Annotated in this window: 55 protein-coding genes, 1 pseudogene and 2 riboswitches (1 of these 58 only partly in view); of the genes and pseudogenes, 27 read left to right on the top strand and 29 right to left on the bottom strand. The window is 68.9% G+C overall.

What is annotated here, in order from left to right; translation table 11 throughout:
- The 3 genes in view from tsaC to BLS66_RS14145 are tightly spaced (at most 43 nt apart) and all read left to right on the top strand, a layout consistent with a single transcriptional unit that may run on beyond the window.
- A protein-coding gene (gene tsaC / locus BLS66_RS14155; RefSeq protein ID WP_083348168.1) for an L-threonylcarbamoyladenylate synthase type 1 TsaC crosses the window boundary here: on the top strand, positions 1-536 show its 3' portion. The gene continues 55 nt to the left of window position 1, outside the view; the window shows 536 of its 591 coding nt (coding positions 56-591); the start codon falls outside the window, past its left edge; its stop codon occupies positions 534-536.
- Between the two features lie 43 nt (positions 537-579).
- On the top strand, positions 580-1,269 hold the full coding sequence (locus BLS66_RS14150) for a DUF4124 domain-containing protein (protein WP_074726139.1): 690 nt from the start codon (positions 580-582) through the stop codon (positions 1,267-1,269).
- A 34-nt stretch (positions 1,270-1,303) separates the two neighbouring features.
- Positions 1,304-2,017, top strand: coding sequence for a hypothetical protein (locus tag BLS66_RS14145; RefSeq protein ID WP_049471039.1), 714 nt, complete (start codon positions 1,304-1,306; stop codon positions 2,015-2,017).
- 93 nt (positions 2,018-2,110) lie between these two features.
- On the opposite strand, the gene BLS66_RS14140 is transcribed toward BLS66_RS14145, so the two are convergent.
- On the bottom strand, positions 2,111-2,887 hold the full coding sequence (locus tag BLS66_RS14140) for an SDR family oxidoreductase (protein ID WP_049470967.1): 777 nt from the start codon (positions 2,885-2,887) through the stop codon (positions 2,111-2,113).
- 111 nt (positions 2,888-2,998) lie between these two features.
- Between BLS66_RS14140 and BLS66_RS14135 the strand changes: the two genes are divergently transcribed.
- Positions 2,999-3,211: a hypothetical protein gene (locus BLS66_RS14135; RefSeq protein WP_049470965.1), complete on the top strand. Its 213-nt coding sequence runs from the start codon at positions 2,999-3,001 to the stop codon at positions 3,209-3,211.
- A gap of 99 nt (positions 3,212-3,310) precedes the next feature.
- Here the strand turns inward: BLS66_RS14135 and sppA are convergent, their stop codons facing one another.
- The 4 genes from sppA to BLS66_RS14115 form a co-directional block, all read right to left on the bottom strand.
- Entirely contained in the window at positions 3,311-5,233 is a 1,923-nt protein-coding gene (sppA, locus tag BLS66_RS14130) for a signal peptide peptidase SppA (RefSeq protein WP_049470964.1), read from the bottom strand.
- Between the two features lie 114 nt (positions 5,234-5,347).
- Positions 5,348-6,712 (bottom strand): MATE family efflux transporter, encoded by a 1,365-nt coding sequence (locus BLS66_RS14125; protein ID WP_049470962.1) that lies wholly within the window; start codon positions 6,710-6,712, stop codon positions 5,348-5,350.
- Positions 6,713-6,919: 207 nt separating this feature from the next.
- Positions 6,920-7,504 (bottom strand): DUF3106 domain-containing protein, encoded by a 585-nt coding sequence (locus tag BLS66_RS14120; protein ID WP_074726138.1) that lies wholly within the window; start codon positions 7,502-7,504, stop codon positions 6,920-6,922.
- Positions 7,497-8,507 (bottom strand): hypothetical protein, encoded by a 1,011-nt coding sequence (locus BLS66_RS14115; RefSeq protein WP_074726137.1) that lies wholly within the window; start codon positions 8,505-8,507, stop codon positions 7,497-7,499. Before BLS66_RS14115 ends, BLS66_RS14120 begins: the two co-directional genes overlap by 8 nt.
- 412 nt (positions 8,508-8,919) lie before the next feature.
- Here BLS66_RS14115 and BLS66_RS14110 point away from each other — a divergent pair, with 412 nt between their 5' ends.
- Entirely contained in the window at positions 8,920-11,097 is a 2,178-nt protein-coding gene (locus BLS66_RS14110; RefSeq protein ID WP_074726136.1) for a primosomal protein N', read from the top strand.
- Between the two features lie 74 nt (positions 11,098-11,171).
- Here the strand turns inward: BLS66_RS14110 and BLS66_RS14105 are convergent, their stop codons facing one another.
- Positions 11,172-11,792: a glutathione S-transferase family protein gene (locus tag BLS66_RS14105; RefSeq protein ID WP_049470955.1), complete on the bottom strand. Its 621-nt coding sequence runs from the start codon at positions 11,790-11,792 to the stop codon at positions 11,172-11,174.
- A gap of 132 nt (positions 11,793-11,924) precedes the next feature.
- On the bottom strand, positions 11,925-12,704 hold the full coding sequence (locus BLS66_RS14100) for an NYN domain-containing protein (protein WP_049470953.1): 780 nt from the start codon (positions 12,702-12,704) through the stop codon (positions 11,925-11,927).
- Positions 12,705-12,827: 123 nt separating this feature from the next.
- On the opposite strand from BLS66_RS14100, the gene BLS66_RS14095 reads away from it, so the two are divergent.
- On the top strand, positions 12,828-14,108 hold the full coding sequence (locus BLS66_RS14095) for an NAD(P)/FAD-dependent oxidoreductase (RefSeq protein WP_074726135.1): 1,281 nt from the start codon (positions 12,828-12,830) through the stop codon (positions 14,106-14,108).
- Between the two features lie 91 nt (positions 14,109-14,199).
- Here BLS66_RS14095 and BLS66_RS14090 read toward each other — a convergent pair whose 3' ends face one another.
- The 3 genes from BLS66_RS14090 to BLS66_RS14080 form a co-directional block, all read right to left on the bottom strand.
- A complete protein-coding gene (locus BLS66_RS14090; protein ID WP_049470949.1) occupies positions 14,200-14,655 on the bottom strand; it encodes a hypothetical protein in 456 nt (151 codons plus the stop codon).
- A gap of 3 nt (positions 14,656-14,658) precedes the next feature.
- Positions 14,659-15,090 (bottom strand): nuclear transport factor 2 family protein, encoded by a 432-nt coding sequence (locus tag BLS66_RS14085; RefSeq protein WP_074726134.1) that lies wholly within the window; start codon positions 15,088-15,090, stop codon positions 14,659-14,661.
- A gap of 71 nt (positions 15,091-15,161) precedes the next feature.
- A complete protein-coding gene (locus tag BLS66_RS14080; protein ID WP_053461526.1) occupies positions 15,162-15,437 on the bottom strand; it encodes a GIY-YIG nuclease family protein in 276 nt (91 codons plus the stop codon).
- A 41-nt stretch (positions 15,438-15,478) separates the two neighbouring features.
- A riboswitch (glycine riboswitch) is annotated at positions 15,479-15,568 on the top strand.
- Positions 15,569-15,581: 13 nt separating this feature from the next.
- A riboswitch (glycine riboswitch) is annotated at positions 15,582-15,685 on the top strand.
- A gap of 84 nt (positions 15,686-15,769) precedes the next feature.
- On the opposite strand from BLS66_RS14080, the gene BLS66_RS14075 reads away from it, so the two are divergent.
- Positions 15,770-16,387 carry a trimeric intracellular cation channel family protein gene (locus BLS66_RS14075; RefSeq protein WP_005411215.1) on the top strand — a complete coding sequence of 206 codons (618 nt, stop codon included), beginning with the start codon at positions 15,770-15,772 and terminating at the stop codon, positions 16,385-16,387.
- A 184-nt stretch (positions 16,388-16,571) separates the two neighbouring features.
- Here the strand turns inward: BLS66_RS14075 and BLS66_RS14070 are convergent, their stop codons facing one another.
- The 6 genes from BLS66_RS14070 to BLS66_RS14045 all read right to left on the bottom strand — a co-directional run bounded on the left by BLS66_RS14070 (position 16,572) and on the right by BLS66_RS14045 (position 21,724).
- Positions 16,572-17,645, bottom strand: coding sequence for a 3-deoxy-7-phosphoheptulonate synthase (locus tag BLS66_RS14070; protein ID WP_049470944.1), 1,074 nt, complete (start codon positions 17,643-17,645; stop codon positions 16,572-16,574).
- Positions 17,646-17,940: 295 nt separating this feature from the next.
- On the bottom strand, positions 17,941-18,198 hold the full coding sequence (locus BLS66_RS14065) for a hypothetical protein (protein ID WP_049470943.1): 258 nt from the start codon (positions 18,196-18,198) through the stop codon (positions 17,941-17,943).
- A gap of 177 nt (positions 18,199-18,375) precedes the next feature.
- Positions 18,376-19,116 carry a DNA alkylation repair protein gene (locus BLS66_RS14060; RefSeq protein WP_074726133.1) on the bottom strand — a complete coding sequence of 247 codons (741 nt, stop codon included), beginning with the start codon at positions 19,114-19,116 and terminating at the stop codon, positions 18,376-18,378.
- The gene (locus tag BLS66_RS14055) at positions 19,113-19,613 is read right to left on the bottom strand and encodes a MarR family winged helix-turn-helix transcriptional regulator (RefSeq protein WP_074726132.1); all 501 of its coding nucleotides are present in this window, start codon (positions 19,611-19,613) and stop codon (positions 19,113-19,115) included. Before BLS66_RS14055 ends, BLS66_RS14060 begins: the two co-directional genes overlap by 4 nt.
- Before the next feature lie 72 nt (positions 19,614-19,685).
- Positions 19,686-20,984: a sensor histidine kinase gene (locus BLS66_RS14050; RefSeq protein ID WP_074726131.1), complete on the bottom strand. Its 1,299-nt coding sequence runs from the start codon at positions 20,982-20,984 to the stop codon at positions 19,686-19,688.
- A 32-nt stretch (positions 20,985-21,016) separates the two neighbouring features.
- Positions 21,017-21,724, bottom strand: a complete 708-nt coding sequence (locus BLS66_RS14045; RefSeq protein ID WP_049470937.1) for a response regulator — start codon at positions 21,722-21,724, stop codon at positions 21,017-21,019.
- A 107-nt stretch (positions 21,725-21,831) separates the two neighbouring features.
- Here BLS66_RS14045 and BLS66_RS14040 point away from each other — a divergent pair, with 107 nt between their 5' ends.
- Both BLS66_RS14040 and BLS66_RS14035 read left to right on the top strand, forming a co-directional pair.
- Positions 21,832-22,755 (top strand): pepsin/retropepsin-like aspartic protease family protein, encoded by a 924-nt coding sequence (locus BLS66_RS14040; protein WP_074726130.1) that lies wholly within the window; start codon positions 21,832-21,834, stop codon positions 22,753-22,755.
- Positions 22,756-22,822: 67 nt separating this feature from the next.
- Entirely contained in the window at positions 22,823-23,986 is a 1,164-nt protein-coding gene (locus BLS66_RS14035) for a serine hydrolase domain-containing protein (protein WP_074726129.1), read from the top strand.
- 118 nt (positions 23,987-24,104) lie between these two features.
- Here BLS66_RS14035 and BLS66_RS14030 read toward each other — a convergent pair whose 3' ends face one another.
- From BLS66_RS14030 to BLS66_RS14020, 3 genes are all read right to left on the bottom strand, one after another.
- Complete coding sequence (locus BLS66_RS14030; RefSeq protein ID WP_074726128.1) at positions 24,105-24,716, bottom strand: DUF6445 family protein; 612 nt, start codon at positions 24,714-24,716, stop codon at positions 24,105-24,107.
- A gap of 134 nt (positions 24,717-24,850) precedes the next feature.
- The gene (gene groL, locus BLS66_RS14025; RefSeq protein WP_005411226.1) at positions 24,851-26,500 is read right to left on the bottom strand and encodes a chaperonin GroEL; all 1,650 of its coding nucleotides are present in this window, start codon (positions 26,498-26,500) and stop codon (positions 24,851-24,853) included.
- An 81-nt stretch (positions 26,501-26,581) separates the two neighbouring features.
- On the bottom strand, positions 26,582-26,869 hold the full coding sequence (locus tag BLS66_RS14020) for a co-chaperone GroES (RefSeq protein ID WP_005411227.1): 288 nt from the start codon (positions 26,867-26,869) through the stop codon (positions 26,582-26,584).
- Positions 26,870-27,181: 312 nt separating this feature from the next.
- Here BLS66_RS14020 and BLS66_RS14015 point away from each other — a divergent pair, with 312 nt between their 5' ends.
- The 5 genes from BLS66_RS14015 (at position 27,182) to BLS66_RS13995 (ending at position 35,222) form a co-directional block, all read left to right on the top strand.
- Positions 27,182-28,972, top strand: a complete 1,791-nt coding sequence (locus BLS66_RS14015) for an endonuclease (protein ID WP_074726127.1) — start codon at positions 27,182-27,184, stop codon at positions 28,970-28,972.
- Between the two features lie 67 nt (positions 28,973-29,039).
- Positions 29,040-29,378: a divalent-cation tolerance protein CutA gene (gene cutA / locus BLS66_RS14010; RefSeq protein WP_049470927.1), complete on the top strand. Its 339-nt coding sequence runs from the start codon at positions 29,040-29,042 to the stop codon at positions 29,376-29,378.
- Positions 29,375-31,753, top strand: coding sequence for a protein-disulfide reductase DsbD domain-containing protein (locus tag BLS66_RS14005; protein ID WP_074726126.1), 2,379 nt, complete (start codon positions 29,375-29,377; stop codon positions 31,751-31,753). Before cutA ends, BLS66_RS14005 begins: the two co-directional genes overlap by 4 nt.
- Positions 31,750-32,313, top strand: a complete 564-nt coding sequence (locus BLS66_RS14000; RefSeq protein WP_074726125.1) for a TlpA family protein disulfide reductase — start codon at positions 31,750-31,752, stop codon at positions 32,311-32,313. The genes BLS66_RS14005 and BLS66_RS14000 overlap by 4 nt, the downstream gene beginning before the upstream one ends.
- Positions 32,314-32,699: 386 nt before the next feature.
- On the top strand, positions 32,700-35,222 hold the full coding sequence (locus BLS66_RS13995) for a PepSY domain-containing protein (RefSeq protein WP_074726124.1): 2,523 nt from the start codon (positions 32,700-32,702) through the stop codon (positions 35,220-35,222).
- A 43-nt stretch (positions 35,223-35,265) separates the two neighbouring features.
- Here BLS66_RS13995 and BLS66_RS13990 read toward each other — a convergent pair whose 3' ends face one another.
- Entirely contained in the window at positions 35,266-37,803 is a 2,538-nt protein-coding gene (locus tag BLS66_RS13990; RefSeq protein ID WP_074726123.1) for a methyl-accepting chemotaxis protein, read from the bottom strand.
- 201 nt (positions 37,804-38,004) lie between these two features.
- Here BLS66_RS13990 and BLS66_RS13985 point away from each other — a divergent pair, with 201 nt between their 5' ends.
- Entirely contained in the window at positions 38,005-38,844 is an 840-nt protein-coding gene (locus BLS66_RS13985) for an arylamine N-acetyltransferase family protein (RefSeq protein WP_074726122.1), read from the top strand.
- A gap of 72 nt (positions 38,845-38,916) precedes the next feature.
- On the opposite strand, the gene BLS66_RS13980 is transcribed toward BLS66_RS13985, so the two are convergent.
- A complete protein-coding gene (locus BLS66_RS13980; RefSeq protein ID WP_074726121.1) occupies positions 38,917-39,288 on the bottom strand; it encodes a VOC family protein in 372 nt (123 codons plus the stop codon).
- Positions 39,289-39,370: 82 nt separating this feature from the next.
- Between BLS66_RS13980 and BLS66_RS13975 the strand changes: the two genes are divergently transcribed.
- Positions 39,371-40,087, top strand: a complete 717-nt coding sequence (locus BLS66_RS13975) for a transporter substrate-binding domain-containing protein (RefSeq protein WP_074726192.1) — start codon at positions 39,371-39,373, stop codon at positions 40,085-40,087.
- A gap of 25 nt (positions 40,088-40,112) precedes the next feature.
- Here the strand turns inward: BLS66_RS13975 and BLS66_RS13970 are convergent, their stop codons facing one another.
- Complete coding sequence (locus BLS66_RS13970; protein ID WP_049470912.1) at positions 40,113-41,012, bottom strand: LysR substrate-binding domain-containing protein; 900 nt, start codon at positions 41,010-41,012, stop codon at positions 40,113-40,115.
- A 98-nt stretch (positions 41,013-41,110) separates the two neighbouring features.
- Here BLS66_RS13970 and BLS66_RS20775 point away from each other — a divergent pair, with 98 nt between their 5' ends.
- The gene (locus BLS66_RS20775; RefSeq protein WP_167357711.1) at positions 41,111-41,254 is read left to right on the top strand and encodes a hypothetical protein; all 144 of its coding nucleotides are present in this window, start codon (positions 41,111-41,113) and stop codon (positions 41,252-41,254) included.
- A 10-nt stretch (positions 41,255-41,264) separates the two neighbouring features.
- On the opposite strand, the gene BLS66_RS13965 is transcribed toward BLS66_RS20775, so the two are convergent.
- Positions 41,265-41,831: a GIY-YIG nuclease family protein gene (locus tag BLS66_RS13965; protein WP_053506852.1), complete on the bottom strand. Its 567-nt coding sequence runs from the start codon at positions 41,829-41,831 to the stop codon at positions 41,265-41,267.
- Between the two features lie 178 nt (positions 41,832-42,009).
- Between BLS66_RS13965 and BLS66_RS13960 the strand changes: the two genes are divergently transcribed.
- Entirely contained in the window at positions 42,010-42,792 is a 783-nt protein-coding gene (locus BLS66_RS13960; protein ID WP_074726120.1) for a D-alanyl-D-alanine carboxypeptidase family protein, read from the top strand.
- Between the two features lie 13 nt (positions 42,793-42,805).
- Here the strand turns inward: BLS66_RS13960 and BLS66_RS13955 are convergent, their stop codons facing one another.
- Together BLS66_RS13955 and BLS66_RS13950 are read right to left on the bottom strand one after the other, a co-directional pair.
- Positions 42,806-43,399 (bottom strand): TetR/AcrR family transcriptional regulator, encoded by a 594-nt coding sequence (locus tag BLS66_RS13955; RefSeq protein ID WP_074726119.1) that lies wholly within the window; start codon positions 43,397-43,399, stop codon positions 42,806-42,808.
- 16 nt (positions 43,400-43,415) lie between these two features.
- Entirely contained in the window at positions 43,416-44,012 is a 597-nt protein-coding gene (locus BLS66_RS13950) for an NAD(P)H-dependent oxidoreductase (RefSeq protein WP_074726118.1), read from the bottom strand.
- 124 nt (positions 44,013-44,136) lie between these two features.
- Here BLS66_RS13950 and BLS66_RS13945 point away from each other — a divergent pair, with 124 nt between their 5' ends.
- Positions 44,137-44,670 (top strand): hypothetical protein, encoded by a 534-nt coding sequence (locus tag BLS66_RS13945; protein ID WP_074726117.1) that lies wholly within the window; start codon positions 44,137-44,139, stop codon positions 44,668-44,670.
- Positions 44,671-44,727: 57 nt separating this feature from the next.
- On the opposite strand, the gene BLS66_RS13940 is transcribed toward BLS66_RS13945, so the two are convergent.
- On the bottom strand, positions 44,728-45,555 hold the full coding sequence (locus BLS66_RS13940) for an isocitrate lyase/PEP mutase family protein (RefSeq protein WP_049470899.1): 828 nt from the start codon (positions 45,553-45,555) through the stop codon (positions 44,728-44,730).
- A 163-nt stretch (positions 45,556-45,718) separates the two neighbouring features.
- On the opposite strand from BLS66_RS13940, the gene BLS66_RS13935 reads away from it, so the two are divergent.
- The 5 genes from BLS66_RS13935 (at position 45,719) to accC (ending at position 49,201) form a co-directional block, all read left to right on the top strand.
- Positions 45,719-46,447, top strand: a complete 729-nt coding sequence (locus BLS66_RS13935) for a DOPA 4,5-dioxygenase family protein (RefSeq protein WP_074726116.1) — start codon at positions 45,719-45,721, stop codon at positions 46,445-46,447.
- Positions 46,448-46,522: 75 nt separating this feature from the next.
- Complete coding sequence (locus tag BLS66_RS20595) at positions 46,523-46,762, top strand: hypothetical protein (protein ID WP_143025172.1); 240 nt, start codon at positions 46,523-46,525, stop codon at positions 46,760-46,762.
- Positions 46,763-46,840: 78 nt separating this feature from the next.
- On the top strand, positions 46,841-47,284 hold the full coding sequence (aroQ, locus tag BLS66_RS13930; protein ID WP_053461544.1) for a type II 3-dehydroquinate dehydratase: 444 nt from the start codon (positions 46,841-46,843) through the stop codon (positions 47,282-47,284).
- 59 nt (positions 47,285-47,343) lie between these two features.
- Positions 47,344-47,823: an acetyl-CoA carboxylase biotin carboxyl carrier protein gene (gene accB / locus BLS66_RS13925; RefSeq protein WP_005419696.1), complete on the top strand. Its 480-nt coding sequence runs from the start codon at positions 47,344-47,346 to the stop codon at positions 47,821-47,823.
- Between the two features lie 10 nt (positions 47,824-47,833).
- On the top strand, positions 47,834-49,201 hold the full coding sequence (gene accC / locus BLS66_RS13920) for an acetyl-CoA carboxylase biotin carboxylase subunit (RefSeq protein ID WP_014648613.1): 1,368 nt from the start codon (positions 47,834-47,836) through the stop codon (positions 49,199-49,201).
- A 115-nt stretch (positions 49,202-49,316) separates the two neighbouring features.
- On the opposite strand, the gene BLS66_RS13915 is transcribed toward accC, so the two are convergent.
- Both BLS66_RS13915 and BLS66_RS13910 read right to left on the bottom strand, forming a co-directional pair.
- Positions 49,317-49,691, bottom strand: coding sequence for a hypothetical protein (locus tag BLS66_RS13915; RefSeq protein WP_032959077.1), 375 nt, complete (start codon positions 49,689-49,691; stop codon positions 49,317-49,319).
- A complete protein-coding gene (locus tag BLS66_RS13910) occupies positions 49,688-50,653 on the bottom strand; it encodes a hypothetical protein (protein WP_064239371.1) in 966 nt (321 codons plus the stop codon). Before BLS66_RS13910 ends, BLS66_RS13915 begins: the two co-directional genes overlap by 4 nt.
- 163 nt (positions 50,654-50,816) lie before the next feature.
- Between BLS66_RS13910 and prmA the strand changes: the two genes are divergently transcribed.
- From prmA to fis, 3 genes are all read left to right on the top strand, one after another.
- Entirely contained in the window at positions 50,817-51,737 is a 921-nt protein-coding gene (gene prmA / locus BLS66_RS13905; RefSeq protein WP_049470890.1) for a 50S ribosomal protein L11 methyltransferase, read from the top strand.
- A 42-nt stretch (positions 51,738-51,779) separates the two neighbouring features.
- Complete coding sequence (locus BLS66_RS13900) at positions 51,780-52,544, top strand: DUF3426 domain-containing protein (protein ID WP_074726115.1); 765 nt, start codon at positions 51,780-51,782, stop codon at positions 52,542-52,544.
- Positions 52,545-52,659: 115 nt separating this feature from the next.
- Positions 52,660-52,935 (top strand): DNA-binding transcriptional regulator Fis, encoded by a 276-nt coding sequence (gene fis, locus BLS66_RS13895; RefSeq protein WP_005419706.1) that lies wholly within the window; start codon positions 52,660-52,662, stop codon positions 52,933-52,935.
- Positions 52,936-53,250: 315 nt separating this feature from the next.
- Here fis and BLS66_RS13890 read toward each other — a convergent pair.
- Positions 53,251-53,760, bottom strand: a pseudogene (locus BLS66_RS13890) (IS110-like element ISStma6 family transposase); the annotation flags it as partial.

The following is a 53,760-nucleotide window of genomic DNA, read 5'->3' as shown; positions in this document are numbered from 1 at the left end:
CTGTCGCCACGCTCCGCGCCGGTGGCGTGATCGCCTATCCGACCGAAGCGGTCTGGGGCCTGGGCTGCGACCCCTCGCATGAGGCGGCGGTGCACATGGTGCTGCGGCTGAAGCAGCGCCCGATCGAGAAGGGCATGATCCTGGTGGCCGCCGACCTGTCGCAGCTGGAGGGCTGGGTGCGCCTGCAGGCACTGCCCGACGCCCGCCAGCGCGCGGTCCTGGCCAGCTGGCCGGGGGCCAACACCTGGATCCTGCCGACCGGTCCGCGCGCCAAGCCCTGGGTCACCGGTGAGCACAGCGGCATCGCCGTGCGCATCAGTGCCCACCCGCTGGTGGTTGCACTGTGCCGCGCCTGGGGCGGTCCTCTGGTCTCCACCAGCGCCAACCTGGCCGGAGAGCCGCCGGCCCGCAGCCGTGCCGAACTTGATCCGCGCCTGCTGCGCCTGCTCGATGGCCTGCTCGACGGCGAAACCGGCGGCCTGGCCCAGCCGACCCCCATCCGCGACGCGCTCAGCGGCAACGTGCTGCGCTCCTGAGCGGGCGATTGCACTGCCGCGCACAATCGCGCACCCTGCCGCCATGAACCTGCCGCGCACCGCCCTGGGCCTGTGCCTGCTGCTGTCATCGACCGCACTGGCCGCCGAGGACGTGCGCGTGTACCGCTGTGTCGCCAGCAATGGCGCCGTCGCCCTGCAGGACAGGCCGTGCAGCAGCGGCCGGCAGGAAGTCCGCGACCTGCAGCGGCCCCGTGATCCCGCGCCGCGGGTGGTGCGCAGTGACGCCCCTCCCGCAGCGCCCAGCGAGGCTCCGGTGATGCGCGATCGCGAAGTCCGCCACGTCTACATCCAGCCGCCACAGCCGTTGTACGAGTGCGTGAGCGACGACGGTCGCCGCTACACCAGCGACAGCAACGAGGGCAATCCGCGCTGGGTCCCATTGTGGACCAGCGTGTGGCTCCCGCACGGGCACCACGGCGCGGTCCATCCCGGTCCACGCCCGGGCTTCGGCTCGCCGGTCGGTGCGCCGATCGGTGAAGGCGCCGGCTACCGGCCGCCTGCGGTGGGCGTCGGCGTGCAGGTGCCGGCCGGCAGCGTGCTGGTCCGTGACAGCTGCCATGCGCTGCCGCCGCAGGAAGTCTGCGCGCGCCTGCGTGACCGCCGCTGGGAACTGGATCGCCGCTACAACAGCGCGCTGCAGAGCGAGCGCACGGACATCAGCAACGAACAACGTGGCATCGACGCGCGCCTGTCGCGGGACTGCGAACGCTGAGCGCGATGCCTGCCGGGGCATGTACGCTGTGCGCATGAAGAATCCGATCTGGCTGGCCCTGGGCCTGTTCGCCGGCAACGCGTTGGCCGACGACGGGGTGATCTACCGCTGCACCTCCAGCAGCAGCGATGTGCCCACCCTGCAACGCACGCCCTGCCCGACCGGCAGCAAGCAGCAGGTGGTGCGGGTGCCGGCCAGTGCTCCGCCGGCGCCGGCCTCAGCGGCACCCGTGCCGGCCGCGCCCGAACCGGCCGCGGCCACTGCGCCATCCGTTCCCGCACCCGCGCCTCGCCGCCCCGGTGAAGGGCGCACGATCATGGAAGCCGGCATGGTCGAACGCGAAGGCGGCGATCTGATACTCGACAGTGCAGCGCTGCCGCGCCAGGCCGATGCCGCGCCAGACAGCCATGCGCCGCCGAAGCCGCCGCTGCCACCGATCTTCCAGTGCACCGACAGCCAGGGCGGCGGCTACCTGCACGAGTACGAAGCCGCCCCCGGACGCTGCGAACTGATGACCGTACAGGGCCTGGGCGGCGCCACGCCGGTCAACGCCGCCGGCTGCGAGGTGGTGCGCGACCGCTGCGAGGCGCTGCCGGAAGCGCAGCGCTGCAGCAGTTGGCAGCAACGCTTCCGCGATGCGCGGGGGCGTGAGCGGTTCGCCTCGCCGGAAAACCGCGACACGGCGCGCGGCGAGCGCGAACGACTGCAGGGCGTGCTGGAGGCCAGCAACTGCCCGGTGCCGGGGTGACAACCATCCGGTCGTGCCGGCCGCTGGCCGGCAATCGCAGGATTTTCAGATGATTGCAGTTGCCGGCCAGCGGCCGGCACGACCACCGGAAGATCAGAACCCGTAGCGCAGGAAGCCGCCATCCACTGCGATGCACTCGCCGGTGACGTAGCTGGCCGCCGGCAGGCACAGGAAGCCGACGGCGGCGGCCACTTCCTCCGGCTCGCCGATACGGCGCATCGGCGTACGGTTGATCACTTCCTCGTAGTAGTCCGGGTCCGACAACGGGCCGGAGGTGCGCCGGGTGCGGATGTACCAGGGCGCCACCGCGTTGACCCGGATGCCGTCCTCGGCCCATTCGACGGCCAGGTTGCGGGTCATCTGGTGCATCGCCGCCTTGCTCATGCCGTAGACCACGCCACTGCGCACATGGGTCAGGCCGGAAACGCTGCCGACATTGACGATCGACGACGACGCGTGCCGGGCCAGCAGCGGGTGCGCGTAGCGCGACAGCTCGAAGGCCGAGAACAGGTTGGTCTCGAAGATCTGGCGCCATTCGTCCTCGGAATACTCCGTGGCCGCCTTGGTGACGTTGCCACCGGCGTTGTTGACCAGGATGTGCAGGCCATCGCTGTGGTCTTCCACCCAGTCCAGGATCTGCCGGCGGTCTTCGTCATCGGAGACATCGGCGGCCAGCGCGTGGACCTGCATCTGCGGATATACGTCCAGCAACTCGTCGCGCGCGGTCTCCAGCATGTCGATATCGCGGCCGACGATCATCAGGTCGGCACCGAACCCGGCCAGTTCATGCGCGATGGCCAGGCCGATGCCGGCACTGGCGCCGGTGATCAGGGCGGTCTGGCCGTCCAGGCGCCACCGTTGCTGGGTCATGTGTCCTCCGGGGCCGGGCCCACTGTGTTCCGATGCCACAAGGATACGCGCTCACGGCAGCCGCCTGCGGTAGATGCGACACTGCGCGCACGCCCATCACGGAGTGCCGCCATGCGCATCCTGATCCTGTCCACATCCCTGCTGGCCACCGTGCTGCTGTCGGCCTGCCAGCGTCCGCCCACGCCGAACCCGGAGAAGCCGCCGGAACCGCAGGCCATGGCACGCGCGATCCAGCAGCCGCTGGACCGCGCCAAGGGCGTGCAGAAGACTGTCGATGACGCCGCTGCGAGCGAGCGCAAGGCCGAGGCTGACGCGACGCAGTGACCTGTCGGGTCAGAGCCCTATGCGCTGCAGAGGGGTCCGGCCCCATCAACGAAAAACGCCCGGCCTGCGCCGGGCGTTTTCATTCACTACTGCTGCCGATCAGAACCCGCAGAAGCAGTACGCCAGCGCCTTCACCGGTGCACCGTTGCCCTTCTCGCGGGCGGCGTTCTCGACGAAGCGCAGCTGCGTATCCACGTCCGGCATCGTGCGGGCCAGCATCATCCGCGCCACGCCCGAATCGGCCAGCATCCACGCACCGGCCCGGCTGCCGGCGAACCCGCTGACGAACTGCGCGAACGGCGTGGCCGCCTTCTCGATGTAGCGCACGCGATAGGCATCGGCCTTGCCGAGCTTGGCGCGGCTGGCCGCGTCGGCCACGGCATCCTTCAGCCCGCCAAACGCATCGACCAGGCCGCGTTCCTTGGCCTGTGCACCGCTCCACACGCGGCCGCGGGCGACCTCGTCCACCGCCTCGACCGGCTTCTTGCGGGCGTCGGCGACACGGCCGGTGAAGTCGGCGTAGCCCTTGTTGATCACCGTCTGGATGACCTGGCCCACCGCCGGGTCCATCGGCCGGGTAACGTCGAAAGCCCCGGCGAAACGGGTGGTGCCGACACCGTCGGTGTGCACGCCGATCTTGTCCAGCGCGCGGCTGAAGTTCGGCACCATGCCGAAGATGCCGATCGAACCGGTGATGGTCGACGGATCGGCATAGATGCGATCGGCGTTCATGCTGATCCAGTAGCCACCGGAGGCGGCCAGGTCGCCCATCGACACCACCACCGGCTTGCCAGCGGCCTGCAGGGCCACCACTTCACGACGGATCTGCTCGGAGGCGAACACTTCACCACCGGGCGAATCCACGCGCAGCACCACCGACTTCACGTTCTCGTCGTCACGCGCGGCACGCAGCAGCGCCGAGGTCGACTCGCCACCGATGCGGCCGGCCGGCAGGTCACCACCGCTGATCTCGCCGGACGCCACCACCACCGCCACCTGCGGACGCGAGTCCACCGGGTTGCGACGGGCGTCGAGCAGGGCCAGGTAACGGCCGAAGTCGACGTTGCGGAAACCGCCGTCGGCATCGTCGTCGGCGACGCCGCGCTCGATCATCAGATCCTCGAATTCCTCGCGGGTCTTCAGCGCGGTCACCAGCTTCTGCTGCAGCGCGAACTTGGCCAGGTCGCCACCGGCGGCGGCAATGCCTTCCGGCAGCGTGTCGATGCCGGCGGCCAGCTGTGCCGGATCCAGGCGGCGGGCCTTGGCGATGTCGCCCAGGTAACGCTGCCAGACGTCGTTCATCCAGAACAGGTCGGCTTCCTTGGAGGCCGGTGACGCCGCGTCGAGCACGTACGGCTCGGCTGCGGACTTGTACTCGCCCACCTTGAACAGGTGTACGTCCACGCCCAGCTTGTCCTGCAGGCCGGTGCGGAAATACTGGCGGTAGCGGCCGAGGCCCTCGAGCACGACCGAGCCCATCGGGTCCAGGTAGACCTCGTCGGCCTGCGCGGCCAGCAGGTACTGCGACTGGCCCATGCTCTCGCTGTAGGCCACCAGCTGCTTGCCGGACGCGCGCAGGTCCTGCAGCGCGGCGGCCACCTCACGCAGCGAGGCGAAGCCGGACGGCTGCAGCTTGTCCAGTTCCAGCACCACGCGCTCGATCTTCTTGTCTTCCTTGGCCGACTCGATCACCCGCAGCAGGTCGCGCAGCTGGATCTCTTCGGCACCGTTGTCACCCACCGCCTTGGCCAGCGCGCGGCTGACCGGATCGGCGCTGAACTGCTCGACCAGGCGGCCCTCCGGCGCGATCACCAGCGTGGTGCGGTCCTGCAGCGACTTGCTGGCACCGGCGCCCATGCCGGCGGCGATGACGAACATCACCAGCAGCAGGAACAGCAGGCCGAAGAACACCAGGTTGAGGATCAACCGGCGGGTGAAGTTCATGACGTCCCACAGCCCGATGAAGAAACTGGCGACGGGATTGCGACGCGCCGGGGGCAGCGGGGGCACGGGTTGATTCATGGAACGCTCCGGATGGCTTCTTGCCGTGGTACCAGCATAGCCGTTGCCGCGTGATGCGGCATCGGACACAAGTCAGGGGATCGCCCGCCATGGGTGGGCAGGCGGGCGGGACGATCAGGACAGCATCGACTGGCCGATGCGCAGGCTGCTGCGGCGCAGGCGCCAGCCCATCAGGATGGCAGCGGCAGTCAGGCCGACGATCAGGCCGATCCACATGCCCTGCGGGCCCATGCCCAGCCCCAGGCCGAGCCCGGCGCCGAGCGGCATGCCCAGGCCCCAGTACGCGAACATGGCGATGAACATCGGCACGCGGGTGTCCTTCAGGCCGCGCAGCGCACCGGCCGACAGTACCTGGATGCCGTCCGGGAACTGGAAGGTGGCCGCGTACAGCAGCAGGGTCGAGGCCAGCCCGGCCACCGCCAGGTCGTTGGTGTACACGCCGACGATGGCGTCGTGGCCGAACAGCAGCACCGCCGCCGACAGCGTCTGCGTGCCCATGATGATCGCGTAACCGGCCCAGGCCGCGCGTCGCACGCCGAAGCCATCGCCACGGCCGACCGCATGGCCGACGCGCACGGTGGTGGCCTCGGCCACGCCCATCGGAATCATGAAGCACAGCTGCGCGACGTTGATCGCGATCTGGTGCGCCGCCGCTTCATTGGCACCCAGGCGACCGATCAGCAACGCGGTGACGATGAACAAGCCACCTTCCATCAGCACGGTGATGCCGATCGGCAGGCCGGTGCGCAGCAGCTCCCAGATCGCCTTCCAGCGCGGCCCTTCGAAATGCGAGAACAGCTGCAGGTGGGCAAAGCGCTTGGTGCGCCACAGGTACAGGGCAAACGCGGTGGCCTGCAGCCACATCATCACCGCCGAAGCGATGCCCAGGCCTTCCGCACCCAGTTCCGGGAAACCGAGCTTGCCATTGGCCAGCACGTAGCCCATCGGCGCCAGCACCAGCAGGCCGCCGAAGCCGAGCAGCATGGTCGGCAACGTCCAGTGCATGCCTTCGCTCAGGTAACGCATGCAGAAGTACAGGGTCAGCGCGGGCCCGCCCCAGCGCACCGCGTGCAGGAACGCGGTCGCCCCCGGCACGATGTCCGGCGCGATGCCGAACGACGGCAGCAGCGGTGGCACCACGGTGAGGAAGGTGAACATGATCAGCCCCAGCCCCAGCGCCAGCCACAGTGCCTGGCGGAACAGCGGGCCGATCTCGCGCTCGCGGCCGGCGCCGTGCAGCTGCGACACCGAGGCGGTGAGCGAGATCAGGGTGCCGATCGGAATCAGCATCGGCAGCCACAGCAGCGCCGTACCGATGGTGACTGCGGCAAGGGTGGCCGTGGCGTGGTGGCCGGCAATCACGTTGTCGACGAAGGAGATCAGACCGGTGGACACATGGCCCAGCACGAGCGGCAGGGCGAGCAGACCGGTGGCGCCGACTTCCTTGCTGAAGCGCGGCGTGGAGGTTGCAGTAGACATAAGGTGCTTGACGCGAACTGCGGTTGCGCGCGAAGGGCACAGGCACCGGGTTGCGGGCGCCCATCTTACGCGGGCAGCGCGTGCATTCCCATGACATGGCGTGAATGCGAGGTTGCGGCTGCCCCAAGCAAAAAGGGGACGGAGGGGATTAAGTCGCATTCGGCACTGACTGGCCTGATACGACTTAATCCCCTCCGTCCCCTTTTTCTACTGGCCGGCCTGGCGCTTGAGCCAGCTGTCGCGTTCGGCGGCGGGTACCGCGAGGAAGGCGCTGCGTACCGCATCGCGTTCCTGCGGCGGCGTGCGCTGCGCGACCAGGGTCAGCTGGGCCAGCTGCGCCGGGCTGAGTTGGCGCAGCACGGCCAGCGCCGACTCGCGTTGCTCCGGCGGCACGAATCCGAACAGTCCGTGCAGCTTGGGGAACTCCAGGCCCAGCTGCGGGCCCAGTCGCCACCCGTCGCGGAACGCCTGGTCCTGTGCCTGGAACTGCTGGCGCATGCGCTGCTGTTGATCGGCCGGCAGCGCATTGAAGCGCGCGTCGGCCTGGCGGATGCGCTCGCGTTCGGCTTCCGGCAATGCGCGCCAGGCGGCGTAGTCGGCGCGACGCTGGCGCTGCTGCTGCGCATCCAGCTGGGCGAACTCCGCAGGGGCTGGAGTGGCAGCGGCCGACGCCGGCGTGGCCGGCGAACTGCCCGGGACCGGTGGCGGCAACGGCACGCTCAACGACTGCGGTGCGGCGGACAGGGACAGCGGCAGGGCCAGCAGCAGGCTGGCGAACATGGACTTATTCATCGGCGGCAGCGGTTTCCAGCGCGGCACTGGCCGGCTCCGGCCGGCTTGGCCTGGACTGCGATTCGTCCACCGGCAGCGGGCCGCCGGCGGCGGTCCACGCATACAGGTCGGCATCGGCGACCAGCGGGTAGTCACGATCGGCCAGCATCGCTGCGTCGTCATGGGCTTGGGCCTGGGTCGCGTCCGGCGTGGCATTGACCTTGCTCGGCGGCAGCGCTTCCACGGTCACTGGACCGGCTTCGCCCACGACGCCCTCCGGCAGCGGCGCATCACTGCCGATGGAATGCCCCTGCAGGTAGCGCCACCCCAGCGCCGCGGCCAGCAGCACTGCCACGGTCGCCAGCAGGATCAGCGGACCGCGCCAGCGCGGCTTGGCACTCGCCCGACGGCGCTTGGCGTTGGCGTGGGCGGTGGCCCGCTCGTCGCGCTGGGGAGCGCGCCAGCTGGACGTCGGCGCCTCGTTGTGCGCGACGGGTGCGGCCGGCTGCTGGAGCTGCTGCAGGCGCGTGGCCGGCAGTTCACGGATACGCGCCTGCACCTGCTCGGCCAGCTGGCGCCAGGCCGCGGCGTCGGGCTGGCCATGGGCATCACGCGGGCACGCGTCGGCCAGCAGGTGCTGGTAGCCGGCCTCGTCCTGGTCGAGCACGCGCATGGCAATGCCCTCGTCGAGGCTGCCGCCCACCCGCAGCAGCAGCGCCAGGCGCGGCAGCGGCGCCATCCCGCCCAGCGCGGCCAACGGCGCGGCCCACTGCCCGCCCACCGGCTCGCGCAGTGCCTGGCGTTGCCCCAGCAGGGTCCAGAAGCGCGTCGGCCACTGCGCCATCGGCAGGTCGCTGGCAACGGCCGCGAACGCGCGCATCACCGCGACCAGCGTCTGCTCGGCACGGGCGGCGTCGCCGCACTGCAGTTCAGCCACCACCAGGGCGCGGCGCTCGACGCCACGCAGGAACGCCGACAGCGCGCCGGCCGCGGTCGAGGAAACAGGGGCGGGCACAGCCGTCATCGGTCACTCCAGAGGTCTGCCGGCATGATAGCGGCAGGCAATCGACGCCCGTAGGACTTGCGCCCACCGGCACTTCGTGCTGCAGGTTGTGCACAGCACCACGCGGGTTTCGGGGAAAACTGCGGCATCCGCCTGAATTCACTCTGTTTCAGCTTTGTTTCACACATAAGTTGTTGATTTTGATTGTTTTTGCCGTGTGGCGATTTTTTGACCAACCCGAGCGTGAGGCCGTCGCCATCGGCCTCCTGCGCGTCCGCTGGCCGGTAACGCACAACGTTATCCACAGAACATGTGGATAAGACTGAATCTCCAATGGACACCGATATTTAGGTGACATTTATGATTCAACGGACGCCGTCCGGTCGCCCCGTCCGCTGCCATCCGCGCGCGCATGGCCCGGTACACTGGCCCGATGCTTTCACCGATTCCGACCCTGCAGGTCGCCCTGCCCGTCCCGCTGCCGCGCCTGTTCGACTACCTGCCACCGGAAGGCGATGGCCCTGCGATTGCGGTCGGCTGCCGCCTGAAAGTGCCGTTCGGCAACCGGGAGCTGGTCGGTGTCGTGACCGGCCACGGCCAGACGGACGACGGGCAGGGGCTGCGCCAGGCCCTGGCGTGGTGCGACCCGCAGCCGTTGCTGCAGGGCGAGCTGTGGCAAAGCCTGCAATGGCTGGCGCGCTACACCCACGCGCCGCTGGGCGAGGTCGTCAGCACCGCCCTGCCCGGTCCGCTGCGGCATGGTGAGGCCCTCCCCGACACCCACCATTGGGGCTGGCAGCTGACAGCCGAGGGCCATGCCCAGCGTGCGACGCTGCGCGCCGGCAGCCGGCCGCGGCAATTGGCCGAACTGCTGGCCGACGCCATCGTCGATGAAGACGTGCTGGGCGAACGCATGGAGGATTGGCGCACTGCCGCACGCAGCCTGGCCAAGCGCGCCCTGGCCGAGCGCGTCGCGCTGGCAGTGGCGCCCCAACACGCGCAGCCGCTGCCGGGCCCTACCCTCAACCCGGACCAGGCCGCCGCCGTGGCCGCGATCACCGCCGCCGAAGGCTTCCAGCCGTTCCTGCTCGATGGCGTGACCGGCAGCGGCAAGACCGAGGTCTACCTGCAGGCGATCATCCATTGCCTGGCGCACGGCAGGCAGGCGCTGGTGCTGGTACCGGAAATCGGCCTCACCCCACAGACCCTGGCGCGCTTCCGTGGTCGCCTCGGCATTGCGGTGCATGCGCTGCATTCGGGCTTGAACGACAACGAGCGCGCGCGCGTCTGGGCAGCGGCCTCTCGCGGCGAAGCGCGGGTCATCGTCGGCACCCGCTCGGCGGTGTTCACGCCGTTGCCGCAGGCCGGCCTGCTGATCGTCGACGAGGAACACGACGGCAGCTACAAGCAGCAGGATGGCATCCGCTACCACGCGCGCGATTTCGCCCTGGTCCGGGCCAAGGCGCTGGGCATTCCGGTACTGCTCGGCAGCGCCACGCCCTCGCTGGAAACCCTGCACAACGCCTATGCAGGTCGCTACACCCACCTGCGCCTGAAGCAGCGTGCCGGCGATGCGCGGCCACCGCGCGTGCGTATCCTCGATGTACGCAAGCGGCCGCTGCATGACGGCCTCTCGGCCGATGTGCTGGCCGGCATCGGCGAGCACCTGCAGCGTGGCCAGCAGGTGCTGGTGTTCAAGAACCGCCGCGGCTACGCGCCGGTGCTGCTGTGCCATGACTGCGGCTGGACTGCGCCGTGCCAGCGCTGCGACGCGCCGATGACCGTGCATGGCGGAGGCCGGCGCCTGCAATGCCACCACTGCGGCGCGCGGCAGCCGGCACCGCTGGCGTGCCCGGCCTGCGGCAGCCTGGCGTTGCAGCCGCAGGGCATCGGCACCGAACGCCTGGAAGAGCACCTCACCGCCGCCTTCGCCGACTTCCCGGTGGTGCGCATCGACCGCGGCACCACCTCGCGACGCGACGCGCTGGAACAGCAGCTGGCAAAACTGGGCGACCAACCCGGTATCCTGGTCGGCACGCAGATCCTGGCCAAGGGCCACGACCTGCCCAAGCTGACCCTGGTGGTGGTGGTGGGCATCGACGAAGGGCTGTTCTCGGCCGATTTCCGCGCCAGCGAGAAACTCGCCCAGCAGCTGATCCAGGTGGCCGGTCGCGCCGGGCGTGCACGTGACCCCGGCGAGGTCTGGCTGCAGACCCACCACCCCGGGCATCCACTGCTGGAAACCCTGGTCAGCGGTGGCTACCACCCGTTTGCGCAGGCCGAGTTGAACCAGCGCCAGGCGGCCGGGTTCCCGCCATTCGCGCATCTGGCGTTGGTGCGTGCTGAAGCGCAGCAGGTGGAGCATGCCAATGCATTCCTGCTGGCCGCGCGGCAGCTGCTGGGCGAACAGGACGTGGTCGAGGCCTACGGGCCGATGCCCGCACCGATGCCACGCCGCGCCGGCTACCAGCGCACGCAGCTGCTGCTGTCGGCCCTGCAGCGACCGCCCCTGCATGGCGTGCTTTCGCAACTGGTACCGCAGCTGTACGCGCTGCCGGAAGCCCGCAAGGTGCGCTGGTCGCTGGATGTGGATCCGACGGATCTGTATTGAGGGGTCAGAGCCCCTTGGTTATCGGGGCCGGATCCCTTTCCGCAGGAAAGGGCTCTGACCCCGAACGCCTTCGCTTACGTCAGCGGCGACATTACGCCGCGCTGGTAAGCTGGTCGCTCGCGCAGGCGCGCATACCACTCGGCCAGGTGCGGCAGGTCCGGGCGCTGGATCGGCAGTTCATACCAGGCGTACACCAGCGAGCCGAGCGGAATGTCGCCCATCGCGAACGTCCCGCCCGACAGCCATGGCTGCGTGGCCAGGGTGGCATCGGCCATCGCCAGGTAGTCACCGGCACGGACGATGGCCGCGTTGATGCGCGCTTCGTCACGGTCGGCCGGCGCGGTGCGCATGATGCCCCAGACCAGGTCGCTGTACAGCGGTGCCATCCGCGAGGTGCTCCAGTCCATCCACTTTTCGGCCTGCGCGCGCTCCATCGGGTCCTCGGCGTACAGCGTGCCCAGCGCATAGCGCGCGCTCAGGTAACGCACGATGGTGTTCGATTCCCACAGCGGCAGGCCGTGGTCCTCGATCACCGGCACCAGGCCGTTGGGATTCATCGCCTGGTACTCCGGCGTCTGCGTGCCGCCGTGGCTGCCGCCGACTTCGATGGATTCGTACGGCAGGCCGATCTCCTCGGCACACCACAGCACCTTGCGGACGTTGCTGGAATTGCGACGGCCCCAGATCTTCAACATGCGGGTTTTCCTTGCTGGCAATGCGAGCGGCAACGATACGCCTGATCGGTGGGTGATGTGCGTGCCGGGTGCGGGATCTGGCATCTGCAGCATGCCGGCCAGCGGCCGGCACTACCGGTTCTTTTGCCGGCACTACCGGTTCTTTTTCGGCAGCGCGCGTACGTAGGACGACTTGCCATCCTTCTTCAGCTCGAACAGGCCGATCGCCGCCAGCAGGTCGCTGAGCTTGCCGTAGCCATAATTGCGCGGATCGAACGAGGCCTGGTTGCCGATCTGGCTGCCTACCGGCCCCAGGTGCGACCAGCCATCCTCGCCCTCGGCCGCAGACACCGCGCGGCGCAGCATCTTCACCAGCCGCGTGTCGCTGCGCATCTCCGCACCGCTTTTGCGCGGGCGTGCATCGTCATTGGCGACGGGCTCGTTGGATGCCTGTTCGCTCGATGCCTGCTCGGCATCCGGCACACTGGCGTGGGTCTGGCCCAGCGCTTCCAGGTAGGTGAACTTCGAGCATGCGTTGACGAAGGGTTCGGGCGTTTTCTTTTCGCCGAAGCCATACACCTTCACGCCATCGGTCAGCAGGCGCATCACCATCGGGGTGAAATCGGCATCGCTGGAGACGATGGCGAAGCCATCAAGGTTGCGCGCGTACAGCAGGTCCATGGCATCGATCACCATCGCCATATCCGAGGCATTCTTGCCCTTGCTGTAGGCGAACTGCTGGATGGGGCGGATCGCATACTCATGCAGTACCGCTTCCCACCCCTTCAGTCGCGGGCTTTTCCAGTTGCCATAGGCGCGGCGCACATTGGCCACGCCGTAGCGCGCGACTTCGGCCAGGACCTCGTCGATCTTCGAGGCCGGCGCGTTGTCGGCGTCGATCAACAGGGCGATGCGCTTTTCCGGTTCGCTCATGGGCTCCTCTCGGGCCGTTGCCTGAACCCGAGTATCGCCGATCCGGGCGGTCGCTGACGTGACAGGTAGCCGCCGTGCGAAGATGCCAGGCGCTTCCCCCAATGCCCCCACTGGAGTGAGTCGATGAGTCGCGAGCGCGTTCCCCACCTGGTCGTTGTCGGCGGCGGTTTTGCCGGTCTCTGGGCCACCCGTGCCCTGGCCCGCGAACGCTTACGCATCACCCTGGTCGACCGCCGCAACCATCACCTGTTCCAGCCGCTGCTGTACCAGGTGGCCACCGCCGGCCTGTCCGCACCGGATATCGCTGCACCCCTGCGCCACATCCTCGGCCACCAGCGCAATGTGGAAGTCCGCCTCGGCGAAGTGGTGGCCATCGACAAGCAGGCCCGGCAGATCCGCATGGCCGATGGCAGCACGCTGGACTACGACAGCCTGCTGCTGGCCACCGGCGCCACCCACGCCTACTTCGGCAATGATCAGTGGGCCGACGATGCGCCCGGGCTGAAGACGCTGGACGATGCCATCGCACTGCGCCGCAAGCTGCTGCTGGCGTTCGAGCGTGCCGAGGCCGAGCCGGACCCGGCCAAGAAGGCGGCGTGGTTGAGTTTCGCCATCGTCGGCGGCGGCCCGACCGGTGTGGAACTGGCCGGCACCCTGGCCGAGATTGCACGCCACACGCTGCGCAATGAGTTCCGTCATATCGATCCGGCCAGCGCCAAGGTGCGGCTGGTCGAGGCTGGGCCGCGCGTGCTGTCCTCGTTCCCGGAAGTGCTGTCGCTGAAGGCGCGCCGCCAGCTGGAGAAGCTGGGCGTGGAAGTGCTGACCGGTACTCCGGTGAGCGACATCGACAGCCAGGGCTTCACGCTCGGTGACCAGTTCGTGCCGGCACGCACCGTGGTCTGGGCCGCCGGTGTGGCCGCTTCACCGCTGGCTCGCACGCTGGACGTGCCGCTGGACCGCGCCGGGCGCGTGCAGGTGCAACCGGACCTGACCCTGCCCGATCACCCGGAGCTGTTCGTGGCCGGCGATCTGGCCGCACTGAGCCAGGCCGACGGCAAGCCGGTTCCCGGCGTGGCGCCTGCGGCCAAGCAGATGGGCAAGTACGTGGCCGAGGTGGTCCGCGCACGCCTGCACGGCACGCCCGCACCCGGCCCGTTCAAGTACGCCGACTACGGCAACCTGGCCACCATCGGCCGCATGGCCGCGATCGTGCACCTGGGACGGCTGCAACTGTCCGGCGTGCTGGCCTGGTGGTTCTGGCTGGCCGCGCATGTGTTCTTCCTGATCGGCTTCCGCAACCGCATCGTGGTGCTGCTGAACTGGGCCGTGGCGTACTGGAGCTACCAGCGCAGTGCGCGCATCATCTTCGGTGATGATCAGGAAGACCGTCGGCCCCGGCGGTAGTGCCGGCCGCTGGCCGGCTGCGGCGCGGTCGGATCCCTTTCCGCAGGGAAGGGCTCTGGCCCCGTCAACACCCTCCACGCATGGCGTGGCTCTACTTCCTCATCGGGCCACCGGGCACCCGCCGTTTCGACCAGGTCCGGCAGAAGTCCTCCCTCCTCGCGGTGTCGGCAATCTGCGCGGTACTCCAATGCCGGGTGATCCAGATCGCCAGCGCGGTGCTGCTGAGATGCCAGCGCAGCATGCCGTGCCGAGGTTGCCGCCACAGGTGGCGCCGGGCAATCCAGAAGGCCTCCCGCTCCACTTCAGGCACCTTCTTCTTCATTCCGTCCTTGTCGAAGAACTGGGCAGTGAAGTGCCAGGGATTCATCGGCTGGAATCCCGCCCGTGGTTCGCTGCTGCACGCTGCCACACCACTGGGCGCGCGTTCGGCCGGCTTCGGCCGACCGTCCACCAGCGCCAGCCCGAGCAGATACAGCAGGCCAGGCAGCAGCGCGATACCGGCGACCAGGACGACGACGGAGATCCATGCGTTGCCGGCGGCACGCATCGCTCACTGCGCCTTCGGTTTCGGGTACCACAGCGCGTTGACGATGACCCAGCGCTGGCCGAAGCGGCCCATGTGGAAGTAGTCGACGAACCACGGCGTTTCCAATCGCACCGAGGCGGCGTTGCCGGTCACGTCCAGCACCGTGCAGCGGCGATCCCATTGATCCTTCGGGGTCTTCAACGCGCCCTGCTTCGTCAACGAGACCAGTTCTTCCTTCGACATCCGGCGCAGGCCGAGGCGTTCGTCGGGTGTATCGCCGAGGACCGCGCGCTTGGCCAGGTCCGGATGCAGGGAGTGGGCGACCCGCTGCGGGTCGGCCTCCAGCTGGCCATCGACGTAGTCGTGGCAGGTGGCTTCGATGGCCGCGAGGGTGGCCGGGTCGGCGGCAGGGCTCGTTGCTGCGGAAAGAGCGAACAGCAGGGCGATCGTCGACATCCGGGTCTCCAGCTCTGGGCGCGGGGCGATCATCGCATAGGCCGGGTAGCCCATCCACGCAGGGCGTGGATCTACAGAAGCGTCTCGACCGGTTCCTGCAGCCAGGCCAGCTTGCGCTCGCGGGGCTGCTGCTTGAGCTGCCACTCGGCGCGTGAGGCGGCGGCCCGGTCCGGGTATTCGCGCACGGCCAGCACGCGCAGCGGTGGCCGTGCCCGCGTGTAGCGCGCGCCCTTGCCGGCCTGGTGGGCGGCGAAACGCGCGTCCACGTCCGTGCTGATGCCGGCGTAGTAGCTGCCATCGCGGCATTCAAGCAGGTACAGGAACCACGGGCGGACGGACGGGGCCATGGCCTGGATTATGCCGTGCTGCACTGCAGCGGATATACTGGCCGCCGAATGCAGGAGAGAGGCGCCGCGCTGGCGCCCGCCGAAGGCGCAGGCTCCCATGATCGCTCAGGCCGGTGGGCTGGAATCCCACCAACCATGCATTCGACTCGCCGAGCTGGAGAGAGGTCACCGGGCACGCCCGGGACGATCCGCCGAAGGGGCACGCGGCCCATGCCGCTGAACTCTCAGGCAAAAGGACAGCGGGAGCGGCACCGGTCATCGTCATCCCGTCATTGCGCAGGCAGTGGCGGTCGTCGCGCATGGCCGGCCCCACCGCGCCCGGAGCCTGTCCCATGCTGCTGTCCATCATCTACCTGATTGCCATTTCCGCCGAAGCCATGACCGGCGCACTGTCCGCCGGCCGCCGCCGCATGGACCTGTTCGGCGTGGTCATGATCGCCTGCGTCACCGCCCTCGGTGGTGGATCCCTGCGCGACATCCTGCTCGGCCACTACCCGCTGGGCTGGGTGAAGCATCCGGAGTACCTGGGCTTCACCGTATGCGCGGCGCTGATCGCCACCTGGGTGGCGCGCTGGATGCACCACTTCCGCCGCACGTTCCTGGTGCTCGACGGACTGGGCCTGATCGCCTTCACCCTGATCGGCTGCTCGATCGCGCGCGAAGCCGGCCATGCGATGCCGATCGTGCTGATCGCCGGCATGCTGACCGGCGCGTTCGGCGGCGTGCTGCGCGACATCCTCTGCAACGAGGTGCCGCTGATCTTCCAGAAGGAGCTGTACGCGATCATCGCGCTGCTGACCGGCGCCGCTTACCTGCTGCTGCTGCACTGGGGCGTGGCCGACGCCACCGCGATCCTGTGCTGCCTGGGCGGCGGCTTCGCGCTGCGCCTGCTGGCCATCCACTACCGCTGGGAAATGCCGAAGTTCGTGTACCACGACGAAGTGCATTGAGGAGCGTCTTCGCCGGGACCCGCACCACCCCGGCGATGGACCTGGCGCTGTCGCTCATGCGCAGCGCCAGGCGCATCGCCGGTGCAGACAGGCCGGTCTCCAACTCCGACCGGCCCTGATCGCGGCCGCACCCCCGCAGGCGCTGGCCGCCATCCACACACGTGCCGCGCTCAGGCGGCTTCCATCAGGCCGCTTCGGACACCTTTACGTCACGACGGGCGCGCACGGCAGCAGCCAGTCGCTCCAGCACCGTCACCGTGGTATCCCAGTCGATGCAGCCATCGGTGATGCTCTGCCCGTAGACCAGCGGCTGGCCTTCCACCAGTTCCTGGCGGCCACCGACCAGATGGCTCTCGATCATCACGCCGACGATGCGCTGTTCGCCCTCTTCCAGCTGAGCGGCGATGTCGTCGATCACCTTCGGCTGGTTTTCCGGGTTCTTCAGGCTGTTGGCATGGCTGGCATCGATCATCAGCCGGGTCGGCAGCTTGGCCTTGGCCAGCACCTGGCAGGCCTCGCCGACGCTGCCTGCGTCATAGTTCGGCTGCTTGCCGCCGCGCAGGATCACGTGGCAATCCGGGTTGCCGGTGGTCGACACGATGGCGGTGCCGCCCTGCTTGGTGACCGACAGGAAGTGATGCGGATTGGACGCCGCCCCCACCGCGTCAGCGGCGATCTTGACGTTGCCATCGGTGCCGTTCTTGAAGCCGACCGGGCACGACAGCCCCGAGGCAAGCTCACGATGCACCTGGCTTTCGGTGGTACGCGCGCCGATCGCGCCCCACGCCACCAGGTCGGCGATGTACTGCGGCGAGATCACGTCGAGGAACTCGACACCGGCCGGCAGGCCGAGCTTGTTGATGTCGCGCAGCAGGCCGCGGGCGATGCGCAGGCCCTTGTCGATCCTGAAGCTGCCGTCCAGGTCCGGATCGTTGATCAGGCCCTTCCAGCCCACCGTGGTGCGCGGCTTCTCGAAATAGACGCGCATGACGATTTCCAGTTCGCCGGCCAGTGCATCACGCAGCGGTTTGAGGCGCTGGGCGTACTCGATGGCGGCGTTGGGATCATGGATCGAGCACGGGCCCACCACCACGGCCAGGCGGTCGTCACGGCCGTGCAGGATCTGGTGCAGGGCCGCGCGCGAGGCGCTGACGGTGTCGGAAGCTTCATCGTCACAGGGCAGCATCGCCAGCAGCTGGGCGGGCGGTGTCAGCGGTTCGATGGTGCGGATACGCAGGTCGTCGGTGTGCGGGGGCATTGGGGGAGATCTCCGGAACGTTGGGGGTCCCCAGCGTGGCGACATGAAAAAAGCCGCCAGGTTCGCTGGCGGCTTTCGGGAATGCGTCTGAAGCTTTCTTCAGGGTGAGCGCAGTCCTTCCTCCGCCAGTGGCTTCGGAAAGTAATACCAGTAAAAGCGGGTAGCGGCTGCGTTCATGGGATCTATTGATAGCACAGCTTTTGCGCAGTGCAAAATGTTTCATCCGCAACTGGGGACGTGGTTCAGCGAGGTGGGCTCCAGCGCTGCCTACGTGGCGGCAGCCACGCAACGTCGGTCATTTGCCATGCACTTCCACGTCCAGCAGCAGGCCTTCGTGGATGTCCGCCCAGCGCTCCAGCACGCGGTCCAGCTCCTGCCTGGCCTCGTCCAGCTGCTCGGGGTTGAGCAGGGAGCGCGTTGTATAGAGATCGGAGACCAACCGCCGCAGGGTCGCTTCCGGGATGGCCACCGACGGCCCTTCCAGCCCCGGCAACTGCAATGCCGGGCTGTCGCCAAGCGGACCGAACAGCGTGACCTGGAGCGTGCTCTGCATGATCAACTTCCCTGCGGATGGACATGGGCAATGCCCTGTTTACCGCGTCCGGGTGACCGGCGCATGTGCCATGCGCGTCCGGGGTGCAGGCGGGGGTGGCGGTATAGCGCTCGATGAAGGTGTGCGACATGCTGCTTGTTCCTTGAAGGTCCGGGGGGTGCCGGCCAGCGGCCGGCACTACCGGAGCGAGCGCAGTGCACGCTTGCGGATGTAGGCATTGGCGTCGCTGTGGTGTTCGTACTGCCAGCGCGCGCACACCGCACGCAGCCACTGCGGCTGCGTCTTGCCGGCGTCGTTGAGCCAGTTGCCCACGGAGTCCTGCACGTAGCGCTCCGGGTCGTTAGCCAGTGCTTCCAGCAGCGGCAATGCATGTTCCGGGTGCCGCTTGAACAGCGCGATATGCGTGGCCCACACGCCACGCGGGCGCAGCGCTTCGCAGGCGAAGCGGCGCAGGTACGGCGATGCTTCCTGCGTCCATGGCTGCAGGTACTCCAGCGCCTGCAGGGGTGCGGCAACAATGTCGGCACGCAGCGCCAGCCACGCCCATTCGCGCACGCCGAAGTGCGGGTCGTCAGCCAGCGGACGCATCGCCCGCAGCTTGGCCGGCAGCGTCGCGCCGGCATCGCTGCCGATCAGGTAGCAGGCCCAGCCGCGCACCGTGTCTGACACATGCGCCTGCCAACGCGCAGGATCCCCCTGCCCGGCTTCGTGCAGCAACCGCGCCGCCAGCGCCATGCGCTGGGTGATGCCCTTGCCTGAGGCATCGCGCATACATTGCAGCGCTTCCGGCTCAAGGGCAGGCGCCACCACCTGCAGCAGCGCGGTGAAATCCACGGCCAGGCACTCGGCCAGATGGGTGGCAGCGGCGCTGCCACTGTTGAGTGCACGCAGCCTTTGCGCAGGAACGGGCGTGCTCATGCTGCGGATTCCCGCCCAGTGTCCGTGTGCTGCCAGACCTTGTGCAGCAGCTGCGACAGCTGCTGCTGTTCACCCGCGTCCAGGCCGTTGAACAGGCCGCTGATCCAGTGCGTGTGCTGCTCGAACAGCGATTCGGCCAAGCGCTTTCCCGGTGCAGTCAACACGATCTGCAGACGGCGGCCATCCCCGTCATCGCTGCGACGCTGCAGCAGGCCTTCACGCTGCAGGCCATCGAGCAGGCCGCTGATGGTGGCGCGGGTCACGCCGGCACGCTCGGCCAGCAGGTGCGGCGGCAGTGCGCCACCGGCCCCGTGCAACAGGAACAGCACGATGAAGCGGCCCTCGCTGAGCCCATGCGGTGCCAGCCGCGCGGCGCAGTCGCGATCGATCGACGAGGACAACGAGAGCAGCTGGAAGCACAGGTGCAGCGGCGCGATGTTGGCGTGGCCGCGTCGCTGCGCTTCTGCCAGAAGAGCGCGGTGCTTGGCTTCGATCATCTGGCGTCCGCATGTGGTTAGGCACCTAACTATATTGCAGGATGGCTGAGCCAGGCAAATCGGATCTGAATTTCAGCCAGTGCTTCCCAGCAGCAGGCGTGCGATCAGCCCACCGCCCTCACGGTGCAGCAGCTGCAGTTGGCCGGCATGTCGCCTGGCCACGTTGGCGGCCACGGCCAGCCCCAGCCCGGCCCCGCCGGTGGCGCGGCTGCGCGAGCTTTCGCTGCGCTGGAAGGGTTGCAGCAGGCGTGCACGGTCGGCCTCGGCGATGCCGGGGCCACGGTCCATCACATCCAGCTGCACGTCGTGGCCGACCAGGGCCACCTGCAGCTCCACGGCCCCCGCGTAGCGCGCGGCGTTGTCGATGAGATTGTCGACCGCGCGCCGCAGCAGCAGTGCATCGCCGTACCACGGCAACGTGTCCGGGCCCTGCAGCACGATGTCCACCCCGCGCAGCAGCGCCGCCTGCACGCAGTCCTCAAGCAGGGCCGCCAGATCCAGCGCGCGCATCTGCGGCGGCTGCAGTTCGCCACGTGCGTAGTCGAGCACCTGCTCGATCATCGCGTCCATGCGCTCGATGTCCGCCACCATCCGCGCCGCCTGGGGCGCGGGCGCGAACTCGGCGCGCAGGCGCAGACCGGTCAGGGGTGTGCGCAGGTCGTGCGCCACCGCCGCCAGCATGTGGGTCATCTCCTGCGCCTGCGCGCGCAGGCGTTGGCGACCGGTGCTGATCGCGGCGGCCAGCACCTGTACTTCGCGTGGGCCATCATCGGGCAACGGCACTTCGGCCTGCAGGTCGGCACGCGCACTGGCTTCGGCCAGGCGGCGCAGCGGCCGCCCCAGCCGGATCGACGCCCATGCCGCCAGCGGCGCCAGCAACACCGCGCCGCCCAACAGCGCGAGCATCACCTGCCGGCGCCAGGCGGCCAGATCGCTGTGATCGCTGCCGACCACCTGCCAACGTCCATCGGCCTGGCGCACACCCAGTTCGAACGGCGGCCACTGCATGGCGGTCAATACCGCCGACTGCGCCTTCAGCACACCGGCCCGAGCGGTCGCATCGAGCACCGCGCCGCCCTCGATGACCTGCACGTCGGGCGCCTTGCCCTGCCCGCTCCAGACCCAGCGCACGTCCTTTGCCGGCAGTCCCATCTGCAACGCCGCCAACTGCGTGAGCCAGTCGCTGGCGCTGCCCTGCGGGGGCCCGTCCTGGCGGGCCAGATGCAGGCCCAGCGGCGCGGCCTCCCGTTCGCCGCGCAGCACCTGCATGGCCTGGTCCAGCCGCATCGGTGGTGGCGCGGGACGGGGCATCCAGCCGACCACCGCCACGCTGACCAGGGTCGCCAGCAGCAAGCTGGCCAGGGCCAGCATCGCGATCCAGCGTGCAGTGGACCACCGGCCGCTCACAGCACCTGTACCGCGGCATCGAAGCGGTAGCCTTCACCGCGCGAGGTCTGCACCAGGGCTTCGGCACCCGGCGCGGCCTGCCCGAGCTTGCGGCGCAGCCGGCTGACCGCCAGGTCGACTGCGCGATCGACCGTGTCACTGGATTCGCCGCGGCTGAGCTGCAGCAGCTGCTCGCGGCCGAGCACCCGCCCGGGCCGCTCGGCCAGCGCCAGCAGCAGGCTGAATTCACCGCGGCTGAGCACCAGTTCGCTTCCATCCGGCGCCAGCAGGCGCCGTTGTTCGGGCAGCAGCCGCCAACCGGCAAACCGCAGCTCGCTGGGCACCTGGGCGCGCAGCTTGTGCTGGCGACGCAGCAACGCGCGCACCCGCGCCAGCAGCTCACGGGGATCGAACGGCTTGGCCAGGTAGTCATCGGCGCCCATCTCCAGGCCGATGACCCGATCGGGCGCGCTGCCCATCGCAGACAGCATCAGGATCGGAATGGCCCGCGCCTGCAACCGCCGGCAGACCGAAAGCCCATCTTCGCCGGGCATCATCCAGTCCAGGATGATCACGTCCGGGCGTTCGACCTGCAGCAGCACGTCCAGCGCAGTGGCGTCCGCCGCCACGCGCACCTGGTAGCCGTGCAGCAGCAGGCAATCGGCGATGGCGTCGCGGATGCTGGCGTCGTCATCGACGACGATGACACGGGCAGAAGTACTCATGCAGGCAGTATCGGGCAGGTCTGTATCAGGACGGTATCAACACTGATATTCCTGCGATACGCCGCAGCGCGCCAATGGTCGCCCCATGATCACTGCGGAGCCTTCCCTTGCGCCTCATCCTTCTCTCCCTGCTTGCTGCCGCGCTGCCCGCGTGGGCAGCCGACGCCCCCGAGCACGTCCTGCCGATGTGGATGCAGGGCGGCCACCCGGCGGTGGCCGTCTCGCTGGACGGACGCGCCGAACCGCTGCGCTTCGTGGTCGACAGTGCCGCCGGGGCAACCCTGGTCGATGCACGCGTGGTCCGGCGCTATGGCCTGGACGATGCGCAAGCGGCCGTGTCGCAGGCCCAGGGTGCCAGCGCGAACGCGGCCCGGCTGCAGCGCATGCGCAGCACGGCGTGGCAACTGGGAAGCTGGCAATTGAATGCCAGTGGCATGCAGGTCGATCTGTCCTCCCTGGCGAAAGACGATGACCCGGCGATCGACGGCTTGATCGGCAATGATCTGACCGGGCGCTGGGACACCCGCTGGGATTTCGGCCGCGAGCAGCTGGCGCTGTGGACGCCCGGGCGGTTGAACCTGGAGGGACCGGGCTGCCAGGCCAATGCACTGCCCGGGCGCAGCGCTGGCCTGCGCCAGTTCGGCTTCGTCATGCTGACGCTGGGCACGCCGGGCGCCGAGGCGGTCGCAGTGGTCGATACGGGCGCGGCGCAGACCGTGCTCAATGCCGAAGCCGCCCGCGCACTGGGGCTGCGCACCGACGGCAGCGATGCACGGGTGCGCCTGCGTGCAAAGGGCACCGAAGGCCTGGGTGGCGGTGCGCAGGCCACCTGGCTGTACACCCTGCCCGGCATGAACGGCGGCGGCTGGCAGCACCCTTCGATGGAGGTCCGGATCAGCGAACTGCCGGTGTTCAAGGCGATCGGCCTGGAGGCACGACCGGCGCTGATCCTCGGTGCCGATGCGATGCGCGGCGGCCAGGTGGACATCGGTGCGGGAGCGGCGCGGATCTGCCTGCGCCGGCCCGGCTGACCTCCGGCCCATGACGGTGGGACCTGGCTGGCGTAGCATCCGCCCGGTCCCGCCAGGAGTTCCACGCATGCGCCGTGCCGTCCTGATGTTGCTGACGCTGCTCCCGCTGGCCGTGCTGGCCGCGCCGCCTCCACTGCCCTCGCCCGCCCGCATCGATGCCGAAGCACAGCGCCTGATGCGGGCCGCCCATGCGCGCGGCATGGCACTGGCCGTGGTCGATGGCGGCAAGGTCGTGCATGTGGCCGCCTATGGTGAACGCAACGCCACGGGCGCGCCGTTGCGCACCGACACCGTGATGTACGCCGCGTCATTGACCAAGATGGCCTTTGGTCACCTGGTCGCGCAGCTGGCGCAGGACACGCCGATCCAGCTGGACGCCAGCATTGCCACTGCACTGGACAAACCGCTTCCGGCGTATCCGCCCGAACCGAAGAAGTACGCCGACTACAGCGTGCTGGCCGGCGATGCGCGCTGGCGCCAGCTCACGCCGCGCCTGCTGCTCAATCACGCCAGCGGTTTCGCCAACTTCGGCTTTCTCGAACCGGATGGCCGGCTGAAGTTCCACTTCAACCCGGGCGCCCGCTACGGGTATTCCGGCGACGGACTGATCCTGCTGCAGTTCGTGATCGAACGCGGGCGGCTGGGCCAGGACGTGGGGACGCTGATGCAGGAGCGCATCTTCGACCGCTTCGGCATGACGCGCACCAGCATGACGTGGCGCGCGGACTTCGCCGGCAACCTGGCCGACGGCTGGACCGCCGATGGCGATACGGTGCCGCACGATGAACGCAGCCGCGTGCGTGCGGCCGGTTCGATGGACACCACGATCGCCGACATGGCCCGCTTCGCCGCCGGCTACGTGCGCGGCGACGGGCTGTCGGCTTCAATGCGCAGGGAGCTGGTGCGGCCGCAGCTGCCGATCACCACCGCCAGCCAGTTTCCCACGCTGCAGCCGGAGCTGCCTGCGGCCCGGCAGCACAAGGGGCTGGCCGCCGGCCTGGGCGTGGTGACGTTCCGCGGCCCGCAGGGCGCAGGCTTCTACAAGGGCGGCCACGACGATGCGGTGGGCAACACGCTGGTGTGCGTGGAGCGGCACCAGCGCTGCGTGGTCATCCTGGGCAACGATGTGCGGGCCGAGGCCACCTTCCCGGCACTGGTGGCGTTCGTGCTGGGCGATACGGGCGTGCCGTGGCAGTGGGAGTACGGCGCGACGAAGGCCTTCGTCGAATGAGGGTGCGTTGACGCCTGCGTATCGCGTGCGGCTGGACGGGCGCATCCACGCATGGCGTGGATCTACCAGCGAAACCGTGCACCTGTAGATCCACGCCATGCGTGGATGCCTGCTCCGCTCAGCGCGCCTGCTCGAAGAACATCAGGTACACCAGCCGGCCATTCTCCGGGCGGTCGCCGAATGCCGGGCCGGCGGTGTGCCAGAACCAGGGCCGCAGCAGCACCAGCCGGTTGAAGCGCATCGGGATGCGCATGGTCATTTCCCACTGGCTGTCGTCGTTGCTGTCGCGCTCGATGATGTCGCGATGCATGTCGCCGCCGTTGGCATACCCCAGCGCTGCCAGTTCCGCGGCGTCCAGGGCCATGCGCTCGGTGCCTGTACGCCGGTGGCGGAAGAACTCGGTGCCGCCCTTGCAGTGCTCGGCCGCACTCAGGTAGAGGATGCCCGACCAGTGCGAGTGATCGGCGTGCACTTTCGCGCGGCCGACATCGCTGGCCAGGGTCAGCCGGAACTTGCCGTGCGACTGCAGCGGATTGACCGGCCGCAGCGGTTCGTTGACCAGCCGTGACGCCGCCTCGGCCAGGCTGTCCAGTTCCAGCCGCTGCAGAGAGTTGCGACCGGGAAATGCGCCGTCCTGTGCCGGATAGGTCAGGCCCAGCGCCGCCTGGCGCAGGGCGTGCGCGTCGGCCGGTGCAAGGAAGTCGTCAACGACGATGAACGAGGTAGGCATGACCACCGAGCGTAGCGATGCACTGCGGCGGCGGCAACTGCGCAACGAAAAACCCCGCCTTGCGGCGGGGTTCTTCTTTTGCAGCGGGAAGGGATGCCGGCCCGGGGCCGGCACCCGATACCAGGGGCGTGGACTTAGAAGTCCATGCCGCCCATGCCACCCATGCCGCCCATGCCACCGGCGCCACCCATGGCCGGCTCGTCCTTCTTCGGAGCTTCGGCAACCATGGCTTCGGTGGTGATCATCAGGCCGGCGATCGAGGCTGCGTTCTGCAGGGCCGAACGGGTCACCTTGGTCGGGTCCAGGATGCCGAACTGCAGCATGTCGCCGAACTCGCCGGTGGCCGCGTTGTAGCCGAAGCTGCCGGTGCCTTCCTTGACCTTGTTGATGATGACCGACGGCTCGTCGCCGGCGTTGGCCACGATCTCGCGCAGCGGGGCTTCCATCGCGCGCAGGGCGATCTGGATGCCGTGGTTCTGGTCTTCGTTGGCACCCTTCAGGCCGGCCAGCGCGGTGATCGCGCGCACCAGCGCCACGCCGCCGCCCGGGACCACGCCTTCTTCAACGGCTGCACGGGTGGCGTGCAGGGCGTCGTCGACGCGATCCTTCTTTTCCTTCATTTCGATTTCGGTCGAGGCGCCGACCTTGATCACGGCAACGCCGCCGGCCAGCTTGGCCACGCGTTCCTGCAGCTTCTCGCGGTCGTAATCCGAAGAGGTGTCCTGGATCTGGGTCTTGATCTGCGCCACGCGTGCATCAACGTTGGCCTTGTCGCCGACGCCGTCGATGATGGTGGTGTTCTCCTTGGAGACCTGCACCTTCTTGGCGCGGCCCAGGTCCTTGATGGTGGCCTTTTCCAGCGACAGGCCGACTTCTTCGGAGATCACGGTGCCGCCGGTCAGCACGGCCATGTCTTCCAGCATCGCCTTGCGACGGTCGCCGAAGCCCGGCGCCTTGACGGCCACGACCTTGACGATGCCGCGGATGGTGTTGACCACCAGGGTCGCCAACGCTTCGCCTTCGACTTCCTCGGCCACGATCAGCAGCGGCTTGCCGGCCTTGGCGACGCCTTCCAGCACCGGCAGCAGGTCACGGACGTTGGAGATCTTCTTGTCGTGCAGCAGGATGAACGGGTCATCCAGGTCAGCGGTCTGCGACTGCTGGTTGTTGATGAAGTACGGCGACAGGTAGCCGCGGTCGAACTGCATGCCCTTGACCACGTCCAGCTCGTTGTCCAGGCCCGAGCCTTCTTCAACGGTGATCACGCCTTCCTTGCCGACTTCCTTCATCGCGTCAGCGATGATCTGGCCGATCGACTCGTCCGAGTTGGCCGAGATGGTACCGACCTGGGCGATCGCCTTGTCGTCGGCGGTCGGCTTGGAGATGTTCTTCAGCTCGGCGACGGCGGCCGAAACGGCCTTGTCGATACCGCGCTTGAGGTCCATCGGGTTCATGCCGGCGGCAACGGCCTTGGCGCCTTCGCGGATCAGGGCCTGGGCCAGCACGGTGGCGGTGGTGGTGCCGTCGCCGGCGTCGTCGTTGGTGCGCGACGCGACTTCCTTCACCATCTGCGCGCCCATGTTCTCGAACTTGTCAGCCAGTTCGATTTCCTTGGCGACGGAGACGCCGTCCTTGGTGATGGTCGGGGCGCCGAAGCTCTTTTCCAGCACGACGTTGCGGCCCTTCGGGCCCAGGGTGGCCTTGACGGCATTGGCGAGAACGTTGACGCCGCGCACCATGCGCGAACGGGCGTCTTCACCGAAACGAATATCCTTGGCAGCCATTGCATTTACCTCATTGGTAGCGCCGGACGATGCCCGGCGGCTGGGATTTGGGGGTCAGGTTGAAACAGGTCGCGCGGAGGCTCAGCCGATGACGGCGAGCACGTCGTCTTCGCGCAGGACCTTGTACTCGACGCCTTCGCTCTTGTACGAGCTGCCGGCGTACTGGCCGTAGATGACCTTGTCGCCGACCTTCAGCGACGGCGCGCGCACGTTGCCGTTGTCCAGCGGCTTGCCCGGGCCGACGGCCACGACCTCACCCTTGGTGGACTTTTCCTTGGCCGAGTCGGGGATGACGATGCCACCGGCGGAGATTTCGTCGGCTTCGATCGGCTTGACCACAACGCGGTCGTGCAGCGGCTTGATGCTCATAGGAGACCTCTTAAGTGATTGATTGGTCTAAAAAAGTCCGGCGATGTTAGCACTCACCCCAGGCGAGTGCCAGAACCGCACGTGAAGAAACCCGACAACGTCGGGAGCAGGGCAGAGATGGAGCCCCGCGCCCTCCTTTCAAGGGTGGCATCAAAAAAATTTTTCCCGCCCGTGTCGCTTGGCGCTGGTCGGGATCCCGTCAATTTCGGTGACAAGCGTCGCACTGTCAGATATCTGACGTTCATTTACGACAAAGTGTCACTGGATCGGCCTTAGGCTCGACCGGGCATTCCCAATCACAAGGAGGAGTCGATGCGATTGCTGTCACCGCTTGCCGCGGCCTGCCTGCTGGCCCTGGCCGCTGCGCCGGCCCAGGCCGAGGTCTTCATCAATGAACTGCACTACGACGACAGCACCGCCGCCGGTGACGTCGGCGAAGCGATCGAGGTCGTGGCCACCGCCGGTGAGGACCTGTCCGGCTACCGCCTGTACCTGTACAACGGGTCCAACGCATCGGCGGCCGTGGTCTACGCCAACACGCCGGTCCCGGCCGGCACCGCCGCCGGCTGCGGCAGCGCGACCATCGCCGTGGTCAACTACCCGACCAACGGCATCCAGAACGGCCCGAACGATGGCATCGCGCTGGTCGATGCCAGCGGCAAGGTGGTCCAGTTCCTCAGCTACGAGGGCACCATCACCGCGTCCGGCGGCCCCGCCGCGGGGATGACCAGCCAGAACATCCCGGTGGCCGAGACCAACAGCACCGCACCGGGCACGTCGCTGCAGCTGACCGGCAGCGGCAGCCAGTACGCCCACTTCACCTGGGCCGAATCGGCCGGCCAGACGTTCGGCAGCTGCAACAACGGACAGACCTTCAGTGGCGGCGGCACCCCGGGCCCCAACACGCCGCCGTCGGTGTCCACCACCACCCCGGCGCAGGGCAGCAGCACCTTCCCGGCCGCCGCCGACCTGGAAGTGGTGTTCAGCGAAACGGTGAACCTGGCCAGCGGCGCCTTCGCCCTGAGCTGCGGTACCTCCGGCAGCGTGCCGCTGACCTTCCCGGCCAGCGGCCGCAGCGTGAAGCTGTCCACCAACACCGCGCTGGTGGCCGGTGAAGCCTGCCGCTTCGACATCCGCGCCGCGCGCATCACCGACCTGCAGGGCGCACACCCGGCCGCCGACAGCCGCATTGCCTTCACCGTGGCCAGCACCGGCGGCAATCCGGACCCGGGCAACCCCGGCGTGCCGGCCGGCTATTACTCCAAGGTCAACACCAGCAGCCCCAGCCAGCTGCGCTGTTCGCTGCACGCCACCATCAAGGGCCATACCGCCTATCCGTACAGCGGCTCGGGCACCAGCACCTGGACCATCCTGGAAATCGCCGACGAGGATCCGAACAATTCCGGCAGGATCCTGGATGCGTATCGCAACCACAGCTACGCCAAGGTGACCGATCGCGCCGGCAGCGGCAGTGGCCTGAAGTACAACCGCGAGCACACCTGGCCGAACTCGCTGGGCTTTGCCACCACCACCGGTGACAAGGGCCTGCCGTACGCGCCGTATACCGACACCCACATGCTGTACCTGACCGACGCGCAGTGGAACGCCGATCGTGGCAACAAGCCGTTCGGCAAGTGCGACGCCAGCTGCGGCGAGCGCGCCACCGAGGCCAACAACGGCCAGGGGGGCGGCAGCGGTGGCTATCCGGGCAACTCCAACTGGGTGCGCACGCCGGACGGCAACACCGGCACCTACGAGGTGTGGGGCAAGCGCAAGGGCGACATGGCGCGTGCGGTGATGTACATGGCGATCCGCTACGAGGGCGGCAAGGATGCGGCGACCGGCCAGTCCGAGCCGGACCTGGAGCTGACCGACGACCGCAGCAAGATCGTCAAGACCAGCAGCTCACCGGCCTACATGGGCCTGCTGTCGACCCTGATCGACTGGCACCTGTCCGACCCGCCGGATGATGCCGAGCGTGCGCGCAATGACGTGGTCTACAGCTTCCAGGGCAACCGCAACCCGTTCATCGACCACCCCGAGTGGGCCACCCCGGCCCTGTTCACCTCGGCCAAGCCGGCCACCTGCCAGCTGGCCAACTGACCGCGCAACGCAGCGGTCCACGCCGCCGCCGGGCCCTGGCCCGGTGGCGGCCCTATACTCGACGGTCATGTCGACCGTCGATCCCGTCCTGCTGCTGTTGACCACCTGCCCGGACCGGGCCAGTGCCGAGCGCATCGCGCACGCGCTGGTCGGCGAGCGCCTGGCCGCGTGCGTGACCCGCCTCGATGGCGCGCAGTCGACCTACCGCTGGCAGGGCGAGGTGACCACCGACGCCGAGCTGCAGTTGCTGGTGAAAACCACCGCGAGCCGCGTCGATGACGCGATTGCCCGGATCGTCGAACTGCATCCGTATGAACTCCCGGAGTGCATCGCGGTCGAAGCCCGGGCCGGCCTGCCGGCGTATCTGGATTGGATCCGGGCACAGACCCGGGAGGACACTGATTGAAGACTCTGTTTGCGCGTGGCGCCGCCCTGTGCGCCCTGTTGTGGCTCTCGCTGCCCGCCTTCGCCCTGGATGAGAAGGACCTGCTGCCGGTGGACCAGGCGTTCGCGCTGACCGCGACCGCCCCCGAACGTGGCCAGGTGCAACTGCAGTTCAAGATCGCGCCGGGCTATTACCTCTATCGCCATCGCACCAGCGTCAAGGCCGACCCCGCCTTCAATGCCGGCGCGCTGCAGATGCCCAAGGGCGACCGCCACCACGACGATTTCTTCGGCGAGGTCGAAACCTATCGCGAGCGCCTGCAGGCCACCCTGCCCGGCACGCCGACCGAGGCCGCCGGCACCATCAGCCTGGAAGTGCGATACCAGGGCTGTGCCGATGCCGGTGTCTGCTACCCGCCGCAGAAGCGCGTGGTGCAGGTCACCCTGCCCGGCGCCGGCGCCGCGTCCGTGCCCCCTACCGCGCGTACCGGTGCGGCGAACCCGTTCAACAACCCGCTGGCCGGTGCCGGCAACAGCGGCGGCCTGCGCCTGCCGGGTGCGGCCAGCAACAGCCAGGCGCTGCCGCTGCCGTCGGAACAGGCATTCGGCTTCGATGCCATCGCCAGCGATGGCAACACCCTGCTGCTGCGCTTCAGCCCGGCGCCGGGCTATTACCTGTACCGCGACCGCACCTCGCTGAAGCTGGAAGGCAGCGCCGGCGTGCTCGCCGACACCCCACGCTGGCCGGCCGCGCAGTCGCATCGCGACGAGCACTTCGGCGATGTCTCGGTCTACTTCAACCAGGTGGAAGTGCCGCTGCCGCTGCGCCGCACCGTCACCGACGCGGTCGACAGCACCCTGGTGGTGACCTTCCAGGGCTGCCAGACCGATGGCATCTGCTACCCGCCGATGACCCGCCGGGTCAAGCTGTCGATTCCGGCCGGCAAGCTCAGCACGGGCAGCGATCCGGCGCCAGCACGCACTGCGATGGTCAGCCCGCTGCCGGCCGCCGGTGCGCCGCGCGAATCCGCCGATGGCGCGCCGCTGCGCCTGCTGCCGACCGTGCCCAACGAGAACGCCGCCGCTACCGCTGCCGGCAGCGCGACCCCGGGCACTGCATTCGCCAACGATGCGCGCGGTGACAACGCACTGCGCACGCGGCCGCCGGTGACGACGCCGAATCCGGATCGTTCGTTCGTCTGGGTCCTGCTGCTGGCGCTGGCCGGTGGCCTGGTCCTGAACCTGATGCCCTGCGTGCTGCCGATCCTGTCGCTGAAGGTGCTGAGCCTGGCGCAGAGCGGCGAAAGCCCGCAGCGTGCGCGCAGCCATGCGCTCTGGTACACGCTGGGCGTGCTGGTCGCGTTCGCGGTGATCGGCGCGCTGATGGTGGGCCTGCGTGCGCTCGGCAACGCCGTCGGCATCGGCTTCCAGTTGCAGCACCCGGGCGTGGTGGCCGCACTGGCCTACATCATGTTCGCGGTGGGCCTGAGCCTGTCCGGCGTATTCACCCTCGGCGGTGGCATCGGCAACTTGGGCCAGTCGCTGGCCAGCCGCAGTGGCCCGGCCGGTGATTTCTTCACCGGTGCGCTGGCCTGCGTGGTCGGCAGTGCCTGTGTCGGTCCGTTCATGGGCGGCGCGATCGCCTACGCGTTCATTGCCCCGCCGCTGAAGGCGATGACCGTGTTCCTGTTCCTCGGCCTGGGGCTGGCCCTGCCATTCCTGCTGATAGGCTTCGTGCCGGCGCTGGCGCGGCGCCTGCCCAAGCCCGGGCCGTGGATGGAAACGCTCAAGCACGTGCTGGCCTTCCCGATGTACGCCACCGCGCTGTGGCTGCTGTGGGTGCTGGGCAAGCAGCGTGGCGTGGACGGCATGGCACTGGTGCTGGGTGGCCTGCTGCTGTTCGCCTTCGGCCTGTGGCTGTTTGAACGCAACCGCTGGACCGGCTCGCGTGCGGTGACCCTGCTCGGCGTGCTGCTGGCGATCGGTGCGCTGGTACCGGCCTGGGGCGTGACCCAGCTGGCACCGCCGGCGCGGGCCGCACAAGCCGCCAGCGACAACGTGGTCGAGTATTCGCCGCAGTTGCTGGACCGCCTGCGCGCCGACAACCGCGTGGTGTTCGTCAACATGACCGCCGACTGGTGCGTGAGCTGCAAGGCCAACGAACGTGCGGTGCTGTCACGGCCGGAGTTCAAGGAACTGCTCAAGCGCACCAACGCGGTGTACATGCGCGGTGACTACACCAATGTCGACCCGCAGATCACCACGTTCCTGGAGGAGCACAAGGCGGTGGGCGTGCCGCTGTACGTGGTGTACGGCCCCGGCGCGCCGCCGACCGTGCTGCCGACCCTGCTGACCCAGGCGGTGGTCGAGGAAGCGCTGCTGCGCACCGCACGATGAAGTGGCAACGGCCCGCGCTGCTGTGGACAGCGGTGCTGGCCGCCGGCCTCGGCCTGTGGGCCGGGCATCGACTGTCACCCGCCCCGCCTGCACCCGCCACGCCAGCGACGGCTTCCACAGCCACCGCCGCGACGCCCACTCTGCAGGTGGGCGATCAACTGCCGGCGCTGACCTTGCCGGACCTGGCGGGACAGCCCCTCGACCTGCGCCAGCGCTTTGCCGGCCGCCCGCTGCTGATCAATGTCTGGGCCAGCTGGTGTGCGCCCTGCGTGGAAGAGATGCCCGAGCTGGCGCGCTTCGCCGATGCGCAGGGCGACCACGGCGTGCAGGTGCTGGGCCTGGCGCTGGATACCGCGGACGACGTGCGCGGTTTCCTGCGGCGGGTGCCGGTGGAGTACCCGATCGTGATCGAGACCCCGGGGCCACGCGATGCCAGCGTGCAGCTGGGCAATGCGCAGGGCCTGCTGCCTTACAGCGTGCTGTTCGATGAGCAGGGGCGGCTGGTCAAGGCGAAGCTGGGGCCGTTCGCCCAGGGCGAGATCGACCGCTGGGTGAAATGAGGGATCGACAGCACCGCGCCCTGCACCTGCGGTAGTGCCGGCCGCTGGCCGGCAACTCCACTGCGGTAGTGCCGGCCGCTGGCCGGCAATTTCAACAGCAAAAGCAAAAAGCGGGCATTCCGTGGGATGGCGGGGCACTGCGGGTGGTCAGGACACGCCGTAACCGGACCCACCCGTCATCCCACGGAATGCCCGCCGTTGCTGTTGCGTTGGCTGTTGCTTCCGAGATTGCCGGCCAGCGGCCGGCACTACCACGGGTGCCGGGCCGCGCCCGGCCGCTGGCCCCTGCTTGACCGCAGGCAAGGCGCCACGGAGAATTCCGCGACTAATTCTCATTTGCTGTTGCGCAGGATGCGGGCGGCAGCCTCCCGGGCCCTCCTCCTTCGATGTTCAAGAACGTCCTGTTCCAACTGCACTGGCTGCTGGGCATCACCGCCGGTGCCGTACTGGCCGTGATGGGCCTGAGCGGCGCGACGCTGTCCTTCGAGGACGAGCTGCTGCGCACCGCCAATCCCGGCTTTGCCGAGATCGCCGCGCACCATGCCGACGGCCAGCAACCGCTTGCCCTCAGCGAGCTGGTGCCGCTGCTGCAGGTCGGCAGTGAACGCCCGCTGCAACGCCTGCGCGTGGACGCCACCGGCCAGCGGCCGTCGGTCGCACGCTTTGCCGGCGGGAAGGAACACTGGGTGTACTTCGATCCGTACAGCGGTGAGCGCTTCAGCACGCTGCGCGGACAGGCGTTCTTCGACTTCGTCGAGGATCTGCATCGCCACCTTGCCGCTGGCGACCGCGGCAAATGGGTGACCGGCGGCTGCGCCATCGCCCTGCTGTTCTTCACCTTGTCCGGGCTTTACCTGCGCTGGCCACGGCGCTGGTGGCACTGGCGCAGCTGGCTGGCGATCGAGTGGAAACGCAGCGGCCGCGGCTTCCTGTGGAGCCTGCACTCGGTGCTTGGCACCTGGGTGCTGCTGATCTACCTGATGAGTGCGCTGACCGGCCTGTGGTGGTCGTTCGACGGGTACCGCAGCGCTGCCAATTCCCTGCTGGGCGTCGCGCCGGCCGCCAGGCACAAGGTCGATCCCGATGCCGCCCTGGACCTGGAGCGCATTGAAACCACGCTGTACGCCCTGCCCGGCGTGCGCACCGGCTACATCGACCTGCGCCTGCCGGAGAAGCCGGGGCAGGCACTGAACGTGCGGGTGATGGCCGGTGATCCATCGCAGCGCGGTGGACAGCACGACCGTGCACACGACCTGCTGCAGCTGGATCCGGCCACGGGTGCGGTGCTTGAGGCGCGCCCGTATGCACGCCAGGGCGCGGGCGGCCAGCTGGCCACGAGCGTGTTCGCGCTGCACTCGGGCAGTTACTTCGGGCTGCCCGGGCGTGTCGTGGTGATGCTCAGCAGCGCAGCCATGAGCGTGTTCTTCATCACTGGCTGGCTGCTGTACCTGGATCGCCGTCGCAGCCAGCGCCTCGCGCGAGGGTTGCGCCAGTCGCTGACACCGCCGGTCGCCGACGGTGAGGGCACGCCGTGGCTGGTACTGCATGCCAGCCAGAGTGGACTGGGCGAACAGCTGGCGTGGCGTGCGGCCGCGCAGCTGCAGGCCGCTGGCCATCCGGTACAAGTGCTGCCGCTGGCCCGGATCGACGCCGCCCAGCTGCAGCAGGCATCGCAGGCGCTGCTTGTGCTGAGCACGTTTGGCGATGGCGAGCCACCGGATGCAGCGCGGCGCGCGGCACGCCAGCTGATGGCGCAGACACCGGACCTGTCGGGCCTGCGGTTCGGCCTGCTCGCGCTGGGGGACCGCCAGTATCCGCGTTACTGCGGCTTCGGCCGCCAGGTCGATGGCTGGTTGCTCGACAACGGCGCGCGCCCCCTGTTCGAACGCATCGATGTCGATGCTGCGGCCGTTCCGGCCCTGCGCCGATGGCAGCAACAACTGGGCGCGCTGACCGGCATCGTCACCGATGACAGCGTGCTGCCTGCTGCCACGCAGATGCATGAGTGGCGACTGCTCGGGCGCGAACGCCTCAACCCGGGCAGCCTCGGCGGGGCCATCTGGCGTGTGCGCCTTGCGGCCCCAGGCACGGTGCAGTGGCAGGCCGGCGATATCCTGCATATCGCGCCCCGCCACAACGCGCAGCATGCCAGTGCCGTGCTGGAGGCACATGGGCTGGATCCGCTGCTGCCCCTGCTGGTGGACGGCCAGCCGCGCACGCTGCTGGCACTGGCCAGTGAACGCGAACTGCCCGGCGCCGACGCCGCACTGGCGGTGCAGGACCCCGGCCTGTGGCTGGCCGGATTGCCGCTGCTGCCAGGGCGCGAGTATTCGATCGCATCCGCGGCCGACGATGGCGTGGTGGAGCTGGTGGTGCGGCTGGTGCATGACACGTCCGGCCGTGCCGGGCTCGGCTCCGGATGGCTGACGCTGCATGCGCCGATCGGCGCCAGCATCGTCGCCCGGGTGCATCGCAATCCCGGCTTCCATCGCCGGGGCGATGCGCCGATGGTGCTGGTCGGCAACGGCACCGGCATTGCCGGCCTGCGCAGCCTGTTGCGCGAAGCCGCCCATGCCGGCGAGCACGGGCACTGGCTGTTGTTCGGCGAGCGCCAGCGGGCACACGACTTCCTGTTCGCCGACGAGATCGAGGCCTGGCAGGCGCAGGGCCATCTGGCGCGGGTGGACCTGGCGTTCTCGCGCGATGGCGACGGTGGTTATGTGCAGGACCGCCTGCAGGCGGCCAGCGATACGCTGCGCGACTGGCTGCAGCGCGGCGCGGTGATCCATGTCTGCGGCTCGCTGCAGGGCATGGCCGAAGGTGTGGACCAAGTACTGCGTGGCGCGCTGGGCGAGGACGCAGTGGAAACGCTGCTGGAAAGCGGACGCTACCGCCGCGACGTGTACTGAACGATTCGGTGGTGCCGGCCAGCGGCCGGCACCACCGGCAGATTCAGGCCGCCGCGCGCGCCTGTGGCATCGACTGCAGGCGGAATGCGCCCACCGCTTCGGCCAGGGCATGCACCTGCGCCTGCATCTGCGCCGTCGAGGCACCGGCCTCTTCCACCAGGCTGGCATTGCGCTGGGTGCTGGCTTCCATCTGCACGATGGTCTGCTTCACCTGCGCAATACCTGCATGCTGGTCCTGCGAAGCACGACGGATGCCGGCAAGCAGATCGGCCAGCTGCTGCACGCTGCCGACGATCTCCCCCATGGTCGCGCCGGCCTGCCCGGCCTGAAGGTTGCCTTGGCCGGCACGCGCCACTGAATCCTCGATCAGCCCCTTGATCTGCTTGGCCGCCTCCGCACTGCGCTGCGCCAGCAGGCGCACTTCTGCAGCCACCACGGCGAAGCTTCGGCCCTGCTCGCCGGCGCGCGCCGCTTCCACCGCCGCGTTCAGGGCAAGGATGTTGGTCTGGAAGGCAATGCCATCGATCAACTGGGTGATGTCGCCGATCCGTCGCGAGGCCTCGCTGATGCCCTGCATGGTCGCAACCACCTGCCCAACCGCCTCGCCACCACGCCGGGCCACTGCCGCCGCGCCCTGGACCAGGGCATCGGCGCGACCTGCTGCATCGGCAGTGCGGCCGACGGTATCGGTCAGCTCATGCATCGAGGCGGCGGTCTCCTCCAGATTGGCGGCCTGCTGTTCAGTGCGCTGCGACAGGTCATGGTGACCGGCAACGATCTCGCCGACACCGGCATCGAGGCGGGAGGCTGCCTGCTGGATGCGGGTGACGATGTGGCCCAGCTGCGCGACGGTGGCGTTGGCATCGTCGCGCATGCGCGCGAACACCCCCTGCAGTTCTCCTTCCATGCGCACGCTCAGATCGCCACGGGCCAGTGCGGCCAGCAGCACCTGCAGATCGCCGAGATTGCTTTCGAAGGTGGCCAGCAGGCGATTGATGCTGGTGGACAGCGTGCGCACGAAGCCCTGCTTGCCGTCCAGCCCGATGCGGCCGTGCAGGTCGCCCTGTGCGGCGGCATCGACCAGCGCTGCCACTTCGGTCTCCAGCAGGGTTTCCAGCGCACGGCTGCGCCACTCCACTGCCACGCCGAGGAATTGTCCTTCGTCGATGATGGCATTGGCGATCAACTGGTAGCGGACGCCGGCATGGCTGATCTCGCGCTCCTCGCGCTGGCGCAGGCCGGCCAGGCTGGCCAGCGCCGGATGCAGGCGCACGGCTTCGCCGCCAAGCAGCGCTTCGGCCGGACGTTCCAGCTGCTGCAGCAGCGCCGGATTGGCATAGGCCACCCGGCCTTCGGCATCGATCACCATCAGGCCGGCCTGCGCACTGTCCAGTGCCTGGCGCACGCGGGTGTTGCCGCGCGCCACGGCACGCTCGGTCTCGATGCGTGCGCGCAGGCGCTGCTGCATCTCCACCAGGCGCTGGGCCAGCTGGCCGATCTCGTCGTTGGCGTTGTACACACGCAGCGTGGTGTCCAGGCGGTCGTCGGCGATGTCGCTGGCGAAGCGCAGGGTGTCCTGGATCGGCTGGCGCACCGCCCGCCGCACCAGCACCAGGCTGGTGATCAGCACACCGGCAACCAGCAGCAGGGTCAGCGCGAACAGTACGCTCATGGCGCGGGCCCCGGCCTGCTGGCGCGCCTGTGCATTGGCCAGCGCGGCGACCTGCGCCTGCTGGAACGCGGCCAGCGCCGGGGCCACGGTGGCAGCGGTATCCAACAGCGACTGCGCCTCCACGTCCAGGCCAACGCGGGCTGCGGTGTATGCCAGCACGGCGGCCTGATACGCCTCCATCCCGCTGCGCAGGGTGTCCTGCGCATCGGTGGGCAGGCCCGCCAGCGCGAGGTCGAACGGCAGCTTTTCCTCGCTGGCGCGGTCGGCGTGGGTGGAGTCGCCGTCGAGCAGCAGCAGTGCCTCCTGCCTGCGCATCTTCTGCAGGGACAACGCCAGCGACGGCCGTTGCAGCGCATCCACCTGTGCCTCCAGGGCGTCGGCCGCCTGCTGCAGCTGCGCGGCCAGGCCGGCATCACCACGCCCCATCTCATCGACCCGTTCGAACAGGGCCGCCACACCCTGCGAGAACGCGCCGGCGGCCTCGGTCAACGCCTGCAGCGCCTTGCGACGTCCGGCGTCCATGGGCATCGCGCGCAGCGCCTGCAGATCGAGCTGCAGCGCTTTCTGCGTAGCCAGCAGCTGCGCGCGGTCGGCATCGTCGAAACTGCGTGCATACTGGATCTGCAGGCGGCGTGCTTCGGCCACCCGCGTGGCCAGGCGCGCGGCCAGATCACTGCCGCGCTGGTAGCTGGCCTGGCTGCGCGCCGCCTGTGCGCTGGCATGGCCGGTCCAGGCGTAGACGGCGGCGATCGCAACCAGGCCCAGGCCGCACACCCACAGCGTTGCCTTGAGCTTGTTGGCCACGCTGAGCCGGTGCGGTTGCAGCCACAGCAGCAGGCCGGGGGATGCCGCGCGCAACGCGGCAAGGCGCGTACGCACGGACCGGAGGTGGGGGACAACGGCCGACATGACAGACTCCAGGCGGAAAGACGCACCTGTATCGGCCGGAACCTGAGGGACTTTAGGCCATTTTCCTCCCGGCGCCACCGGCGGCGGGGGACGCGCTCTTTGTACCGGGCACAGGCGACGGCGGCATGACACCGCCGCCGCGCTTGACCTCAACCCCGGTTGCGGGAGCACAGTGGACCTCCCCTCCCCCCCGGTGACTGCATGACGACGCTCGATGTCCCCCGCTACCTGCAACGCCTGGAGCTGGATGCGCCGCCACCGCTGACGCTGGCGGGCCTCACCCTGCTGCAGCAGCGCCACAATGCGCTGCTGCCGTTCGAGACCCTCAGCTGCCTGTTGCGCGATGCGGTGCCGATCGACCTGGACAGCGTGCAGCGCAAGCTGCTCGACGACCGCCGTGGCGGTTACTGCTTCGAACTCAATGGCGGCCTGCTGGCGCTGCTGCAGGCGTTGGGATTCGATGCGCAGCCGTTGAGCGCGCGCGTACTGCTGGCCGCCCAGGACGGCGAACTGACCGCGCGCACCCATCTGCTGCTGCGCGTTGAGGTGGACGGCGATGACTGGCTGGTGGATGCCGGTTTCGGCAGCCTCACGCCGACCGTGCCGCTGCGCCTGCATGATCCAAAGCCGCAGGCCACGCCGCACGAGCGCTATCGGCTGCGGCGACTGCCCGGTGACGGTGATTTCGTGCTGTCGGCCGAATCCAGCGATGGCTGGCGGGCGATGTACCGCTTCGACCTGCAGGCACCGGCACCGATCGACAACGTGGTGGGCAACTGGTACGTGTGCACGCATCCCGATTCCAGTTTCCCCGGCCAGCTGCGCGCGTCGCTGACCGGGCCGGACTGGCGACGCACCATCGGCAGCGGCAACTACACCGAGTATCGCCCCGGGCAGGCACCGGACAAGCGCCCGCTGCATGATGTTGGCGACGTGCGCGAGGTATTGCAGCAGCGCTTTGGCCTGCGGCTGCCGGACGATCCACGGCTGGACCCGGCGATCAACGACTGGCTGCAGCGTTCGCGCGCCGCGACGATGTAGCGGATGCACGTGCAGCGTCGTGCCATGCCTGGCGGGCGGCGGCGTCAACAGCCGCCGGGCATGGGCTCGGCGCTACGGCATCCTGCGCGCCTGCAGCGCAATGCGGTTGCCTTCGCTGTCCACTATCTCGGCCACGCGCCAGTGGCCGGCATCGGCCGGGCCGAAGCGCAGCTCCGCGCCCGCCGTCAGCGCGCGGCCGAGGCTGGCGTCCAGGTCAGCAACCCCGATGTAGATGCGCGCCCCGTGCTCGGACGACTGGTAGTCGGCTCCCTGCACCAGCGCCATGCTGGCGCCGGCGGCCTCGTCGGCAAACGGCAGGTAGGCCATCCTGCAGTCATGCAGCAGGATCGGGGCGTCCACCACCACCTGCAGCCAGTGCTGGTAGAACGTGATGGCCCGGGCCAGGTCACGGACCGGTATCTCGACGTGCAGAATCGGGTTCATGCGCGCAGCTTAGCCGGATACTGACACCCCCTTGCAGGGCAGCACTGGCATGCTGGACGGCCCCTTCCCCGCGGAGTCCTGCATGTCCCTGGCCGAACACCGAAGTGCGCTGGCACCGCTGGGCTTTCTGCGCGTGGCCATCAACCTGGGCAATCCGGTCCTGGCGCAGGGCGATGCGCGTTCACCCCGCGGGCCGTCACTGGAACTGGCCACCGCACTGGCGCAACGCATCGGCGTGCAAGCACGCTTCCGCTGTCACGACGCCGCAGCCTCGGTGGTCGCTGCGGCCAGCGAGGATGGCTGGGACCTGGCTTTCCTGGCCATCGATCCGGCGCGCGCCGACCGCATCGCCTTCAGTGCGCCCTACGTCGAGATCGAAGGTACCTACCTGGTGCGCGAGGACAGCCCTGCACGGCAGGTTGACGACCTTGACCGCGAGGGCCTGCGCATCGCGGTCGGGCGCGGGGCGGCCTATGACCTGTTCCTCAGCCGCGAACTGCGCCACGCCACGATCGAGCGGGCCGAGACGTCGGCAGCGGCGATCCGCCTGTTCGCGCAGCAGCGCCTGGATGCCGCCGCCGGCGTGCGCCAGCCGCTTGCCGCCTGGGCGCAGGCACACCCGGGCCATCGCGTCCTGGCCGACCGCTTCACCGCGATCCAGCAGGCCGTGGCGGCGCCGGCCTCGCGCCCGGCCGAAGCGTTGCAGGCCCTGTTCGACGAGGTGGAGGCGATCAAGGCCGGCCCGTTGCTGGAAGCCGCGTTCGCCCGTGCCGGGCAAGCGGTGACGCTGGTCCGATGACGGTAGCGTCGAGCCATGCTCGACGTTACAAGCGCGCGTTTTCCATGTGCCGCACGTGCTCGTCGGCCTGTGCGTGCAGCCAGTCGCGGAAGGCAAGGAAGCCGCGATGACGGGCAGACCGCTGCGGATAGACCAGCCAATGGGGCCAAGCCGTTTTCAGGCGCTGGCTGGACAGTGCCACCAGCTGGCCGGAGTCCAGCAGCAGGCGCGCGCGCGTCACCCGCCCCAGCGCCACGCCCACCCCGTCCAGTGCTGCGCGATGGTGCGCCTCCGAATCATCCAGCACCGCCACGAAACGCGACGGAGGGCGCTGACCGCTCAGTGCAAACCATGCGCCCCAGGCACCATCGGGGTCTCCCAGCAGCGGCCATTGGTTCAGCGGCACCCGGTCGGTCCCTCCCATGCGTTCGATCAGCGCCGGGCTGGCCATCGGCAGCAGCCACTCATCGAACAGCGGTTCCACCACCAGGCCCGGCCATTGCCCGCTGCCCAGCCGCAGGGCCGCGTCGAACTGGCGCTGCCGCTCGAAATCGACCAGGCGTTCACTGGACTGCAGATTGATCTCGATCTGGGGGTGTGCTGCCACGAAGTGTCCCAGGCGCGGCACCAGCCACGCCGAGGCCATCGAGGGCACCGCACTGATCGTCAGCACGTGTTCGGCGCGCGCGGCATAGGGTTGGAAGGCTTCGTTGATCGCATCCAGATGCGGGCCCACCTGTTCCAGCAGGCGCTGGCCCTCCAGGGTGAGGGTGACGCCACGCGGCTGGCGGACCAGCAGCGGGTGCCCCAGGCGCTCTTCCAGCTGGCGCATCTGGTGGCTGAGGGCGCTGACGGTCAGGTTCATCGCCGCCGCCGCGCGCGACAGGTTGCCCAACCGTGCGGCGGCCACGAAGCCCTGCAGGGCGTGAAGCGGGGGACGGGACATCCGGCTTGAATTCCTCTCAAGGCTAGCTTGCGGAAATGTCGCTTTTTCGGCACCCATGCTGCCCGTATCGTGCAGTCCACTCAAGTGGAGGCACGCTCATGAACATCTTCGGCAGCCTGTTGTTCCTGCACGGCCATGTGACCAACGCTGAACTGGCGCGGCAGCTGGCCAGCCCGTCTGCGGCCCCGCCGCGGCATGCACCGCAGCCGTCCGTGCCGGCGCCACGCGCGCGCTCCCGCTGAGGCCGTTCGCTCAGCGGGCATACCAGCGCTGAACATGTTCGGGCAGCCACGGCATCGGATCGATGTCCAGCGCCCGCACTCCGTCCAGCGTGTCGCGCAGGGCGCGCTCGCCCGGCCCGCCGGGCATGCGCAGGCCTTCGTCCTCCGGCAGCTGCACCGCCGCCCAGTCGTGCAGCCGGTCCAGGCGCAGTTCCCATGCGGCCCGCAACCATGCCCGCAGCGGGTAGCAGCGGTAGCCCCGGTCGTTCAACGCCTCGACGGCGATCAACAGTGCCTGGTTGGCACCGCGCACCCACTCTGTGTGCCCGCCGGCCTTGTCGTGCACCGTCATCGGCGCCGGCGCGCGGTGTGCCTTCAGCGGCGTGCGCAACCGGAGCTCCAGATCGCGGGCCTCGCGCTCGTTCTCGGCCTCCACCAACAGGCCCGCATCGAGATCGAAGAACTCGAACCAGCGCCGGTGCAGTGCAGTGATGCGCCCCAGCGGATCACGGGAGAAGCCGATCTTCGCGTAATCCTCCCATGCGCAGGGGAAGACATAGGCAAAGACCCGGCCGTCGGTACGGATATCCGCGTGCATGTGCGCAGGCTGCCTGTGCTGCAGCCCGGACGCAACCGGGCGTTACCGTGGGCGCGGCAGGCCTTCCTGCACCGCGGCCGTCAGGTCCGCAACGGCCGCAGGCCGCGCTTCGATGGTGCAGCTTCATGCAGCCGCAGCGGACTATCCTTGCCGATCGCCCCTGTCATCGGCCATTGCCATGCCGTCTCCTGCGCCTGCACACCTGCCGGTCTCATCGATCACGCTCGAAGCCGGCTCCTTGGCGGTGATCCACCAGCACCATGCCGACACAGCGCGCCAGCCGGCATCGCTGACCAAGCTGATGACGGCCTACGCCACCTATGCGTGCATTGAAGGGCGCGGGCGCTGCTGGGACGACGCCGTCACCATCGCCGCCGAGGATGTGCATGCCGTAGCCGATGATGAAACACGCATGGGCCTGGTCCCGGGCGAAACGATCACGCTGGCGCGCCTGCTGGAAGGGCTGATGGTCGTCTCCGGCAATGATGCCGCGCTGGCGATCGCGCGCCACCTGGACGGATCGCAGGCCGCATTCCTGCAGCGCATGAACCACCACGCGCACCAGCTCGGCCTGCGCAGCACCTGGTTCGCCAGCGTCTCTGGCATCACCACGCCGCATCACGCCTCCAGCGCGCGCGACATGGCGGTGCTGGCCGCCTGCCTGCTGAACGATCATCCGCAGATACTGGCGATCACCGCGCAGCGCGCGTTCGCGCATCGCAGCGTCAACCGCAGCAACCAGAACGCCCTGCTTGGCGAGGACGGCGTGGATGGACTGAAGACCGGCTATACCCGGGCCGCAGGCTTCTGCCTGGCGGCGACCGCCTGCCGGCCAGTACCTGGGCGGGAGCAGCCAGTGCGCCTGGTCACCGTGGTGCTGGGCTCCGGAAGCCGCGACGCGCGCGACGCGCTGGTGCGCGACCGGCTGGCCGCAGGATTCGCTGCACTGGCCACCGCCTGAGCGGCGGTGCGCCTCAGCGCCGCTTGACCGTGGCCACAATCAGCCGCTGCAGCTCGGCTTCGGCGTTGGCCTTGTCCAGCGCGCCTGCTATCACGCCCTCCGACAGGGTCTCGGCGGCGCCGAGGATGGCCCAGCGCCCCGCCAGCGGCACGGTGCCGTCGGCGGCGAACGGCCCCAGCCAGACCTGGCAGTTGTCGATGAAGTCCTGCTGGTAGCGCCGACGTACCTCATGGAGTTCCGGCGCGCCTACCAGCGCAGCGAGGATGCCCTGCACTTCACTGCCCTGGCTGAGAACGCAGTCGATGTAGCCGGAGGCGATGGCCGCCGCACGATCGGCCAGTTGTGCCCTGGCACGGCCGATACGCTCGTGGAAGACCACGGTCTGCCGCCCGTCATAGTCATCGTAGAGCGCCGCCAGCAGTCCGTTGCGGGTCACGAAGTGATCGTAGGCCACCGGCTTGGTCACACCGGCCGCCTCGGCCAGCCGCCCCAGCGTCAATGCGTCGGTGCCTTCTTCGCCGATCAGCGCCCAGGCCACGTCCAGCAACTGGCGGGCGCGTTGCTCGCGGGTCAATCGGCGGCGCGTGGGGGCGGCGTGGGCGGGCATCGGCGGAACATGGCGATCAGTGCGTCGGAGCGCCGATTTTACGGCCGATCGCCAACGCGGTCTGCAGATGCGCGTCAGCCGCACCGGCATCGGCGTCCAGCAGCAGATCGGACGACAGCACCGGCGCACCGCAGTAATCTAAGATGCCCCTGTCGATCTGGGTCTTCATCGCCGCAGCGTAGCCACGGCGTTCGACCATCTCCGCGCCGGCGCCGCCGAGGGCCACCAGGTGCACGCGCAGCCGCTGCAGCTTCTTCTGCACTTTGCCGTCGGCGCCATCCTGGTAGGCCCAGCCCTGGGTGAAGACGCGGTCGATCCATCCCTTCAGCACTGCCGGCAACGACCACCAGTACAGCGGATAGACCAGCACCAGCGCATCACTGGCATCCAGCCGAGCGTGCTCGGCCGCGACATCGGCAGGCACCGCGCCGGTGCCGCGGAACAATGCCTGGTCGTGGCGGTTGAAGCGCGGATCGAAGCCTTCGGCGATCAGGTCGGCGTAGGCCACGGTGTTACGGCTGTCGGCGCCGCAGATGGCGTCGCCGATGCGATGCGCGATCGCGTGGGTGAGTGAACCGGGTTCCGGGTGGGCGATGACAATCAGGCTGTGCATGAGGTGCTCCGCAATCAATACCTACCAATAGTAGGTAGCGGATCGCGGGATACCAGCGTCATGCGTGGGATGCTGTTTTCGTGTGCGCCGTATAGTGCGTCGGTTGCCCGGAGGAGGTTCGAGGATGCACGCACGCCTGTCTGCGCTGTTGCTGGCCCTGCTGTGGGCCGTGCCCGCAGGGCCGGCCCTGGCCGGTGAACTGGGCCCGGCCGAATCGGCCGCCCTGCGCCAGGATGCGCAGGCGATGATGGCGGCATTCGCGCGCGGCGACACCGACCTCATCATCGCGCGCACACATCCCAGCCTGAAGCAGCTGGCCGGAGGCGACGAGGCCTATGCACAGATGGCCCGCGACACGGTCAAGGCGCTGCGCAGGGCCGGGGTCAGCGTCATCAGCGATGAAGCCGGCGTACCGGGCCGCACCTACGCGGCCGGCGACGAAGAAGTCTGCTTCGTGCCGCGCCAGTCACTGCTGCGCGTGCGCGAAGCACCGATGCGCAGCACCTCGTTCCTGGTCGCCGTACGCCGCACCGGTACGACGCAATGGCGCTACCTGGACGGCGCGGCGATGCTGGACAACCCGGCACTGCTGCGGCAGCTGCTGCCGGCGCTGGAGCCGGGCGTGCCGCTGCCCAGCGGTGGGATGGAAGCGCTGTAGCCGCAGGCGCGCGTCCCTCCACGCACGGGGTGGCTCCATTGCAGGCCTGGGCGTGCGTCAGCGGAACAGCGCGTTCAACGCCGCGCCCGAAGCCGCCTGCTGCAGGCCATCGAAGCGCCCGTCCTGCATGATCGGCTCGACGGCCTGCATCAGCCCACCCCATGCCGCGCGCGCCAGCGCACCGCCCAGGCTGATCCGGCGTACGCCGAGGTCGGCCATCTCCTGCAGGCGCAGCGGTGTCGGTCCCCCCACCAGCAGGTTCACCGGCGTCGAGCCCGCAGCGGCGACCACGGCACGGATCTGCTCGCGCGTGCTGATACCCGGGGCGTACAGCACATCGGCGCCGGCCTCGGCATAGGCGCGCAGGCGCCGCAGGGTGTCCTCCAGGTCGGGCACGCCAACGAAGAAATTCTCGGCGCGCCCGACCAGCAGCACGTCGGCCCCGGCACGGTCGATGGCCGCACGGGCGGCGCGCAGTCGCTCCACTGCCTGGTCGATCGGACGCAGCGGTGCATCGGCCACGCCGCTGGCATCCTCGATCGACAGCGCCGCGATACCGGTGTCGATGGCCGCCGCCACCGCCTCTTCCACTGCCTGCGGCGTTGCGCCGAAACCATCGCCGAAGTCGGCATTCAACGGCAGCGACGTCGCCGCCGCCATCAGGCGCAGATGGGCCAGCGTGGCCTGCAGCGAAACCGCGCCATCCGGCCGCCCTTCGCTCCAGGCACAGCCGGCGCTGGTCGTCGCCAGCGCCTGGAAGCCTTGCCGCTGCAGGTAGCGGGCGCTGCCCACGTCCCACGGATTGGGCAGCACGAAACAACCGCGCGCATGCAGCTGGCGGAAACTCGCGCGCTTGCGCTGGGTGTCGGCATCGAGCGGGGTCATGGCGGGCTCCTGGGCGGCAGTCCTGCACCCTAGCCCGCCCCGCGGCGGCACTCAATCACGGCGTGGGCCAACCTGCATGAGGTGATGCCGCCTGCTTATTGGACGCCGCGGGGTGCAGTGCCCGAGCGTGCTTGCCTGCCCTACAGTGCCCCACGGAGCCCCGATGCACCCGGACCCGCAGCCCCTGATCGATGCCGGCGACGATGACGCCCGCTGGGCCGACCTGCTCTCGCCCGCGCGCCGTCGCCTGATCGCGTCGGCCGGGCTGGCCGCTGGCGGCCTGGCCAGCGCATCGGCCGCCAGCGCGGCCCCGCGCAGTGACAGCGCCGTGAACACCACCGAACCGGGGCGCCCCGGATTCCGCGCCATCGTCCCGCCACCGGCGAAGGGCCGCAGTCCCTGGGGGCTGGCCACGGCCAGCGAACCGACCCCGCGCCCGGCCAGCGTGCGCCCTGGCGAGGCCACGCTGCCCACGGCCCCGCGCGCCTACACCGACATCAAGAGCTACCACGCGCATATCTACTTCGACGAAGACAGCTTCGAGAAGGCCGCACTGCTGCGGCGCTGGGCCGCCGAACGCTTCCCGGTGGAACTGGGCAACTGGAACCTGGAGCCGCGCGGCCCGCACGTCACCCCGTCGTTCTATTTCGGCTTCACCAACGACCTGCTGCCGGTGCTGGTGCCGTGGCTGCAGCTCAACAGCCTGGGCCTGACCATCCTGATCCACCCCAACACCGGCGATGGCCGCGCCGATCATCTGTACTACGCGTTGTGGGTGAACCGCGCGCAGCCGGTGAACGCCTACAACTGGCCGGTGCCCAGACCCGGCGAACGCGAGCCGCTGGAGGAAGTCTTCCCGAACGTGGTGCCGACCGTGCCGCTGGAGACGTGAGCGCGCAGATGCACCGTGGCGGGTGCGTGGCGGGTGCGCACCGGACCTTGGGCTGCCCCTCGGTGGGTGCGTAGCGTGCTGCGCACCGAACTTCCTTCATCCACGCATGGCGTGGATCCACTGATCGGCGGTCTCATCCACGCATGGCGTGGATCTACCGCATCGCGGCCCATGGCGACATCAGTCTTCTCCCCGCCTGCCGCCATCGTCGGCCTACGTGCATGCATCGGCCACCTGCCCGGCGTTCAGCGCGCCTTGATCCAGCGCACGGCATACGGCCGCAAGCCCTTCGGCGAATTTCAAACGATCGATTGAAACGCTGCAAACTTCGCCGAACTGGACAGCATCCGCCGGTTCCGCCAGACTGCCGCCCTTTCCCGTCTACCGGATCCCATGGCGAAGCTGCTGGTCCTGCACGGCCCCAACCTCAACCTGCTCGGTACCCGCGAGCCGGAGGTCTACGGCCACACCACGCTGGCCGACATCGACCAGGCCCTGGCGACCCAGGCTGCCTCCGCCGGGCACGCGGTGGAAAGCCTGCAGTCCAACGCCGAGCATGTCCTGGTGGACCGCGTGCAGGCCGCGCGCAACGACGGAACCGCGTTCATCCTGATCAACCCCGCCGCCTTCACCCACACCTCGGTGGCCCTGCGCGATGCGCTGGCGGCGGTGGCGGTGCCGTTCATCGAGATCCACCTGTCCAACCCGCATGCCCGCGAACCGTTCCGCCAGCACAGCTACTTCAGTGACAAGGCGGTGGGCGTGGTATGCGGCTTCGGTGCCGACAGCTACCGCTACGCGATGGACGCGGCGTTGCTGCGCGTATCCGCCACCTGATTGTCGACCCGGGCGCCCTCGGCGCTCTCCTCACCTAGATAGAAACCAAAGAGGCCCTCATGGATCTGCGCAAAATCAAGAAGCTGATCGACCTGCTGGAAGAGTCGAACCTGGCTGAAATCGAAATCAAGGAAGGCGAAGAGTCGGTGCGCCTGTCGCGCGCCCCGGTGGCCGGCTATGCCGCCCCGGTCGCCGCGCCGGTGTATGCCGCTCCGGCCGCCCCGGCGCCGCAGGCGATGCCGATGCAGTCGCCGACCGAAGCCTCCACCGGCGGCAGCGCCAAGCCGGGCCCGGCACTGCCGGAAGGCCACGTGCTGCGCTCGCCGATGGTCGGCACCTTCTACGCCTCGTCCGCCCCGGACAAGCCGGCCTTCGTCACCGTGGGCCAGCAGGTCAAGGAAGGCGAAACCCTGGCCATCATCGAAGCGATGAAGATGTTCAACCCGATCGAAGCCGACACGTCCGGCACCATCGTTGCCATCCTCGGCGAGAACGGCCAGCCGGTGGAATTCGACCAGCCGCTGTTCGTGATCGGCTGAGGGGCGCGCCATGCTCGACAAAGTCGTCATCGCCAACCGAGGGGAGATCGCGCTGCGCATCCTGCGCGCGTGCCATACCCTCGGCATCCGCACGGTGGCCGTGCACTCCACGGTCGACCGCAACCTCAAGCACGTGGCCATGGCCGACGAGTCGGTCTGCATCGGCCCGGCGCCGTCGCCGCAGAGCTACCTCAACATCCCGGCCCTGATCGCGGCAGCGGAAGTCACCGATGCCCAGGCCATCCACCCGGGCTACGGCTTCCTGTCGGAGAACGCCGACTTCGCCGAACGCGTGGAAGAATCCGGCTTCATCTTCATCGGCCCCAAGGCCGACACCATCCGCATGATGGGTGACAAGGTCGAAGCCATCCGCGCGATGAAGGCCGCGGGCGTACCGTGCGTGCCCGGCTCGGGCGGCCCGCTCGGCGAGGACATCGTCGCCAACACCAAGATCGCCCGCGAGATCGGTTACCCGGTCATCATCAAGGCGGCCGGCGGTGGCGGTGGTCGCGGCATGCGCGTGGTGCACGCCGAAGCCTCGCTGAAGACCTCGATCGAAACCACCAAGAGCGAGGCCAAGGCCGCGTTCGGCAATGGCGAGGTCTACATGGAGAAGTTCCTGGAGAATCCGCGCCACGTGGAAATCCAGGTGCTGGCCGACGGACAGGGCAATGCCATCCACCTCGGTGAGCGCGACTGCTCGATGCAGCGCCGCCACCAGAAGGTGGTGGAAGAGGCACCGGCGCCGGGCATCACCGCCGAGCAGCGCGAGCAGATCGGCAAGGTCTGCGTGGAAGCCTGCATCCGCATCGGCTACCGCGGCGCGGGCACGTTCGAGTTCCTGTACGAGGACGGCCGCTTCTACTTCATCGAGATGAACACCCGCATCCAGGTGGAACATCCGGTCACCGAAATGGTCACCGGCATCGACCTGGTGGCCGAGCAGCTGAAGATCGCCGCCGGCCAGAAGCTGTCGATCAAGCAGAGCGACGTGGTGCTGACCGGCCATGCCATCGAGTGCCGCATCAACGCCGAAGATGCTGAAACCTTCGTGCCGAGCCCGGGCACCATCACCGGCTTCCATCCGCCGGGCGGCCCCGGCGTGCGCGTGGACACCCACATCTACAGTGGCTACCGCGTGCCGTCGAACTACGACTCGATGATCGGCAAGCTGATCGTGCACGGCCCGGACCGCGAAACCGCCATCGCCCGCATGCGGGTGGCACTGAGCGAGATGGTGGTCGACGGCATCAAGACCAACATCGCGCTGCAGCAGCGGATCATGCGCGACAAGGGCTTCCAGGCCGGTGGCCAGAACATCCACTACCTGGAAAAGCGCCTGGCCGAGCGCAAGAACAAGCCGATCGCACTGACCTGATCGGCAGCAGGGACTGGACACGGAAAGGGCGGGGATATCCCCGCCCTTTTCTGTTGCTGTGGAGCCGATGCCGCAAAGCACGGCCGGCCAGGGGCTGGGCCCTGCAGCGGCCGCGTCAGCGCTTGTCGGCCACGTCGGCCGGAATCTGCGAATGGGCCAGCGGCCGCACGCCATTGGGCGAGGTCGGATCGACGATCACCATGGTTTCGGTGGAACCATCCGGCCACACCACCTGGAAGGTGCTGCCGGCCGGCAATGAAGCGAACGGCATGCCGCTCTGCGCGCGATAGACCGCAGCCACCTGGCTGGCGCCGGCGCGGCGCACGTCTTCCTGCGCCTTCACCGTGGTCAGCTCCACCTTCGACAGGTGCCGGTAGCGATCCTCGTAGGTATCGATCATCAGCAGGCCGACCGCACCGGCCGAGTAGGCCACGAACAGCGCCACCCAGAACCAGAACTTGGCCCCATGCAGGAATCGACGGTAATTCATCGCCCGTCCCTCTTTCCAACCAGTCGCTTGATCCATTCCTTCATTTTCCCAGCACCTTGCCGCGATACCGCAGCGTCATACACGAAATCCCGGAAATCCTGCGCCCCATCCTGCGAACAGATCCCTCCGTTCGCGCAAAAACTGTTGACCAGCACGCTGTCGGCCCCACACGGCAGACCGAGTTCGCAGGCCGCAAGCCGCCATGCAAGCTCGCTGAGCTGCTCGCCCGCCACCAGGCCATCCAGCGCGCGGTCACCCGCCGCACGCACGCCCATGGCCGGCGCGATGGCCATGTAGGCCTCCGGATCGCGCGAGGTGCGCACGCGCTCGACCAGGTCACGGCGGTACTCGGCGCTGTCATGCAACGGCTCGCCCTCGGCGAACAGCGATGCTTCCGCAGCCAGGTTGCCCTGCGCGGCCGCCTTGCGGCGCTCGGCCAGCACCAGTGCCGCGCCCAGCTTGTCGCCCGGGACGAAACCGCCGCACCGCTGCGCCACGCGCTCGCGCGCCTCGATCATCGCCGGCGCCGCCGTCAGCCCCAGCCCGCTCAGCACGTTGTTGTCCAGGCGGTAACCGCCCGGGTCGAGCGCGTACTGGGCGCAATAGTCATAGACGCGGCTGAGCATCCAGCGCGCTTCGTGGTTGCCGGTGTCGGCCTGCACGCGCAGGCGCTGCGCGTAGGCGTACAGGTCGCTGGCGTCTTCGATGTCGGCGCGAAGGTCCAGCGGCAGGCCCGACGGCAGCATGTTGCCGCGCTCGAAGGCCGCCAGCCGCCGCGCCAGCGCCTCGGGGACCACCGGCAGCGATGCGGCGCTGTCAGCGCTGGCCACTGCGGTCGGCAGCTCCGGCGATGGCGATGCCACCGCCGCCGCATGGCCGCTGGCCCGGTACCCGGCCACGCCCAGCACGGCCACCGCCGGCAGCACGAGCAACCAGGTTTTCAGGGTCGGAGCCAGAGCCATCGGCGAGGTGAGCGTTCACGGCACGCAGGAAAGCGCCGAGTTTAGCAAGGCCCGGCAGGGCTGTCTGAACTGCCCCCGTTCATATCGAGGCGGCATCTCAGGCAATACGGAGACGCCCCGATGGTCTAGCATGGCCCCCTTTCCCGCGACTGTCCCCACCGCCATGCCGTTCCTGGAACTGACCCTGCGCTGCACCGAAGCCACCCAGCCCCGCTATGAGAATGCGCTGGAGGACGTCGGCGCCCTGGCCGTGACCCTGCTCGATGCCGAAGCCGACACCAGCAACGAACAGGCCATCCTCGAACCCGGCGTGGGTGAAACGCCGCTGTGGGACACCCTGGTGCTGAGCGCACTGTTCCCCGCCGACAGCAATGCGCTGTTGCTGCTGGCCGCGCTGGAATCGTTCGATCCGGAACTGGACTGGAGCAACGGCAGCTTCCGCGCCGTCGAGGATGAGGACTGGGAACGCGCCTGGCTTGACCAGTTCCAGCCGATGGATTTCGGCAGCCGGACCTGGATCGTGCCGTGGAACCATGAACTGCCGGACGCCGCGCAGGCCGCCGATGCTGCCGTGGTGCGGCTGGACCCCGGCCTGGCCTTCGGCTCGGGCACCCATCCGACCACCGCCCTGTGCCTGCGCTGGCTGGACCAGCTGGCCGTCGATGGCCTGCTGCAGGGACAGCGCGTGCTCGACTTCGGCTGTGGCTCGGGCATCCTCGCGCTGGCCGCGTTGAAGCTGGGTGCCGCCGAAGCGATCGGCGTGGACAACGACCCGCAGGCGCTGGTCGCCACCGCCGACAATGCCGAGCGCAACGGCGAGCAGGCCCGCATGCACGTGTACCTGCCGCAGGACGAACCGGTCGCCACCTACCCCATCGTGGTTGCCAACATCCTCGCCTCGGCACTGGACGCGCTGGCCGAGCTGCTGGCCGCGCGCGTTGCCGTCGGGGGCCGCATCGCCCTGTCGGGCATCCTGCAGGGCCAGGAAGGCGAACTGCTGCAGCGCTATGCCGCATGGTTCGACGACCTGCAGGCCACCCAGGATGGCGACTGGATGCGTATCACCGGCGTGCGCCGGGCCTGATCATGATTGAATGACCGCTGGATCCGAGCCCGCACCCTGAGCATGTCCGAGCCGCCCCCGCCGCGCCGTCCCCTGGCCACCTTCCTGCGCCCCGCGCCGGAAGCCGAGGCCGCACCTGAGACCGACGCGCGCACGCCCGAACCAGCGATGCATGACGTTGCGGCGCCGCCCCGCGACCCGGTCGATGCGCCCGTGCCGCCCAGGGCAGAGACACAACCGTTCGACGACGCCGTCATCGCCGACGAGGCGGTCGTGGTCGAACCCGTCGTGGCGGCCCCGGTGCCGCAGGCGGTAGCCAGCGATGCGCCAAGCTTCCTGGGCACGTCACGCCCCCGCGCACTCCCGCTGCCGCGCTGGCACTGGGGGCTGGTCGCCGCGCTGGCACTGCTGCTGATCCTGCAGAGCGTGCTGGCCGATCGTGACCGGCTGGCCGCCGACGCCGGCAACCGCGCCTGGCTGGGCGCACTGTGCGGCGCGCTGCGCTGCAGCCTGCCGGCGTGGCACGAGCCGACCGCGTTCACCATGACCAGCCGCGAGATCCGCCCCCTGCCCGGGCAGGCCGGTGTGCTGCAGGTGCAGGCCAGCATCCGCAACGATGCGCGCTGGGCACAGGCCTGGCCGGACCTGCGCCTGTCACTGTCCAATGCCGATGGCCGGGTGATCGGCAGCGGCGTGTTCACGCCCGCGCAGTACCTCGGCGAAAGCCCGGGCACGACCGTGCTGGAACCGGGCCAGAGCGCGCGCATCGCGTTCCGCGTGCAGGAGCCCGCCGCGTCCACCGTCGCATTCACCTTCGACTTCCTCTGACCAAGGTAGAGGCGACCAGCCGTGGCAGGTCGGGCACGCTCGCGCTAGACTGGCCGCCACCACCTCGTCCGGCCGCGCGCTCCGCGCGCACGGGCCAACCAGATCGGGAACCCCCTTGAACGCTGTCCTCTCTCGTCCTGACAACAGTCGTGGCGCTCCCCGGCCACCGCTGCGTGAACACGTCGCCCAGTCCGTACGCCGCTACCTGCGTGACCTCGATGGCTGCGACGCGGACGATGTCTACGAGATCGTGCTGCGCGAGATGGAAATCCCGTTGTTCGTGGAAGTGCTCAACCACTGCGAAGGCAACCAGAGCCGCGCCGCAGCGATGCTGGGCATCCACCGCGCGACCCTGCGCAAGAAGCTGAAGGAATACGGCATCAGCGCGTAAGCGCGCGGGTGGGCCGTGCCGGCCGCTGGCCGGCAACCCAATGAACGATGGCAGGTTGCTGTTGCTGTTGCCGGCCAGCGGCCGGCACTACCGGTACATCCACGCCATGCGTGGATGCCCCCCCGGCAATCCTGCGGCCCGTCAGTAGATCCACGCCATGCGTGGATGCCCCCCCGGCGATCCCGCAGCCCGTCCAGTAGATCCACGCCATGCGTGGATGCCCCCCCGGCGGATCCCCGGCCCGTCAGTAGTTCCACGCCATGCGTGGATGCCCCCCCGGCGGATCCCGCGACCCGTCCAGTAGCAACTGTCTTGTCAGGGGCAGCCGAGGGCCACCTCGGCGTCCCGCTTACGGGCGTTGAGGATCACCAGCATTTTGCGCATGACCGCCACGAGCGCCACCTTGCTCGCTTTGCCCTTGGCCTTCAGACCAGCGTAAAACGCGCGCAGTCTTGGCTCGTACCGGATGGCCGTCAGGGCCGCCATGTAAAGGGCTTCGCGTACCACCGCGCGCCCACCACTGATCCGCCGTTGGCCCTGCCAGGTGCCACTTTCGCGGTTCATCGGGGCCAGCCCCACCAGCGACGCTATGGCTTTGCTTCCCAAGCTGCCCAGTTCGGGCAACTCGCAGGCCAATGTGCTGATCAGGATGGGGCCGACGCCTTTGAGCGCGCCGATGTTCTTCCAGCCAGGTTGTCCCTCAAGCTGCTCGGCAATAGCTTTGTCCAGTTGCTTCAGGTCGTCAGATAGCTGAGCTATATAGCGTTGCTTCATCGCAATCAGATCCGGATCGACCAATCGCCGCAAGCGCTGCATCTCACTGAC

The sequence above is a fragment of the Stenotrophomonas pavanii genome (assembly GCF_900101175.1).
Lineage (GTDB): Bacteria > Pseudomonadota > Gammaproteobacteria > Xanthomonadales > Xanthomonadaceae > Stenotrophomonas > Stenotrophomonas pavanii.
Note: the sequence above shows the minus strand (reverse complement) of the source record. Positions and strands in the feature narration are given on the sequence as shown.

What these genes read in the sequence shown, in the direction of transcription:
- BLS66_RS14150 (WP_074726139.1), top strand. Translation starts at nt 580, where the DNA reads ATGAACCTGCCGCGCACCGCCCTGGGCCTGTGCCTGCTGCTGTCATCG.
- BLS66_RS14145 (WP_049471039.1), top strand. Translation starts at nt 1,304, where the DNA reads ATGAAGAATCCGATCTGGCTGGCCCTGGGCCTGTTCGCCGGCAACGCG.
- BLS66_RS14140 (WP_049470967.1), bottom strand. Translation starts at nt 2,887, where the DNA reads ATGACCCAGCAACGGTGGCGCCTGGACGGCCAGACCGCCCTGATCACC.
- BLS66_RS14135 (WP_049470965.1), top strand. Translation starts at nt 2,999, where the DNA reads ATGCGCATCCTGATCCTGTCCACATCCCTGCTGGCCACCGTGCTGCTG.
- sppA (WP_049470964.1), bottom strand. Translation starts at nt 5,233, where the DNA reads ATGAATCAACCCGTGCCCCCGCTGCCCCCGGCGCGTCGCAATCCCGTC.
- BLS66_RS14125 (WP_049470962.1), bottom strand. Translation starts at nt 6,712, where the DNA reads ATGTCTACTGCAACCTCCACGCCGCGCTTCAGCAAGGAAGTCGGCGCC.
- BLS66_RS14120 (WP_074726138.1), bottom strand. Translation starts at nt 7,504, where the DNA reads ATGAATAAGTCCATGTTCGCCAGCCTGCTGCTGGCCCTGCCGCTGTCC.
- BLS66_RS14115 (WP_074726137.1), bottom strand. Translation starts at nt 8,507, where the DNA reads ATGACGGCTGTGCCCGCCCCTGTTTCCTCGACCGCGGCCGGCGCGCTG.
- BLS66_RS14110 (WP_074726136.1), top strand. Translation starts at nt 8,920, where the DNA reads ATGCTTTCACCGATTCCGACCCTGCAGGTCGCCCTGCCCGTCCCGCTG.
- BLS66_RS14105 (WP_049470955.1), bottom strand. Translation starts at nt 11,792, where the DNA reads ATGTTGAAGATCTGGGGCCGTCGCAATTCCAGCAACGTCCGCAAGGTG.
- BLS66_RS14100 (WP_049470953.1), bottom strand. Translation starts at nt 12,704, where the DNA reads ATGAGCGAACCGGAAAAGCGCATCGCCCTGTTGATCGACGCCGACAAC.
- BLS66_RS14095 (WP_074726135.1), top strand. Translation starts at nt 12,828, where the DNA reads ATGAGTCGCGAGCGCGTTCCCCACCTGGTCGTTGTCGGCGGCGGTTTT.
- BLS66_RS14090 (WP_049470949.1), bottom strand. Translation starts at nt 14,655, where the DNA reads ATGCGTGCCGCCGGCAACGCATGGATCTCCGTCGTCGTCCTGGTCGCC.
- BLS66_RS14085 (WP_074726134.1), bottom strand. Translation starts at nt 15,090, where the DNA reads ATGTCGACGATCGCCCTGCTGTTCGCTCTTTCCGCAGCAACGAGCCCT.
- BLS66_RS14080 (WP_053461526.1), bottom strand. Translation starts at nt 15,437, where the DNA reads ATGGCCCCGTCCGTCCGCCCGTGGTTCCTGTACCTGCTTGAATGCCGC.
- BLS66_RS14075 (WP_005411215.1), top strand. Translation starts at nt 15,770, where the DNA reads ATGCTGCTGTCCATCATCTACCTGATTGCCATTTCCGCCGAAGCCATG.
- BLS66_RS14070 (WP_049470944.1), bottom strand. Translation starts at nt 17,645, where the DNA reads ATGCCCCCGCACACCGACGACCTGCGTATCCGCACCATCGAACCGCTG.
- BLS66_RS14065 (WP_049470943.1), bottom strand. Translation starts at nt 18,198, where the DNA reads ATGCAGAGCACGCTCCAGGTCACGCTGTTCGGTCCGCTTGGCGACAGC.
- BLS66_RS14060 (WP_074726133.1), bottom strand. Translation starts at nt 19,116, where the DNA reads ATGAGCACGCCCGTTCCTGCGCAAAGGCTGCGTGCACTCAACAGTGGC.
- BLS66_RS14055 (WP_074726132.1), bottom strand. Translation starts at nt 19,613, where the DNA reads ATGATCGAAGCCAAGCACCGCGCTCTTCTGGCAGAAGCGCAGCGACGC.
- BLS66_RS14050 (WP_074726131.1), bottom strand. Translation starts at nt 20,984, where the DNA reads ATGCTGGCCCTGGCCAGCTTGCTGCTGGCGACCCTGGTCAGCGTGGCG.
- BLS66_RS14045 (WP_049470937.1), bottom strand. Translation starts at nt 21,724, where the DNA reads ATGAGTACTTCTGCCCGTGTCATCGTCGTCGATGACGACGCCAGCATC.
- BLS66_RS14035 (WP_074726129.1), top strand. Translation starts at nt 22,823, where the DNA reads ATGCGCCGTGCCGTCCTGATGTTGCTGACGCTGCTCCCGCTGGCCGTG.
- BLS66_RS14030 (WP_074726128.1), bottom strand. Translation starts at nt 24,716, where the DNA reads ATGCCTACCTCGTTCATCGTCGTTGACGACTTCCTTGCACCGGCCGAC.
- groL (WP_005411226.1), bottom strand. Translation starts at nt 26,500, where the DNA reads ATGGCTGCCAAGGATATTCGTTTCGGTGAAGACGCCCGTTCGCGCATG.
- BLS66_RS14020 (WP_005411227.1), bottom strand. Translation starts at nt 26,869, where the DNA reads ATGAGCATCAAGCCGCTGCACGACCGCGTTGTGGTCAAGCCGATCGAA.
- BLS66_RS14015 (WP_074726127.1), top strand. Translation starts at nt 27,182, where the DNA reads ATGCGATTGCTGTCACCGCTTGCCGCGGCCTGCCTGCTGGCCCTGGCC.
- cutA (WP_049470927.1), top strand. Translation starts at nt 29,040, where the DNA reads ATGTCGACCGTCGATCCCGTCCTGCTGCTGTTGACCACCTGCCCGGAC.
- BLS66_RS14000 (WP_074726125.1), top strand. Translation starts at nt 31,750, where the DNA reads ATGAAGTGGCAACGGCCCGCGCTGCTGTGGACAGCGGTGCTGGCCGCC.
- BLS66_RS13995 (WP_074726124.1), top strand. Translation starts at nt 32,700, where the DNA reads ATGTTCAAGAACGTCCTGTTCCAACTGCACTGGCTGCTGGGCATCACC.
- BLS66_RS13990 (WP_074726123.1), bottom strand. Translation starts at nt 37,803, where the DNA reads ATGTCGGCCGTTGTCCCCCACCTCCGGTCCGTGCGTACGCGCCTTGCC.
- BLS66_RS13985 (WP_074726122.1), top strand. Translation starts at nt 38,005, where the DNA reads ATGACGACGCTCGATGTCCCCCGCTACCTGCAACGCCTGGAGCTGGAT.
- BLS66_RS13980 (WP_074726121.1), bottom strand. Translation starts at nt 39,288, where the DNA reads ATGAACCCGATTCTGCACGTCGAGATACCGGTCCGTGACCTGGCCCGG.
- BLS66_RS13975 (WP_074726192.1), top strand. Translation starts at nt 39,371, where the DNA reads ATGTCCCTGGCCGAACACCGAAGTGCGCTGGCACCGCTGGGCTTTCTG.
- BLS66_RS13970 (WP_049470912.1), bottom strand. Translation starts at nt 41,012, where the DNA reads ATGTCCCGTCCCCCGCTTCACGCCCTGCAGGGCTTCGTGGCCGCCGCA.
- BLS66_RS20775 (WP_167357711.1), top strand. Translation starts at nt 41,111, where the DNA reads ATGAACATCTTCGGCAGCCTGTTGTTCCTGCACGGCCATGTGACCAAC.
- BLS66_RS13965 (WP_053506852.1), bottom strand. Translation starts at nt 41,831, where the DNA reads ATGCACGCGGATATCCGTACCGACGGCCGGGTCTTTGCCTATGTCTTC.
- BLS66_RS13960 (WP_074726120.1), top strand. Translation starts at nt 42,010, where the DNA reads ATGCCGTCTCCTGCGCCTGCACACCTGCCGGTCTCATCGATCACGCTC.
- BLS66_RS13955 (WP_074726119.1), bottom strand. Translation starts at nt 43,399, where the DNA reads ATGCCCGCCCACGCCGCCCCCACGCGCCGCCGATTGACCCGCGAGCAA.
- BLS66_RS13950 (WP_074726118.1), bottom strand. Translation starts at nt 44,012, where the DNA reads ATGCACAGCCTGATTGTCATCGCCCACCCGGAACCCGGTTCACTCACC.
- BLS66_RS13945 (WP_074726117.1), top strand. Translation starts at nt 44,137, where the DNA reads ATGCACGCACGCCTGTCTGCGCTGTTGCTGGCCCTGCTGTGGGCCGTG.
- BLS66_RS13940 (WP_049470899.1), bottom strand. Translation starts at nt 45,555, where the DNA reads ATGACCCCGCTCGATGCCGACACCCAGCGCAAGCGCGCGAGTTTCCGC.
- BLS66_RS13935 (WP_074726116.1), top strand. Translation starts at nt 45,719, where the DNA reads ATGCACCCGGACCCGCAGCCCCTGATCGATGCCGGCGACGATGACGCC.
- aroQ (WP_053461544.1), top strand. Translation starts at nt 46,841, where the DNA reads ATGGCGAAGCTGCTGGTCCTGCACGGCCCCAACCTCAACCTGCTCGGT.
- accB (WP_005419696.1), top strand. Translation starts at nt 47,344, where the DNA reads ATGGATCTGCGCAAAATCAAGAAGCTGATCGACCTGCTGGAAGAGTCG.
- accC (WP_014648613.1), top strand. Translation starts at nt 47,834, where the DNA reads ATGCTCGACAAAGTCGTCATCGCCAACCGAGGGGAGATCGCGCTGCGC.
- BLS66_RS13915 (WP_032959077.1), bottom strand. Translation starts at nt 49,691, where the DNA reads ATGAATTACCGTCGATTCCTGCATGGGGCCAAGTTCTGGTTCTGGGTG.
- BLS66_RS13910 (WP_064239371.1), bottom strand. Translation starts at nt 50,653, where the DNA reads ATGGCTCTGGCTCCGACCCTGAAAACCTGGTTGCTCGTGCTGCCGGCG.
- prmA (WP_049470890.1), top strand. Translation starts at nt 50,817, where the DNA reads ATGCCGTTCCTGGAACTGACCCTGCGCTGCACCGAAGCCACCCAGCCC.
- BLS66_RS13900 (WP_074726115.1), top strand. Translation starts at nt 51,780, where the DNA reads ATGTCCGAGCCGCCCCCGCCGCGCCGTCCCCTGGCCACCTTCCTGCGC.